The organism is Rhizobium sp. BK379 (assembly GCF_014193955.1).
In the GTDB taxonomy this organism is placed as follows: Bacteria; Pseudomonadota; Alphaproteobacteria; order Rhizobiales; family Rhizobiaceae; genus Rhizobium.
Genome location: NZ_JACIAD010000007.1, coordinates 1 through 57,146 on the forward strand (window position 1 = coordinate 1; position 57,146 = coordinate 57,146).

Here is a 57,146-nt window from a genome sequence, read left to right on the forward strand (position 1 = left end):
GCAAGCGGCACCGCAGCCGGTGACAGGACCTCCAGTTCGGTGCCCGGCAGCATGGCCTGCCCGGCAAGACCGCGGCGCTGCTCCTCGAGCTTGTCGAGCGCCGTCTGCTCCCTGTCGGCAATGCGCTGCAGCCGTCCGAGTTCGGTCTGTGCCAGCGACGAGCGGGAGCGTTGCTCATAGGCGGCCGCCAGTGCCGATCGCACTGTACGGTCCTCGTCATCAAGGGTGCTCAGCTTGGCGCGCATGGACTGCAGGTACCGGTCAACCGCCGCGCCGAGATCGGTGCGAGACCTGTCGATCCTTGCGCGCAGGTCGACCACGGCGGCAGCATCGTTGCCATAGATATCGAGAAGGCGTGCGAGATCCTGCTGCTGGGCACGCAGGTCGCTTTGCATCGCACCGATGCTGTCGGGGACGGCTTTGTTCTGGGCGGCAAGCGAAGGGTCGCGGGCCGCTTCCAGTGCGGCGATCGTATCCTGGATGTCGGCGCGGCTTTGCCCGATCTTCGTCTGCCGGTCGCTCAATTCGACGATCGCCTTGACCTGTTCGCTCTGCTCATCGCCGCTTTGAACGACGCCCATCGTTTGCTGATAGGTGTCGGCCGCATCGCGGGCGGCCCTGGCGCGATCCTGCTGTTCGGCGATGCGCTGGCCGATCCATGCCTGCGCCGTGTCGAGGCTGCCGCGGATACTGTCCTTGCGCTCTTCGAGATAGATGCTGATGAGCCGGTTCGGGACGGCGGCTGCCAGTTCGGGATCGCCGGCCGTAAAGCCGATCTGGACGACATCGCTCTGGCCGTCGCGCCACACACTCAGCGCCTTGTAATAAGCCTGGATGATCGGCTCGATACTGTCTCCCGATGGCTGTGACGGCTTGTCGCTGCTCACCAGCAGGCCACGCAAGGTTGCCCTGATCTCGTCGAGGACGGAGGCCTGGCGCAGGGCCGGGTTGAACTCCGGACGCTCGTCGAGCCGCAAGTCGCGGATGATGCGCTCCGTCACGCTTCTGGACAGCAGCCGCTCGGTCTCGGATGTGACGTTCACCGGCGCATTGTTGCCGGCATCGCCGGTGCTGAGCGCAGTTGCCAGCGGCTTGTGGATCATCAGCCGGGACGCGGCGTGATAGCTCGGATTCAAACCCGAGATCAGCACGATCGAGGCCGCCATCAGCATCATCATCACCGCAACGATCATAACAAGCCGCCGACGGATCAAGCGTAACCCAGAGGTCAGGTCGAACTCTTCCGATTTCATTTCCGCCTGAAACCGGGGCTCATAATGGACGGCCGGGAGCGGAACGTTGCGGTCTGGCGGAAAAGTTGAAATTGTCATTGTGCGCTAACCTTTGCTTGAGGTTGCGCGGAGATGGTTTCGTAGAGGTTTTCCATCGACCGCATATACGCCTTCATACTGAAATGGTTGAGATAATGAGCGCGCGCCCCGGCTGAGAGGCGGCTGCGGATGTCTGGATCGGTAATCAGTTTGGCCAGCGCTGCGGCCAAGGCGTCCTTGTCTCCGACAGGGACGAAGACACCGGTTTCGCCGTCGGAAATGACCTCCTCATGCGCTCCGACACGGGTTGTGACAACAGCAAGTCCGTGGGAAAGCCCTTCGAGCACGGCCATTGCGAGGCCTTCGGCATGTGAGGGCAGGACCAGAATATCAGCGCGTGCGCAGAGTGCTCGTGTCTCGTCGGCGCCAAGCCATCCCGGCATGTCCACCAGGCCCGAAAGGCCCATGTCCGCAGCCTGACGGCGATAATCCTCGACAGGCCCGTCGCCTGCCAGTACGGCCCGCCACCGAAGCTCTTTCATGACAGGATGGCTGAGGGCGAGCAGAAGTTCCGGAACGCCTTTGCGTTCGCTCAGCCGACCGAGGAACACGATCAACGGCGGCTCGCCCGCACGAACATTATGTGCCCCGGGATCGGGGACACAATTGTGAGCGGTCACAAGGCGATGTTCGTCCACGCCCAGAAGTGTGGCGAGCGTCACGCGATCCCGCTGGCCCAGCGCCACGACACAATCAGCACGTTGAAACATGCGGCGTATGAGCGATTGCTGACGCGGCGAGCGTGCAGCAAAGTCGGTGGCATAGTCGTAGTCGTGCAGGTGCAATATGTGAAAGCACCCCAGCAAATGGGCAGCCTCGGTCAGGATCAGCTTTCTCGAGGTGCTGCCGCGGCCCGCGACATGGATATGGTGAATGCGTGTCGGATCGAGGATCCGATCCTTCGCCATTGTCAGGATGGCGCCCAGCAGGCGCAGAGACGACGTCGCAGCGGACCATCGGAGGCCCCTGGTGTCGGTGACGGCGTGTTCGCTCCCGCCTTCTCTAGCGGTGCTGGTTATATAACCGACCAGCCTGCCGATGCCGCCGCCGTTCTCGCAGCCACCTGGAACATAGTGGCGGACGCTTGCCCTCTTCCGCATCGCCATCTGGGGATCATCCGCGAGTACCTTCATCAGCATGATCCGACCACCTCGCGATAAAGGGCTGCGGCGTGGGCGCCGACCTGTTCCGGCGAATTCGGTCCTGTTGCCCATGCGAGCGCGTTGGCGCCGAGATTGTTTCTAAGCTCGCTATTGTCAGCCAATGTCCGGATGGCTTTTGCGAGCTCTGCCGCGTCCCCTGGTGGAACCACCATTCCCAGTCCGTTGGGCTGAACGGTCGTTCGCAATTCGCCCACGTCGGTCACGATCACAGGCTTGCCGAACGCTGCAGCAAGGTTGAGCACGCCGCTTTGGGACGCTTCGGTATAGGGGAGGACGACAATATCGGTATCCAGGAAAAGCTGGGCGACTTCTGCGTCCTCGATAAAACGATTGCGAATATCGTAGCGGCCGGCCTCTCCCATCAGCGACCGGAAGATCCATGGGTCATCGCCCCGGCCTGCGACCGTAACATGCAGATTGGGGAGCGCATTTTTGAGCATGGCCTCGGCGCGGATCAGATGCTCCAGGCCCTTGTAAGCGAAAATCCGTCCAAAGAGCAGGACGCGGATAGTTCCGTCGGCGGGACTCCTCGTCATCTTCTGCCGCCGAGCGAGGTCGGCATAGCGATGGATGGCAGGATGCGACAGGACATGCACGTGGTCCGGGGCTTTCGAATATCGATCGAGGACCATCCGCTTCAGCCCTTCGCCGTGCACGACGACATGCCCCGACTGCTTTACCATCAATTCCGGAGCCCAGCCGGGCAGGGTGCGGGTATCGGAATCGCCGGGATGCACCTCCACATCATGGACGGTGGTCACGAGCGGGATCGGGCGCCAGAACGGCGCGGCAAAGTTCAGCCACAGCGTGGAATTGCTCAGGAGATGAATGAGGTTTGGTTTCTCCTGCCGGATGAGACGCGTGAGGTGATGCAGGAACCACGGATTGGCAAGCGAGCGATGCCGTGGCCAGTCCAGAAGGTGAAGATCGACGGCAGGATCAAACCACGAAGCAAGATGCGCGTAGCGCCGGCGCGGGACCCCAAGGACGACCGGCATGTGCCGTGCGACGCCGCTCGCGAATGATATGGTGTAGTCTTCCAACTCGGAAACCAGCAGCAGCGCCTTCATTCCGCTGCCTCCGATAAGCTCAAGTCCCGGCCGGAACGAGGAAGATGATAGGCGCCACGCAACGCGTCGCGCGTCCGCCGCAACAGGTTCGGCTCTCCGGCGAAAAATAGCCCTTCGACAGCAAGCCTGATCCGGGTGCGCGCATTGACGCCATCCAGAACCGCTGCTGCCATCTGATAGGGATAGTGATCCGCCAGACTGAGCCTCGCCGGCAGATCATGGAATGAGAGAAATCGGTTTGTCGCTTCGACACTCCGTTGCCAATGCGCCATTCGCCGCTTCAGCATGGAGGCATCATCGATCGGTCGGTACCAGTTGTTGTTGTGAATTCTGTAGAACCCAAGTGAATCCGGCAAGGCAGCCACGTCGCCGAGAAATGGATAGATGCCAGTAAGCCATGCATCGGCGGATATGCTGAACTGTTCGGGAATAGGCCCTGCGGCATCCCATGTGCTGCGTCGTACGGAGATGGCCGATGTCATCGGGAAGGGCCACCAGCCGGCCGATTTAGTCAGCTGTGGCGACAAGTCTCCCGAACACAGGGTTCGTGGGATCGGTTTGAGGGTAGGTGAACCATCAATCGAAGTCGGCTGGAGCCGGTGATAGACAAGCGATACCTCGGGATGCGAGCGAAAAGCCGCTACCGTCGCGGCCAGCTTGCCCGGCGCCCACCAGTCATCAGCGTCCAGAAAACAGAGAATGCCGCCACTGCTGAGTTTCACGGCAGTGTTGATCGCTGCAGCCTGTCCCGAGTTCTCCTGAAAGATCACCTTCACCCGGCTGTCATAGTCTTCCAGAACGGAACGCGACTCGTCACTGGATCCATCGTCGACGACGATTATCTCGACGTCGGCAATCTCTTGGCTCAGGACGCTGTCGATCGCCTGTCCGACGAAGCGGCCGTAATTGTAATTGTTGATAAGAACGCTGATGCCCGGCCGCTCCATGACACCCTCTCAAGCCGCTTGCGATACTGCACCGCGATGCAGCAACGTGACTACGATCGAGTCCGATAAGATCTCCCGTGGAGCCAAAGGGGTCACCGCCATCGATGTCGGGGCGAGTAACGCTTCCATCTCATAATATGCAGAACCAGGACCAGAACGCGAAACCATAGGAATCCCAACCCTCTAAGCGTCAACTACGAACAATCAGCCTGCGCCGGAATCATTGCCTTATGTCACCAGATGCTACCGCCCAGCCATGGCCTTTGCGCTATGCATTCCTTTCCAAGCTACCGGTGATTGGACACGCGTAACATCTGCTCTTATTGGCAATCCCCTATCCCTTGGCCGTCAACCTTTGAGGGAGGGGGCCGCCGAAGACGTAAGCGTGCCGGGGTCCCTGGGTAGTGAGTGCATGCTTTAGGTGTAGATGCCGCCGCCATCGGGGTTAGTTCGTTGCGGATGTGATCGGGCTATGGCGAGGCTGGTTCGATTTCGCCGGCCCATGTTGCCGGCGGCCGCAACAGCATCAGGATTGCGGTGACGCTAATCGCGAACGCCGCGCCGTTCGCCACCGACAGCGGTTCACCACGCGACGGGTGTGATCCTGCGCACCGTTTTGATGGTGCGCAGTCATAGGTCTGCGGAAATTGAGGTCAGTGCCTGGCGGCCCGTGCGGTTAGACAGGCGCCCCGATAATCGGTGGAACAATGTTGTTGGCGGCGAGCCGTGCCTGTACGTCCACACTGAGCGTTCCGCGAACACCGGGATGGCGATGGCGGCCTTCCTCGGCATAGGAGTAGGTTTCCGCATCCGACGGACCGAACGTCATGAAAACCGCGACACGATCAGGCGTTCTGCCGAGCCGTCGAATGAATGCTCGCGTCACTGTGAATGCCTTCTGAACATCCAGGCGGAGCAGTGGACTGATCCGCTCGAAGAACCTGCGCAGGCTCTTGTCGATCAATGTCGGCATCTGTCCAGCATGTTCGATGCGCACGTCGAAGATGATCGCATCGCCCGCTCGCACGCCGAGCCCCTTTGCTGGCAGGCTCTGGACCAAACCCTTGAGGTGGGATCTTGGCCGTACCTTCAGCGTGGCGTTCGAGTTCTCGTCCTGGTCCTGCAGATAGAATGCGATCTTGTAGACCCTGAAGCTCTCGTCCGAGAAAATACTTCCGTCAACGCAGCGAGGATGGTGAGGGACGTCGTTGTGCCACGACGATGTAGTGTTGATCATGAGATCGCATTCGCCTGTAAGAACGACATCGAGGGGTCGCGTAATTTCCTTGAGGCGATTGAGGATTGCATCGGAAGTCATAAACCTGGCGATTTCATCGACGACATACATGGCGTGAAGTTGGAATTTGCCGCCATACAGATATTTGCCGCCGGATCTTAGATACTGTTTTGCAACCTGCCGTAATCTTCCCACCTGCTCAGGCGTCAGGACATTTCTGATGACGATATAGCCATCGGACGCCAAATCGTTCTGCAGCTGGCTGGTCGTATTGGGGACCTTTGTAGGCCCTCCGGCGGGCATCGGTAATTCGTTTATTGAATTCACCCCTATTGAATTCATCATTGTCGCTCTCCCGACTTTGTCGCGCTCAAACCTCCCCAGCTTTGGCCGCGCTAAAGCGACTGTCTTCCGCGGTTCCGCGAAGGTCAAACCGCTCTTTTCGGGGTAACGCTTATCAAAAAGAGCAATCAAGCGTACCCCAGGGATACTGCCGTACTTCGAATATTGTAATTTATTTCTATGCGGAACCAGAAATGTGAAGTCTTTCTACGTCCAATAGCTGGATCTGAAAGTATGGAGGCCGCGAGCTTGCCAGCATATTCTGACTACAGTTTCAGTTGGCAAAAGCGTAGGTCATGAGAAATTCACCGGCAGACAGAAACCAACCTTCGGTCCGTGATGTAAAGAGTTCCCTGAAGTGGACGAATGTCCTTGGTGTTCGAGTTTCCGCGGTCAATCTCAAGAGCGCGACCGGACTTATCCAAAACGCAATTGAAGACGGCAGGAAGGAATATGTATGCGTTCGCGACGCACACGGTGTCGTGCGTTGTCAAAAGGATCCCGAGCTTCGGTCCATTCATAACCGGGCATTCCTCGTAACCCCTGACGGCATGCCGTTGGTATGGGCACTGAAACATGCTGGTCATGTTGAAAGTGACAGGGTCTATGGACCGGATCTCATGCTGTCCGTTTTCGATGCCGGCAGCTCCAAAGGTTTGCGCCACTTCCTTTACGGTGCAACAGCCGAAACGCTTGAGCAGCTGCAGGCGCGACTTCTCGCAAAATTTCCGCAAGCACGGATCGTTGGCTCCTACGCACCGCCTTTCCGCCAGCTGTCGATGCAAGAGGAGGCGGATATTGCCGACCGGCTCAATCGATCGGACGCCGATATCATCTGGGTAGGGCTGAGCAGTCCCAAGCAGGAGCTCTGGATGGCCCGCATGCGCGACCGTCTGGAGGCGCCGATGCTGATCGGTGTCGGCGCTGCCTTCGATTTCCACGCCGGCCTCAAGCGGCAGGCTCCAAGGGTCATTCAAAGAAGCGGCTTCGAATGGGCGTTTCGCCTCCTATGCGAGCCGCGACGGCTGTGGCGGCGCTACGCGCTCGTCGTGCCGACCTTCATCTCACTGACTGCCTTCCAGAGACTGGGCCTTCGGAAGTTCCCGATCGAAGACGCGGTTTCTGGATCGGGTGCGTCGGGACAAAGGCCGTAGAGGAGTAAAACATCATGTCCTCATTTGCGCCGTCAGCGATGACATCGGGTCCATCGAAGGCATCCGCCACAAATGACATGGCGTCGCGGGCAATTCCGACGGGTTCCGTGCCGCCGGTAGCAGCCAGGACCGCAGATCCTTCGGGACAGTCATGGCTGAATTCGCCCATTGCACGCCGGCTTCCTCGGCTTGCAACCTTGTCATTCCTCGTTGCGGGCGACATTGCAAGCTATCTGGTCGCTTACCTGGCTCTCCTGTCCTTTCTTCCTGGTGGCTCGGCGGGCACGGTGATGGAGCGTGCCTTCTGCCTCGCAGCGCTGGCGTCGATCGTTCTCTATGCGTCGGCCGGCCTCTATCCCGGATATCGGCTGCACGACCACGAACATCTGCGGCGGCGCACGATAGCGGCCCTCAAGGTGGCTGCCCTGACGGCATTCGGCGCAATCATCCTGCCTGAAGGGGGCGGGCTGCTGCTGGCCATCATTGGCTTTCTCGCCCTCGCGCTGATTGTTCAGCCATTCATGCATTGGTTCGCACGAAGCCTGTGCTGGAGACTCGGAATTTGGGGGGAGCGCGCGGTGATCATAGGGGGGCGCAACCTCATCCCCGCGCTCATGGCACATTTCCAGGACCATTGGCAGTATGGCATCAAGCCGGAGTATCCGTCCTCCGAGACGCAGGAAACATCGCCTGATGGGGGGCCTTCCATTGCGCTGATTGCAGGGGACACTGGCTCGCTTGCGCTCGACCTGACCGCCATGCGCCGGAAGTTCGCCGAAGTCATCCTCTTGTCCGATACGCCGAGCCTCAAGGTTAGCGGTTTGCGACCTGCGGATGTCGGCGGAGAGATCGGCATTCGCCTCACGGCAGCTGGGAGTTCGGTCAACTCGGACCTCGTTCGGCGGATCCTCGACCTCGCCATCGCCGTCCCGGCAACGATCGTGGTTTCGCCTTTCATCGCAATTGCGGCAGCCGCAATCTACGCCATCGATCCCGGGCCGGTCTTCTTCCGGCATACCAGGGAAGGGCTGTCCGGCAAGCCTGTGCACGTTCTGAAACTGAGGACGATGTATCAGGATGCAGAGCAGCGTCTCGAAGCACTGTTCCGCGAAAACCCTGCTATGCGGGCCGAGTGGTTGAGCCATTTCAAGCTCAAGGATGATCCACGCGTCCTGCCGGTTGTCGGACATCTCCTGCGCTCTTCGAGCTTCGACGAGCTCCCGCAGTTGGCGAACATCATTGCAGGTGAGATGGCCATCGTCGGACCGCGTCCTTTCCCGGAATATCATCTCCTGGCCATGGACGGTGAATTTAGAGACAAGCGCCGTTCCGTAACGCCGGGGCTCACGGGCCTCTGGCAGATATCCGAACGAAGCAATGCGGATATCGAGCTGCAGCAGCAACTCGACGAGTTCTACATCGACAACCGGTCCCTGTGGTTCGATTGCCAAATTCTTCTCAGCACAATTCCTGCGGTCTTCAAGCGCAGGGGAGCCTACTGACGATCCTCGCTTCTGCGGGGCAACCATCAACAACGGAGCACACCAATGCACGGACAAAAGCGAATTATGGTAACCGGCGGCACCGGCTTTCTGGGATCATTCCTGTGCGAAAGACTGTTGCGGGAGGGCAATGATGTTCTCGCAGTGGACAACTACTACACCGGATCGCGCGATAACGTGCTGCACCTTCTCGACGACCCGCGGTTCGAGATCCTTCGCCACGATATTACCTTCCCGCTGTATGTAGAGGTCGACGAGATCTACAACCTCGCTTGTCCGGCATCTCCGGTCCACTATCAGGTCGATCCCGTTCAGACAGTCAAAACCAACGTGCACGGGGCCATCAATATGCTCGGCCTCGCCAAACGCACCAAGGCGAAGATCTTCCAGGCTTCCACAAGCGAAGTCTACGGCGATCCGGCAGTTCACCCTCAGCCCGAGGAGTATCGAGGCAGCGTCAATCCCATAGGGCCGCGGGCATGCTATGACGAGGGCAAGCGGTGTGCCGAAACATTGTTCTTCGACTACCATCGACAATACGGCGTGGAAATCCGGGTGGCGCGAATCTTCAATACCTACGGGCCGCGCATGCAGACCAATGACGGCCGCGTCGTCTCCAACTTTATCGTTCAGGCGCTTCAAAACGAGCCGATCACCATCTTTGGCAACGGCACGCAAACGCGCTCATTCTGCTACGTCGACGATCTGATCGAAGGCTTCATTCGTCTGATGGGCGCTCCGAATGGCGTTACCGGACCTATCAACCTCGGCAATCCCGGGGAATTCACGGTGCGGGAACTGGCCGAAATGGTCATCGAAATGACGGGTTCGAAATCAAGCATCGTTTACAAGCCTCTGCCAGTCGACGATCCGACGCAGCGCAAGCCGGACATCAGTCGTGCAAAGCAGGACCTGGGCTGGCAGCCCACGGTGAACCTGCATGAAGGTCTTGAGAAGACGATCGCCTATTTCGAGTGGAAGCTCTCTGGCGGAACCAGGAGCATGCCTGGCGTCCGGTCACCGCAACCGGCTTACACGCATCTGCCCACCCCGGCCGTCGGCATTCCCGTTCAGGAAGCCGCATCGATCGGGACGTGAACAGCAACGTCGATCATAAGGCGAAGCGCGTTTTTCGATGGGATGGTGCCGGAAACATGAATGTGCATAGCATACCAACAGGAGCCCCTGTGGGCGCAATACAGCGGTTAGGGCCAATCGTCTTTGCAGTCGACGCAGCCTATGCCGTTCCCTTGGCGACCGCTCTCAGATCGGTCGCCGAGAATAACAGAAGCGCATGGCCCCTGGATATCCATGTCATTCATGAGGGAATAGGCGAAGAAACCAAGCGGAGGATACTCGATTCTCTGCCGGCAAATTCGACAGTCATCCAGTGGCATCCCATCGGCACCCTATCTTTCGCAAGCGGATTTTCGACGCGACCGGGCGTCTCGAAGATGACCTTTGCGAGGATACTTCTGCCGCAGTTCCTTCCCGAGACCTGCAATCGGGCTTTGTATCTGGATGGCGACATCCTTGTGCTGGATGCGCTCGAACAGCTCTGGAATATCGATCTGGGTGAGGCCGTGATTGGCGCCGTGCCGGATTATTGGCTGGATAATGTGGTGAGCATCGGATCGGGTGGCACAGGCGGACCTCGGGTCGAACGCTATTTCAACGCCGGCATCCTCCTTATCGACCTCGCAAAATGGCGGGCGGAGGGAATATCGGAGCGATCACTGGATTATCTCGATCGTTTTCCGACCACGGAATATTCGGATCAGGACGCCCTCAACGTCGCCTGTGCGGGAAAGTGGAAAGTCCTGGATCGCGCCTGGAATTTTCAGTTCGAGCCCACCCAGGTCATCGCCCGTATCGCGCTCGAACAGAAACTCGCGATCGTTCATTTCGTGACCAACGTGAAGCCCTGGAAATCAGGAAGCCTAAGTCCGAACGTTGCATTTTACGATACGTTTCGATCCCGGACCCGTTTCGCGCTCACGCATCGGGAACGCGTTCAGAGCAGCTTGAAGCGTGCAGGCTCCCGGCTGCTTGCCCGATCCGCCTTGTTGAGAGCCGTGTGGGCCTACACGAAATCGGCGATGCTGGCTCGCAGTTCTACCCTGGCGCGAGTCAATCGAGGAGCGAAGCATACGTAAGAGTGAGACGACGCCGAATTCGGGTTCCATGAAATGCCCCGAACGAAACAATTGCCTGCGGAGGAACAAGTTTGCAACGTGTTGATGTCGTAATTCCCTGTTACAACTACGCTCATTTCCTGCAGGAATGTGTTGAAAGCGTTCTTTCACAGGCTGGCGTCGATGTGCGCGTGCTCATCCTCGACGATTGCTCGCCAGACAATACTCCGGAAGTCGGAATGGCCCTGGCATCCCGGGACAAACGGGTGACCTATCGGCGGCATGCAGTAAACAAACGCCACATCGCAACCTATAACGAAGGCATCGACTGGGCGGGCGGCGACTTGTTCCTGCTTCTCTCGGCAGATGATTATCTCTTGCCAGGCGCTCTGGCACGCGCGTCGGAGCTTATGAGCAATCAGCCTCATGTAGGATTCACGTTCGGGAACGCGCTGATAGCCGAGCCAGATGGCATCATAACCAAGCGCGTCGATCCTCTCGGCGGCAACAATATGCCCACCGTGCAGGTCATGTCCGGTCCGCAATTCATGCGGTTGAGTGGAGCAAACAACCTGGTTCCAACGCCGACGGCCGTCGTGAGAACGGCGTTGCAAAAGCAGGTTGGCGGTTATCATAAGGAACTGCCGCATACTGGCGATATGGAGATGTGGCTGCGGCTCGCATCACATGCTGAGGTCGGTTATATTAACGATGATCAAGCAGTATATCGCAGACATTCTTCGAATATGTCGCTGCAATACTATGGGCAAAGTATTCTTCCCGACCTCCGCCAAAGAAAACAGGCCTTCGATATTCTGTTCCGCCAAGGCGCGGACAGTCTCAGGAAAGATGAGAAACTAAGGCGCTTTCTCGCCAGAGATCTCGGAAAAGAGGCGCTTCGACTGGCCGGCATGGCATTCAATAATTTCGATGTCACCACAGCCGTGGCCATTCAGCGCTTTGCTTTGGAGGTTTCTCCCGAAGTGCGAAATTCACTGCCCTGGATCAAGTTGGTCTGCAAACAGACCATCGGGCCTAAATACTGGTATGCATTGAATTCCCTCGGGCGACGCGTCGCAGGATAACGGGGCAGATCTGACCGGTTCAGAGCCAGTCCACCTCTGCACGATCGATGACGGCAGCCACTGGCTGATCACCTCATTGCTGATATGCCATGGCGCGCAGGAATGTGCTGCAGTTCGCCGACATTTGACAACTGCGAACGCACTACGATGGCTCCAGGTATTCGGGGGGAGCGCCGTAGTTCCGAGGTGCTACAGCATCAAACAATTTCCCCGGAGGCGCATTTGGTCACGCCTCCGGGGACAATTTTGAACGACAATGTGCCGTCACATGTCAAAGCTTTACGCAGATCACAGCGTCAGCAGAGCGTCTTGTTCGCACTCGCGCCGGAAATACCATTCTGAAACAGGTCGTTAAGCTTGAACACAACTTCCGTTCTGTTCGTTGCTTTGACCTTTTTCATGATATTGCGAACATGGACTTTCACGGTGCTTTCTCGAAGATTGAGCTCGTAGGCGATGATTTTGTTCGCCTTTCCGCGCCGGAGCGCCTCCACAACTTCGGCCTGACGATCCGTGAAAATACCGGCCAACGGACGAGCTGTAGCGTTTCCGGATTCCAGCAAGTGACGCATGGCGAACAGTGTGCTGGCAGGAACAAAGACGCCACCCGCTACAGACAGCGCGATCAGTTCCATGCAGACGCTGATGCTGACCGAGGCGGGGATGTAACCCTTGGCCCCGTATTCGATCGCCCTTACGATTTGGCCGAAATCGTCGCTATCAGCCAGTATGATCACCGGTATCGCTCCGAACTCCGAAGCAAGGCTCCTGATTTGGCCCGAAACGGCGGGATCATCGATCTTCTTGCCGCCAATGTTCAGGAGAATTGCCGAAAGCGGCGGATATTCGTCGCATTTCTGCTTCCACTCCTCAACACTTCCGAAAGCCAGGATAAGCAGGTCCGTCTTGTAGGCAGCCATGCATTGCGCGAGGCACTGCCGATCAAGTTCGCGGTTGTCGAGGATCACCAAAGAATGCTTTGGTCTCGACTGTAAGCTCATTCCGGTTGAATTATTCTCTATCTTAAGTGGAAGAGCTACGTTTTCCTGCCTAAGGTCTAAATTTGGCACAAGCGCTGAATTCACTTCTTCATCCTCCCCAGCCGAGTTTCCCTACGCCCCAACAAAACCGAACACTCAAGCCCTTCAGATGTAAGGGTTTGGCAGCACTAAAGTAGGAACTAAATACCACAGTTTCTGTTATCTTAAACTAGCTAATATAGGCTAATGGAGCAGATTAGTTCCATCGTAAGGTGTAAAGAAGACGTAATTCTTGGTATAAACTTATACGATACTCCGCGGTTCGCGGATTGGTTGATTGCGTTGCTCCCTGGTTACGAACGGTACCGCTAAACGTATGAAAATAATGCGCGCCTCCGGCGTATGACGGAAGCGCCTCCAGGCTTGCTCCATCACTAATGTTGATCGTTGACTATGAACTTGGGCGTACATCGTCCTAGGTAGATACGTCTTTAGGTGAATAAGCTTAGACGTTTTGTTTCTTTACTCCGATGATGAAAACAATTCTCTTTGAATAGAAGGAAATATTTGCTTCTTCGAAATGAAACCTTGGGCGCAATCACCTGATTGACGGTTTCATCTAGAAATCAGGGTTTGTGTGAAGAGTAAGGGGTGCATGCGTATGATTGCATCAGACGTAAGGCTGGATGATAGCAGTATCATCCATCATCGAGATCTCGTGAATCTCTATGGCTGCACGATCGGCGCGAGAACGCGCATCGGCACGTTCGTCGAAATCCAAAAAAACGTCCTTGTCGGAAAAGACTGCAAGATCTCCAGCCATTCCTTCATCTGCGAAGGCGTGACGCTGGAAGACGGTGTTTTCATCGGCCATGGGGTCATGTTTACCAATGACACGTACCCGCGCGCCGTTAATGCGGATGGCAGTCTGCAGACCGATACGGACTGGGTCGTCATCCCCACACTGGTCAAGCGTCATGCGTCGATCGGCAGCAATGCCACCATCCTGCCTGGCGTAACCATCGGAGAGGCGGCGCAGGTCGGTGCCGGGGCGGTTGTAACGAAGGATGTGCCTGACGGCGCCATTGTCGCGGGCGTTCCGGCCAGGATCACCGGTCACGTTCATGACCGGTCAGTTAACATGCAAGCGTTGGGAGGAATGCGATGATCGGCATTGCTGTTGTTGGATATGGGTATTGGGGCCCGAACCTGGTTCGTAACATCTCAGAAGCGGCAGGCGCCCAGCTTATTTCAGTCTGTGATCTCAATGTCGAACGGTTGGCGGCAGTTAAAAGCCGGTACCCGGCAGTGACGATCACTGACAATTTCGAAGAAGTCCTGCGCGACCCAAGAGTGGACGCAATCGCCATTGCGACGCCGGTCTTCACCCATTTCAAGCTCGCGATGCAGGCAATGATGGCCGGAAAGCATGTCTTCGTCGAGAAGCCGATGGCATCGACGGCGGAGGAAGCCTCCCGGATGGTCGAGGAAGCCGCGCGCCGGCGGCTGGTGCTGGCCGTGGATCACACCTTCGTTCACACTGGCGCCGTCCGCAAGATGCGCGAGCTGGTCGAGAATGGTCTGGGCGACATGTATTATTATGACTCCGTCCGGGTCAACCTGGGGCTCTTCCAGCACGATGTGAGCGTCATCTGGGATCTTGCGGTGCACGATCTCTCCATCCTGGACCATGTGGTGCAGGAAAAGCCGGTGGCCGTTTCTGCGACCGGCATGAGCCATGTGCTCGGAGAGCCGGAGAACATTGCGTACCTGACGCTGTTCTTCGAGAGCAAGCTCATCGCCCATATCCACGTCAACTGGCTGGCGCCCGTCAAGGTACGGCGCACGCTGATCGGTGGCAGCAATCAGATGGTCGTCTACGACGATCTGGAGCCCAGTGAAAAGATCAAGGTTTACGACAAGGGCATCACGCTGAATCCCAATTCTCAGGCCTATGGCGAGAAGGTGCATCAGATGATGGTCGGCTACCGCAGCGGCGACATGTGGGCACCCAAGCTCGATATGACCGAAGCATTGAAGCGCGAACTGGATCAGTTCGTCGAGTGCATCGAGCAAAACTCGCGACCGATCACGGACGGCCAGGCCGGGCTGCGTGTGGTTCGCATCCTTGAAGCCGCAAGCCGGTCGCTCGCCCAGCGCGGTCGTATCATAGAGCTCGAAGAGGCGAGGCGAATTGCATGATCCCCTTTCTGGACCTCAAAGCGCAATACCAGTCGATCAAAAGCGAAATCGACGCTGCCGTGCTCGGTGTACTGGCGTCAGGGCAATACATACTGGGAGAGGAAGTCGTCCGTCTCGAGCAGGAGTTCGCCGATTTTTGCAACGTCAAGCATGCGATCGCTGTCAATACCGGGACGAGTGCGCTGCATCTGTCCCTCCTTGCGGCGGGCGTCGGACCGGGTGATGAAGTCATTACTGTGCCATTCACCTTCGTCGCGACGGTATCGGCGATCTGCTATGCGGGTGCGCGTCCAGTCTTCGTCGATGTGGAGCCTACGACGCTCACGATGGATGCGGCCCAGCTTGAGGCAAAGATTACGTCCCGGACCAAGGCCATTATTCCCGTCCACCTTTACGGCCAGATGGCCGATATGGACGCGATCAAGGCGATAGCCGACCACTACCGGATACCGATCATCGAAGACGCCTGCCAGGCGCATGGTGCTCGCTACAAGGGCGCGCGTGCCGGCAGCATCGGTACATCCGGCTGCTTCAGCTTCTATCCGGGCAAGAACCTCGGTGCTTGCGGCGAGGGAGGTATCGTCGTCACGAACAGCGACGATCAGGCCAAGACGATGCGCATGCTGCGCGACTGGGGTCAGGAGCAGCGCTATCATCATCTGCTGAAGGGTTTCAACTACCGCATGGACGCCATCCAGGGCGCCATCCTGCGAATCAAACTGCGGCATCTCGAAACCTGGACCGAAGCACGCCGCACACATGGTCGCCGCTACTCCTCGCTGCTTGCGCGAGCCAAACATTTGAATACGCCGATCGAGGCAGCGGAGCGGCGCCACGTCTACCATGTCTATGCCATCCGAAGCAGCGATCGCGATGTGCTTCAGCGCACGCTCACTGCGGAAGGCATTCAGTCCGGGCTGCATTATCCGATCCCTGTTCATCTGCAAAAGGCCCACGCCGATCTCGGCCACCAGGCCGGCGATTTCCCGGTCTCGGAGGCCGCGGCACGGGAGGTCCTCTCGCTGCCGATCTATCCCGAGATGCCCGCTTGGCATGTCGACCAGGTGGCCGCCGCGCTGGAGTATGCTTATGTCAGCTAGTCGTGCGGGCGAGGCCAGGGTCGTGCAGGCGGTCCATGGCCGGCATGAAAGGCCGGCGGATCCTGCCCATCACGCCGGGTTGGCCGAAGAGCTCAGGCAATCATACGGGCGCGCCGGTCTGATCGAGCTCTATGGTCGCTTCGCGAGCGGCGACGGTGTCGTCGATACCCTGATGCGGAAGGCCATCTGGCAAGCCATTGCGCGCAGCTGCGGCACAGGGTTGCAGGTTGCGGGCGGGGCCGGTTTCAAACATCCGGAAACGTTCGAAATCGGCAATGGCGTCTTCATCGGTGCCCAGGCCTATATCCAGGGGCGCTTCGACGGCACGTGCGTGATCGGCGACAATGTGTGGATCGGCCCGATGGCCTATTTCGACGCGCGCGACCTGGTGATCGAAGATTGTGTCGGCTGGGGCCCGGGTGCCAAGGTGCTTGGCTCGGCGCACACGGCACTCCCGGTTGATGTGCCGATCATCCGTACGGATCTCGAAATCAAACCGGTCCGCATCGGCGCATGGGCCGATATCGGAACGAACGCGACCATTCTTCCCGGCGTGACCATCGGGAAGGGGGCGATCGTCGGAGCAGGTGCAGTCGTCGTCTCCGATGTCGAGCCGTTTTCAGTCGTCGCCGGGGTGCCGGCGAAGTTCATACGCTGGCGCACGGAAGCCGATCCTGTGCTGGATATATCGCGTGGAGGAAAATCGTGAGAAATCAACGGGTGCTCATTACCGGTGGAGCGGGCCTGATCGGGTCGCATATTGCCGATCTCGTCGCATTGGAAAAACCGCGTGAGATCATCATTCTCGACAACTTCGTGCGTGGACGTCGGGACAATCTCAGCACGGCGATAGCCGGCGGGGCCATTAACATCATCGAGGGAGATATCCGCGACAGAGCGCTGCTCGCAAAAACCTTCGAGGGCGTCGACATCGTTTTTCATCAGGCGGCCATCCGCATCACGCAATGCGCGGAAGATCCCCGGCTCGCCTTCGATGTTCTGGCCGAAGGCACGTTCAATGTCCTAGAGGCCGCCGTCAAGGCAGGCGTGTCGAAGGTCGTCGCTGCCTCCTCGGCCTCGGTGCTTGGTTTGGCCGAGAGCTTTCCGACCACTGAAGCGCACCATCCCTATAACAACCGGACGATCTACGGTGCGGCCAAGACGTTCAACGAGGGGCTGCTTCGCAGCTTCGCGGAGATGTATGGCCTGCGCTACGTGGCGCTGCGTTATTTTAACGTCTACGGGCCGCGAATGGACGTTTACGGTGCCTATACAGAGGTGCTGATCCGCTGGATGGAGCGCCTGGCGGCCGGAATGCCGCCTCTCGTCTATGGAGACGGTAGCCAGACTATGGACTTCGTCGATGCACGCGACATCGCCCGGGCAAACCTGCTGGCTGCGAAGAGCGACGTTACGGATGAAGTATTCAATGTCGCTAGCGGCCGGGAAATAAGCCTTCTGGAACTCGCGCAGATGCTGAGCAGCATCATGGGAGTTTCGCTCGAACCGCAGCATAAAGAGGCACGTGCGGTCAACGGTGTAACCCGCCGTCTTGCAGACATCAGCAAGGCCGAGAAGCTTCTGGGCTTCAAAGCTGAAATATCAATGGAGCAAGGGCTTCGCGACCTTGTCGCCTGGTGGCAGCTGAAGACTGCTGGAGCAGGAGGTCAAGCTGCATGAGCCCGTCACCATCTACAATTCCGGTCGCCAAACCCGTTCTTGGGGAGGAGGAGGCCGAGGCTGCGCGCCGCGTCATACTGTCAGGATGGGTGACGCAGGGGCCGGAAGTCGCGGCTTTCGAGAGTGAATTTGCCGCCTTTGTCGGCGCCGCGCATGCCTGTGCTGTTTCCAACTGCACGACCGCGCTGCATCTCGCCTTGAAGGCGGTGGGGGTCAATGCCGGCGATGAAGTCATCACGGTCAGCCATTCGTTCATCGCCACCGCGAATGCCGTTCGATACTGTGATGGAGTGCCTGTTTTCGTCGACATCGAAGCGGATGGCTACAATATCGATGCCAGCCTGATCGAAGGGGCAATCACACCCCGCACCAAAGCAATTCTCTGCGTGCATCAGCTCGGCATGCCTTGCGATCTGCGCTCGATCGTGGAGATCGGCAAGCGTCATCAGATACCGGTTATCGAGGATGCGGCCTGTGCGACAGGAAGCGAGATCCTCTGGGACGGGCGCTGGGAAAAGATCGGTAAAGCGCATGGCGATATTGCCTGCTTTTCCTTCCATCCCCGGAAGGTCGTCACGACGGGTGATGGCGGCATGTTGACGACGGCCAATCCCGAATATGACCGAAAATTCCGGCTATGGCGTCAGCACGGCATGAGTGTCACTGATGCCGTTCGTCACGGCTCGAAGCAGGTCATCTTCGAAGACTATGACGAGCTGGGCTACAACTACCGTATGACCGACCTTCAGGCTGCCGTCGGGCGCGAACAGCTGCGGCGGCTGCCGGGCCTGATTGCGCAGCGGAGGCTGCTTGCGGAGCGATATCGTGAGCGCCTGTCCGCTATTCCTGGATTGTCGCCGGCTGAGCCGCGCTGGGCTCGCAGCAACTGGCAGAGCTTCTGTGTGAGATTGCCTGAAACGGTGGATCAACGGGCGGTTATGCAAGCCCTCCTCGATCAGGGGATTTCGACGCGGCGCGGCATCATGAACATCCATCTGGAGGGAGCCTATTCCGACCGGAACTCGCATCGTGCGGCCACAAGCCTTGTGCGAAGCGCATCAGCGCAACAGCAAACAATTATCCTGCCGCTTTATGCTCAGATGACGGAACTCGACGTCGCACGTGTTGTCGAGGCACTTCGCGGGGCACTTGCTGAAGCTGCGACCGCCGAGGCGCGTGTACAGCGCGATTTGGACGTCGCTCTGGCCTGATAGGCTATTACTGTCTGCATAAAGAACAATGCGCGCATCGCCTGATGCGCGCATTGTTCTTTATGCAGACTTCGCGATCCAGCCCCGGATGATCGCTGGCACGGATTCTGGCGGAAGCAGCTCGACCAGCATGCGCAGCGAATAGAGTCCGGTGAGAGCCACAGCGACGGAGCCCATCACGGTCGCCGGCCAAAGTGGCAGGACAGAGAATGCCAGGAAAACCAGCCCCGAGACAGGCAGGAAAAGCAAAGCGTGCCTGCGATTGGCGGGAGACCAGCGGAAGCCGGTAAGCTGCCGCACAATCACGTAGATCAGGATGCTGTGCCACACATAGAGCCCGAAAAAGGCCATGCCGGCTCCGGGGGTGCCGAGCAGTGATACGAAGAGCCAGGCGAGCCCTACATGCACGACTGCGGCTGCTACCTCAGTCCAGAAGAAAATCGCCTGGGTACGCTTCGCGACGACAATGAAACCCATTGGCCACGAGATGATCCGCAGCATCATGCCGAGGCAGATCCAGCGCAAGAGATCCACGGCCCCGTGAAATTCCGCGGAATAGAACAAGCTCATCATGAGCGGCGCCAGGGTCAGTGTGGCGAGCAGACCGGGACCGGCCAGCAGCATGCTGATTTCCGCCTGCTCGTTGACCAGGCGATTGCATTCGGCATTGTTGTCCGCCGCCGCTGTCAGGCGCGGATAGAAGTCCGTTCCCATCGCCTGCAGGATGAAGCCGGCGTAAAGACCACCAAGGCCCCAGGCCGCCTGATACAATCCCGCCGCCATGACGCCGCCTTCCTTCAGCACGATGAGGCGGATGGCATAGGCTGCGCCAAAGGTCAGAAGCCCGCTTGCCATGAAGACGAAGCCGAGCCTGAGCAGCGCCGACACTTCGCCGCCGAACTGGCGTACAGGCATGGGCGTGGGGTGTGAATAAATCCGCCGGCTGTACCACCAGGTCGGCAGGATTGAGGCGGCCGCGATTACCACAAGAGACGGTGCGATCGCCTGTAAGCCGAACAGATAGATCAGCGGAATGCTGATCGCCGTGCCTAGAAGCCCGGCATACACGTTGATGCGTGCTAGATCGGCAATGCCTCGTAGGCCTTGGATCAAGGCAGTCTGCCCTGCGGAGACCAGTCGAAAGAAGATTGCCAGAGACAGCAACGCAATGCCGCCTGCATGCTGGTAGTCGCCGAAGGTGAAATTCGAGACCGGGAATGCCAGCGCGGCGAGAAGGAGCGCGCCAAGCAATCCGAGCACAAGCGATATGCGTCTAAGTACTGTCGCGGATCGTGCGATCCTTTCAGCGTCATCAGTGCCCGCAGCTTCAGCAATCTGGCGCACGCCGCTGCTGCCGACGCCGAGCCCGGCGACCGCCTGCGCGATATCTAGGATCGACCCGTAAAGGCCCATGAGCCCCACGCCTTCCGGGCCGAGAAGAACAGCCATGGCTTTGTTTCTGATAATGCTCAGGGCGACGTTGACGAGCGAGGAACCGCCCATCAGCATGGTCGACTTCAGAATCTGGGTGTAGGTTTGGCTGCTGCTCGGGGTCATGCGCAAAGTCATCGGACGCCCCTGGTCTGTATCTCGTGATGGCGCTCAACCTTCCGCGGAAGACAGCTTGGCTGCGGCACATGCTTCTCGCGCATCACCGGCTTACCTGGCTGATATGCGCCTCTGTCTGGACAGGCAGCCCAGCGGCGTCTTCGGATGCCGCTTCTGCCATACGTGCCTGGGTTACCTTGACCACGTCACCCGGTGCCAGTTCGGTCGTTTCGGATGCCTGGAATTCTTCGACCTGTCCGTTGTCGCGACGGCTCACGGTGAAGGTCAGCGGAAGTTCTTCGCCGCGCTCATTCATGTTGCCGCTGCTGGCGAGTTCTTCGAGGAGCAGTTGCTGCGTCGTGTCGCGCTTGAGTTTCAGCTGATCGAGATTGGCCTTCTCCAACTGTACTTCGGAAGCGACTTCACTCCGGCGCGTGTCGGAAAGACCCTCGAGATTGCGCGTCGTCTCGTTGATCGCCTGACGCCCCCGCATGATCGCTGTGACAAGATCCAGCTTGTCTGACCGGTAGGTGGTGAGCAACCGTTCCAGGTCCATCTGGCGGGCGGTGATGGTGAGGCCTTTCTCGACCAGCGTCTTGACGCTGGTCAGCTGTTCCTCGACTGACTGGATATTGTCATCCGAACCCTTCAGCTTTTCCTCCAGCGTATCGATTTCCGCCTTCAGGAGATCGCGCAATTCGACGAGTGCCGTCGACTGCCTTTCCAGTGCACTTGCGCGAGCCTGAAATATGACCCGCTCTTCGTCATGGATACTGGCGGCATATTGCTGGTCGGTGACGGGCGGCTGATCGAAGGTTATCTCCTTTGCTCCAGCCATCTCCGCTTGCAGCCGCGCGAGCTTTGCGGAGCTGCGCAGCAGTGAATGATCGATTTCCCGCAGGTCGCCGGCAAGCGTGATCGTCTGCGATCTTTGCCGTGCCGCCGGCCGCAGCGGGCCGCCGCTCATGGCCAGGGATTGCAGGACGCTGAGGCCAGACCGGAACTTGTATTCCCCCGGGGTCGTTACGTCTCCCACGACGTAAACGGACGGATAGTCGAGAACGTCGATCGTGACTGCAGGTGTCTGGGCCAAACCCATTTTATCCTGCAGGCGCTTGGCGATTTCCCTTGTCAGTCCGGCGTTGTCGAGATTTCCGACGGACAGCGAACCCAGAAAAGGCAGGGAGACTGCGCCCTCATTCGAAATTGTATATTCGCCGCCGATCGCATCCCATCGCTCAAACGCGCCTTTGGATGGCATCCATTGGACGACCGTCAGGCGGATTTTTGTTTGCGGAGCAAAGGGCGCACTGTCGGCGAGAGCGGACGACGCCACGCCGGTGAGGAGGACGAGTGCGCTAACGGCAAACGTCGCACGAAAGAACATGCGAGGAACGCGGTACGAGAGCTTCATATACATGTCCAGCCTGCAAAGCATCCTTAAGCGGATACAGGTTCAATGCCTTAGACGCTGCGCGCACGCCGGACACCGGGTCCGAGGCCGCAGCACCAGTTTGCAGCCTGGGGAAGGCTTGAGGAAGATGAAGGCCGGATGTTTAGCTTCATCACTATTGATGAGATAGGGTAGGTTGCTTCAACCCAAATCGAGCCGGGAGATAAGTTGCCGGCTCGCGAAAATTGGTTGGAGGCGTGACTTCCTCGCGGGTGTCCTGAACGAATTGCAATCAGGTCGCGTCGCGCTCGGTGCGCAGGTTGGCGACGACGCGCCGGTTCTGCACCTTGCAGGAACGTTCCGTGCAGTCGCGGACCTCGCGATCTGCGCCGTAACCCTTGGCCCACATGCGTCCGGCGTCGACGCCCTTGGAAACGAGATAGGTCATGACGGCATCGGCGCGCTGCTGCGACAAGGTCTTCATTTTCGCCTCCGAACCGGAATCGTCGGCAAATCCCTGCAGCTTGATCTGCCAGCTGGGATTCCGGCTCAGCCAGGCAGCCTGGTTGTCGAGCGTGGTCATGGCGACGGTATCGAGCTTGGCGGAATCTTGGGTGAAGTAGACCCGCCGCCCGACATTGAGGATGAAATCCTCTTCGCTGCCGGCCTTGACGTTCTCAAAACCGGGAGCAGGATCGTTAGTCTGACCGGTCAACGGCGCCGCCGGAGGTTCTTCCACGGAGGCGATATCTGTGGTGCTGCAGGCTGCGAGTGCCAAAAGCAAGGCCGCGGCGGCGAGACGCTTCGTATATCCAGACATCAAGATAATTTCCTCATTCGGCCGGAGTTGCCTGGCTGACTTCGGCGGGTGGCGCCTGGTCGGCAATATGCGGCAGGACCTGCACGGCGGTGCCGATCGGACAACGCTGGTAAAGATCAATGGCGTCTTCGTTGAACATGCGAATGCAGCCGCTGGAGGCATCCTTGCCGATGCTCCAAGGCTCAAGCGTGCCGTGGAAGCGATAGCCGGTATCGACACCGTCACGATGCAGGTACATGGCCCGGGGGCCGAGCGGGTTCTTTGGTGAGCCCCCGGCCACGAATTCGGGCAATTCAGGATGGCGCTTGCGCATCTCTGGTGGCGGTGTCCAGCGTGGCCAGAGCGATTTGCTGTCGATGGTAGCGCGGCCAAACCATTTGAAGCCCTCGCGGCCGACGCCGACGCCGTAGCGGATGGCTGTCTTGTTCTCCATGATCAAGTAGAGAAAATGGTGGCGCGTATCGACAACGACCGTGCCGATCGGCTCGCTACTGAAATATCTGACAACCTGGCGATGCCACTGTTTGTCGATCTTGGCGAAGTTGGTCGCTCCGAACGTCACGCCATTATCGACGGCAGTTCCAGCAAAATAGGAAGCCGCCTGGGCAAAGGCCGGCTTCTGTACGGCGGCGGTGCCAAGTAATGTCAATCCGCCAAGCAAGATATCCCTGCGTGTCCACACCATCGGCCGTATCCCCCTCAAAGCCAAGAAGCGCGCTGCCAGTAAAACAGATTTTTCATTTGCGACAACACAAAACTCTTCTCGTCCCCTGCTGCTTGAGGCTGAGTTGCTTGTGTTCAGGCTATAAATCGCTCCAATCGTTACTCGATAGAGGCGTCCCTATAGCCATCTGCATAACAGGACCAGGGGCGGGTAACGGTCGTGAAGACACGGATCGCTTCCGCACATACAGCGTGCAGAACATCGACATCTCGGTGGTCGACGCCCAAAGGCTGATCGACGCCTGAATTTAGCGGAAGTCCGGTTGTCGATATTTACCAGGCCGTCCGGGCGGTGCTGAGTGCGAATGTGTGGGAGGAGGTAACCAGGGCGACATGAGCCTTGACCGAAACGGCACAATTTCCCGGATTGGAGAGGTTGTGCTGGATCAGGTGTTTGAGCAACTCATCGGCGTTGCGCTTTTCAGTCAGCGGAAATGTCACAGTCATATGCGTTCCTCCTGGGAGCAAATTGACCTTCAGAAGAGAAGTTAGGCCTGATTTCTTTTGCGCTGCAACAAGAAAATTTTAACTGTAAAATTAAAATCGATTAGCTTTTGAAGTCACTATTTTAAAATCGTTTTAAATCCCGCAGCGTCTTTTGGTGCGGGGGAGCGCAGCGCTGCGACAAAATGCACGCAGCCGGATAAGGCCTTGTTAACCATCCAGGCTTCAGATGGAGGGAAGTTTAAACGTTCTACCAGAGCCGTGTGAATCTGTTCCGCCGCGTAGGGCTTTAAATCCGCACATACCCTCGAGAGTCGATGCCGACGGGCGGGTTATGCGCTGGTGCGTTCTGTTCTTGGTGTGTGTCAATGTCGATCATTCATAATATCAGCGTGAGAAGTGGTCGGTTGGTGAAGCTCACATTCGAATCTGCTCCCTTTACGCGGGCCGCCCGAAAGACGGCCGGAACGGCACGTCAGGCGCGAAGCCGTATCGTCACTCTCGCGACCGTTCTCGGCATCGTATACGTCGGAATGTTTGGCAAGCTGATCTATTATGGCGTTGCCGTCGACACGACCACATCGAGCATTCCGCCAAATCCGATCATGGCCTCCAGACCTGATATTCTCGACCGCAACGGCGAGCTCCTGGCGACGGATATCCGCACCGTGTCGATGTTTGCCGAGCCGAGCCATATGGTCGATGTCGATGAAGCGGTTGAGAAGCTCACGCAACTCTTCCCGGAACTCGACCGAAAGACACTCTATCAAAAGCTGTCGGACAAACGTTCACAATTCACCTGGCTGCGTCGCCAGCTGACGCCGAAGCAGCAAAACGAGGTTCTGGCTCTCGGCCTTCCCGCGATCGGTTTCCGCCCGGAAGTGAAGCGCTTCTATCCTGGCGGGCGAACGGCGGCTCACATTCTCGGCTATGTCGATATCGACAACAAAGGCATGGCGGGCATGGAGAAATATCTCGATATGCAGGGTCTTTCCGATCTGGAATCGACGGGGCTTGCAGTGCGCGAAAACCTGGAGCCGGTGAAGCTGTCGATTGATATTCGCGCGCAAAATGTCGTTCATGATGTCGTCACCGACGCAATCACCACCTACAAGGGCAAGGCGGCCGGCGCCGTCATCCTCGATGTCCATACCGGTGAGGTGCTCGCCATGGCGTCCGCCCCCGATTTCGATCCGAATGACCCGCAGGCGACTGGCAGCGAAGGCTGGCTGAACCGCATGTCGAACGGCACTTTCGAAATGGGCTCCACCTTCAAGACCTTCTCGATGGCATTGGCGCTCGACAGCGGCACGGTGAAACTCACCGACAGCTTCGACGCCACGGGGCCGCTGCACTATGGCGGCTTTACCATTCACGATGACCATGACGTGCCGCGCCGTTGGCTCACCATTCCGGAAATCTTCCGCTATTCCTCCAATATCGGCACGGCGAGGATGATGGATCTGGTCGGCATGGATCGGCAGAAGGATTATCTGACCCGCTTCGGCCTCCTGAGCAAGATGCAGACGGAGTTGCCGGAAGTGAAGACGCCGACGCAACCGAAGGTCTGGAAGAAGATCAACTCGATCACGATCTCCTTCGGCCATGGTGTCGCGACGACGCCGCTGCAGACGGCTGTTGCCGGTGCCGCGCTCGTGGATGGTGGCGAGCTCATAGAGCCGACTTTCCTTCCGCGCTCGGCCGAGGAGGCGGCGAAAACCGAGCAGCAGATCGTCAAGAAAAGTACCAGCGACACGATCCGCTATCTCTTCAAGCTCAACGGCGAACAAGGTTCCGGGCGCACCGCCGACGTGCCCGGCTTCCATGTCGGCGGCAAGACGGGCACGGCAAACAAAGTCGTGAACGGCCATTATTCGCATACGCTGAGTTTCAACGCTTACCTGGCGGCCTTCCCGATCGATGCCCCGAAATATGTGGTGCTGTCCTTCATCGACGAACCATTGACCGGCCAGCACGGGCTTACCTTCGCGACGAATACGGCAGCTCCGATGGTGCATGACATCATCAGTCGCGTCGCACCGATCCTCGGCGTCGAACCGGATTTCGGGCAGAACCTGCTGGCCTCATATTGAGGCCGTACCAGACGCTATCCGATAACGCAGGCTATCCGAATTTCATCACTTTGCGTCATCCGGGCTACATACTTGCAGTCTAGGCCATTGGCTGGAGGTGCGCGCCTCATGTCCAATCGAACGAACGTCACTGCAAAACGCCTGATGGACGCCTGCGAGCTGCTGCTTTGCGAGGCTCATGCCCTCGAAGAGCTGACGGCGCGCCGGATCGCGATCCGGGCGCAGGCGACGCCTTCGGCGATCGCCTATCATTTCGGGTCCCAGGAAGAACTGATCACCGCGGTTGCGGAACGTGTCTATCGCCGACTGAACGCCGAGCGCCTGAGCCTGCTGCAGAAAGCTATCGACCGGCGGGCGCCAAATCCGCCTGATATCGACGAGGTGATAGCGGCCCTTGTCGGCCCTTCGATCCGCTGGGCAAGCGATCCGACGTCGAGCTATCCCGTGCTGTCTCACTTCACCTCGATGGCGCACAGCCACCGTGACGGCGCGCCTTTCTACCGTCGCATCATCGAGGACGTCGAACATCACCGGGCCTTCATTCCGCAATTGAAGCGGATCGCGCCCTGGCTCGACGAAGTGGATATCGGCTGGCGGCTGAACTGCGCACTCGGCATCCGTTCGCAGGTCACCCGCAGCCGACAGCGCACCGAGGTTCTGACCAATCATCAGATGGACCTCGACAATCCGGACCTCGTCATCGCGCGAATGGTGGAAGTCATTGCGCCGATGTTCCGAAGGGTTTCCTGACGTCGGCGGATCAACTCCGGTCGGCTTTCGAACAGCATTCGAAATCCGTCACGCCTGCGAAACACGCTCCCTCTATCGGTTCTTGCGAGAACTGTCAGGGAGCCATCCGATGCGCCGCGAAACCACTTTCATTCATCTGACCGACCTGCACATCGGTACCCCCGATGACGATCATCTTTATAGCGATACGACTGAGACGCTGAGCCAAGTGCTCGATCTGGTCGCAACCGTGACGCCCAGGCCGCAATTCGTCGTCGCCAGCGGCGACCTCACCAACCGCGGCGATGCGGACAGTTTCCGCCGGCTGAAGGAGATCATGGATGCGCGGGTCGACGTGCCGGTTATCTATGCGCTCGGCAATCACGATACGCGCGCCGGCTTCTACGAGGGCATGGGCATTGCAACTGAAGATCCGGACGCCCCTTACGATCACGATGTCGTCGTCGACGGCATTCACATCGTCACGATCGATTCCTCCACGCCGGGGCTGATCGGCGGCACGATCGATCCGGAGCAGTTCGACTGGCTGGCCTCGACGCTGGACACACATCCCGACCTGCCGAAGCTGATCGTCGTTCATCATCCGCCGGCTCTGGGTGAAGAACCTGACGCAACTCACTGGCGGACCATTCATTTTCCGCAGTCTGAGCGCTTCCGCACGCTGCTCATGGGCCGCAACATCATCGGCATCCTCAGCGGACACATCCATCACGACCGTGTTTCGGTCTGGCACGGCATCCCCGTGGTCGTCGGCACCGGCCAGCATGCGGCGACCGACATTCTGCGCACGGATATTTTGCGCATGGTGCGGGGCGCCTCCTTCGGCATCGGCACGATCCGTCCGTCCGGGCTCACAATGGCCTTCGTGCCACTGCCGTCCGACCGCGCCGAACTCAACACCTATCCGCTCGAAATGCTGATGGCGCGGGCCGTTCCCGTCGCCGCCGAATAAACGTCAGGAGGCATCCATGTTGCGCAGGACCACGTTGAAATTCACCGCAGCGATCGCCGCCGTTTCGCTCTTACCATCGGGCGCATTCGCTCAAATGCCCGCATCTGTCGACAAGCCGGTGACGATCAGCTTCTACAACTACAATCTCGCCTCGGCGAGCGCCGGTGCCGAAGCGACCAAGGAACTGATTGCCGGTTTCGAAAAGAAATTTCCGAATATCAAGGTCGAGACCGTCGCTGTACCGTCCAACGAGATCATGTCGCGCGTGCAGGCCGACATCGTCGCCGGCAAGCAGCCGGACGTGGCGCAGTTGGTATTCCGCGACCTGATCTATATTGCCAGCGATCTCGGCGCCAATGCCCTTGAAGACATGGTCGATGCGACCGAGCTGAAGGATCAGTTCGCCGGCATGATCCCGCAGGGACTCGAGCTGGGCAAGGTCGATGGTAAGACCTATGGCCTTGCCTATACGTTTTCGACGCCAATCCTTTTCTACAATGCCGACCTCTTCAAGCAGGCTGGCCTCGATCCGGACAAGCCGCCCAGGACCTGGGATGAAGTCAACGCTGACGGCAAGGCCATCGAGGAAAAGACCGGCAAGAACGGCTTTTTCCCGGGTGCCTATGGTCCGACCGACGGCACCTTCGTCTATCAGTCGATCGTCATGTCGAACGGCGGCAAGGTGCGCGATGGCAACAAGCTGACCTTTGCCGACAAGGACGCGGCGGATGCCGTGAAGATGTTGCGCAACATGGTCGACAGCGGCGCGCATGCCAAGATCGATCCGGCCAGTGCATCCGACACGTTTGCTGCCGGCAATATGGGCATGTTCCTCTATACGAGCGCATTGCTTTCCAGCGTCAAGAAGTCGGCTGCGGGCAAGTTCGACCTGCGTCTGGCACCGATGCCCTCCTTTGGCGACAAGCCGACGGCGCCGACCAATTCCGGCAGCGCGCTCTTCGTCTTCAGCAAGGATCCCGAAAGGCAGCGCGCCTCCTACGAGCTCCTCAAATACCTGACGAGCAAGGAAGCCTACACGATCATCACCAGCAAGATCGGCTACCTGCCGCTGCGCCTCGATATCGTCGACGATCCGAACTACCTCGGCCCCTGGGTCAAGGAGAACCCGATGTTCCGGGCCAATCTCAAGCAGCTCGACCGCTTGACCGCAAACATTGCCTTTCCCGGCCCAAATTATCGCCAGGTCGAAAAGATGATGATGGACAGCGTTCGCGAGGCCGTCTTTAGCAGCGGCGATCCGGTGGAAGCCTTGAAGGCCGCACAGGAACAGGGCCAGGACCTGATGCCGTAAGGTCTCCTGGTTTTCACGAGGAAGGTGAGGGGCTGTCGCGAGGGCTGCCCCTCATCGAAATCGATCGGAGCTTTCGCAATGACAGATATCCAGGCAGAGGTGGCCGGCCCCGCCGTAGCGAAAACGGCTTCGACGCGATCGGATATCAGCCGCGAGCGCTTCAGCATTTCGCCTTTGTTTTATCTGGCACCTGCGCTCGTCCTGCTGATGGTCTGGACATACATACCGCTTGCCGAGGCGTTCCGCCTGTCTTTCTACCAGTGGAACATGCTGCCGACGTCGCCGCAGCGCTTTGTCGGGCTGACCAATTACCAGCGGTTACTGGCGCTGCCGGAAATGCGCAACGCTCTCTGGAACACGCTCTACTATACGATCGGCCTGTTTCCGATGTCGGTGATCATTCCACTTTTCGTGGCGATCTGGACGCAGGATCTCGGCGGCCGCGCCCGCACGATCTACCGGGCGATGATTTTCGTGCCAATGATCATCGCTCCTGTCGTTGCCGCCATCCTGTGGCGGTGGCTGTTGAACGAAGATCAGGGGCTTATAACCTTGACCCTCGATGGTCTGGGCCTCGGCCGCATCGGCTTTCTGACCGATCCCGCCTACGCGCTGCCGACGCTCACCTGGATCACCGGTTGGAAGCTGATTGGTTTTTCAACCCTGCTCTTTTCCGCAGCCAATGCCGGTATCAATCCATCCTATATCGAGGCCGCGCGCATCGATGGCGCCAGCCGCTGGCGCATCATCTGCGACATAAGGCTACCGCTGCTCTCGCCGACCATCCTGCTGTTGTCGATGATGACGGTGCTGTTCGGTGCGCAATGGAGCTTTGCCTATATCAACGTGCTGACGAATGGCGGGCCGCTGAAATCCACTACCAATATTTTCTACCTTCTCTGGGAATACGGTTTCCAGACGCTTTCGGCAGGCTGGAGTTCGGCTGCCGGCATGATCGCCTTTGCCGGATTTGCAGTGCTCGCAGCATTCTGCATGTGGCTGACGAAGAGGTTCGCCTTCTATGACAACTGATGCCCTGGACGATCACCGGCCGAGCCGAACCGTGACATCACGCGGGTTCGCACGCAAGTACGTCGTGCACGCAGTCATGGTGCTCCTCTCCCTCGTTTCGATCTTTCCGATCTACTGGATGATCGTGACCTCGCTGCGGCCCGATAACGAGATTTTCTCGACCATGCTCTGGCCATCGCATCCGACCTTCGAGAATTACATATTCGTTCTGACACGCGTGCCGATGCTGCAGATGTTGTTCAACACGACGGTCGTTTCTGTCGCGACCGCGTTTCTGCAGGTCGTGACCGGCATGTTTGCTGCTTATGCATTGGTGCGCTGGCGCATGCGGTTTTCGTCAGTCGTTCATGGCCTGATTGCACTTTCATGGCTGGTGCCGTTCCAGGTCACGATGATTCCGAACTATGTGCTCGCTTCAAGGCTTGGACTACTCGACACATTGACGGGTCTTGTCGTGCCCAATGCGTCCCACGCCTTTGCGATCCTGCTTCTCTATCACGCCATGCGGGCTTTCCCGATCGAGGTGCTGGAGGCGGCTCGCATGGATGGGGCGCGGAGCTTCCGTATCCTCTGGCAGATCGTCACGCCGAATATGGGCGCGCCCATCGCCTCGCTGTCGATCATCGCCTTCATTTCCGCTTGGAACGAATATTTCTGGCCGCTGCTGCTATCGCGCAAGCCCGAGAACTCGGTCGTGCAGATCGGATTGCAGATGTTCATGACCCAGGAGGGCAATCTCTGGGGACCATTGATGGCTGCAGCAGCACTCGCCAGCCTGCCGATCCTGATCCTGTATCTTATTCTCCAGCGCCATGTTATTGAATCATTTATGAAATCTGGAATCCGCTGACAATGGAAAATTATGAGAGACTGATTGTGCTCGATGGCGCTCGCAACGTGCGCGACCTCGGCGGCTATCCGGTCGGCGATGGGAGGCAGACGCGCTGGCGCTCGCTCCTGCGCGGCGACGCTCTGCATATGCTGAGCGAAGCCGACATCGAGGCGCTGATCGCCCACGGAGTTACGACGGTCATCGACTTGCGCAATCCGCAGGAACGCGAAAGAGAGGCCAATCCATTCATGAACGATGCGCGCGTTCGCTACGAAAATGTTTCGCTGTTCTCGGCGCTGGCGCCGGTCGAAATGATGGCGGCGCAATCGATCGATTTCGACATGGGCGACCGCTATTGTCATGCTCTCGACAATTGCCAGCTGGCGATCGCCAAGGTGCTGACGACGATTGCACGGGCACCTGATGGGATCGTGCTCTTTCATTGTACGGCCGGCAAGGACCGCACCGGCATCATTGCCGCTTTGATGTTGGCCCATGCCGGTGTCGATGAAGCGACGATCATCGAAGATTATGCGCTTACGGGCTCGATATTTGCTCCCGTGCTCGCGGAGTTCCGGGCCCGGGCCATCGCACGCGGCGTGCCGTCAGATCTAGCGGACCTGATCCTCACTTCGGCGCCGCAGAGCATGGCCCGGACACTCGGATACCTTGCCGGGCAATACGGCAGTGCCGGCACCTATTTCGCGCAGATCGGTCTGGGCGAGGCGGAGATCGCCAGCCTCGAACAGCGGCTGTGCAGCTGATTCGTGCTCTGACGTTTCGTGCGGGCGCGCCTTCAGCCCGGTTTATGAAGCCGAGGTCTGCCGTTGTCGAAGCTCTTGCGTCCACTCTTCCAACCGGCAACGACGCGGGCGATCTCGCGCACTGCGGTATGTGGGCCGGGGCTGTCGAGCAGTACGATCGTGGCTTCGGCGCCTGCCTCTAATCGTCTGACGCTGCCGAATTGACGTGCCGCCGCCTCTGTCACCATGTTGAAGATCAGCGCCATATCCTCGTCTCGCGAGAGCTGGGCGACGTTGGCATAGAGATTGGCCATGCGGATCAACGAAGCGTCACCATAAGGAGTGAAGGGATTGAGCACGTTGTTGGTCGCAATGGAGGTTACGACGCCGCGGCTTGCCAGCAGGTGAGCGGGCGCGACTCCGCGCGGAACCAGCCGGTCGTGACCGCGCCCGTTCAGAAACAGATCGGTGGACGGCAGGACGGAAAGCGCAATGCCGGCCTCAGCCAGCCTATCTGCAATGGAGACGATCTCCGCCTGTGACATGGCCGAGAGGTTGGTGACGTGGCCGATCGCAACGCGACCTTGCCAGCCGTGACGGAGTGTGGCGTCGATCACCGCCGGCAAATCGGTCCGCTCGGGATCGAGGCTGAAATCGAGATGGAAGTCGATTGGCACGTGATGCTTGAGCGCCAGTGCAAAGACCATCTCGATATGCCTGTTGGGATCCGGATCCGTATAGGGACAACCGCCGACCAGATCTGCGCCGTTGGAGAGCGCGTGGTCGAGCATGTCTGATGTCTCAGGCTCGTTCGTCAGCCCGTCCTGGGCAAAGGCACAGATCTCGATATCGAGAGCGAAGGCGTAGTCTTTGCGGATACGCTTGATTGCTTCGAAGGAACGGAGGCCGGCGCGGGTGTCGATCTCGACGAAGGTGCGCATACGCGTGGTGCCGTGCGAAATTGCCTTCTCGACGACGCGGGCCGCGCGGGCATAGACATCGTCTTGCCTGAAGCTCGCCTTGGCCCTGGCCGTCTCCCGCACGGCCTCGGCAAGCGTACCTTCGCAAATCGTGCAGCGGTCGAGAATACAGGCCTTGTCCAGATGGATATGCGTATCGACAAACCCGCCGAAGGCGAAGGCGCCCTCGCCATCGACGCTTTCGATCGCCTCGCAACCCAAGCCGGATCCGATGTCAGCGATCCGGTCCTCGCGCACGGCGATGTCGACGAGAGCACCATTTTCCTCGATGCGGACATTGCGGATAATGAGATCAAACAATGAGACAGACGTCACAGCGAAATTGCTCCCCCGTCGCTGCGTGGGTCGTGAGCACCGTCGATTGCCCCGTCTTGCGTGATGCGGATTATGCCGGCTTGGCCGCCCAGCGGGCTGAAACTGTTGATCGTCGAAATCTCATGGCCCATGGCGGCAAGTGCGGCGACCGTTTCGGGGCCGGCACTCTCCTCGATCTTCAGACTGTCCCGACTGTCGGAGAAGGTGCGGCCGAGCAGGAAGCGTGGGCGGGAGAGCGCCTCGGATGGATCGAGGCCGTGGTCGATCAGCAGGCTGAGGAGCAGCGACAAGGTCTGCGGCTGTCCATCTGCCCCCTGCGTCCCATAGACGAGGTGAGGACGGCCGTCCCTGAGCGCCAGGCCGGGATTGAGCGTGTAGAACGGACGCTTGCCGGGACGGATGACATTGGGGCTGGCACGGTCAACGCTGAAGGCTGCGCCCCTGTTTTGCCAAAGGATACCGGTATCGCCGACGACAACGCCACTTCCCCAATCGAAATAGAGGCTCTGTAGCAGCGAAGCACAGCGTCCCCTGTCGTCGACAGCGGCGAGCAGGGCCGTGTCACCGTGTCGATAGGGCTCTGGCCAGGGCAGCGCGCGGCCGGGATCGATTGCCGCTGCCTTGGTCGCGAGGCGCCCCGGCTCAAGCAGCTCTAACGAAACATCGGCCGAATAGCGGGGATCGGCGATGCTATGCCGGTCGAGAAAGGCCTGCTTCACCGCCTCGACAAGCCTATGATAGAAGCTTGCGCTATCCGGCGGAAAATCCTCCATCGGCAGATGGTCGAGCACGCCCATGATCCCGAGCGTGGTTATGCCCTGGGTTGGCGGAGGCGGGGCAAGCAGGATGGTATCGCGATAGCTCTGCTTGATCGGAGCCGCCATCTCCGTTCGTGTTGCGGCGAGATCGGCTGCTGAAAGCGGTGAGCCGGCTTCGGCGAGCCCCGTTGCAATCCGCCGGGCGAGCGCACCCTCATAGAATTCGCGGCTGCCGTGGCGGGCGATCGCCTGAAGGGTCTTGCCAAGCGACGGCTGACGCTGAATGCCTGACGCTTGGAAAAGACCCGCGAATCCCGGCCAGTTGTCCAACTCGCCACGGCGGAAATCATACCAGAACGCCTGTGATCGGCTGACCTCGAATCCGTCTTCCGCAAGGGCGATCGCATCGTCCAAAAGACCCGACAAGCTCTCCGAGCCCAACCATTCGACAGCGGAATAGGCAAGCACCGTCTGCCAGCTGTCGACGAGGCAGGCCGTCGTCAACGTGGAGCCGGCGCCCCGGAGCGGGATATCTCCATCCGGAATAATGCTTGCTGCCTGACCTATGCCGAGGAATGTCTGCGCCTTGCCCGCCTCATCGGCCACCAACCAGACCGCATCACCGCCAAGCCCGCAGAAATGCGGGTAGGTGACCGCAAGCGCAGCGCCGGCGGCGACCAGCGCCTCGATGGCATTGCCGCCGCGCCGCAGGACTTTGGCCCCGGCTTCGCTTGCAAGCCAGTGCGGCGTCACGATCATGGCGCCGGGCGATGTGCCGGGCTCCGCACCTTGCTTGCCGGGAGACGACATCAGCGGATCACCGCGCCGTTTTCGGCCACCAGGCGGCCTTCCTTGAAGACACGACGCGGCTTCGGCATGGCGACAACGGCCTCCGGCACGTGTTCCGCCGCGAGCGTGACGAAATCGGCCTTTGCGCCGACAGCAACGCCGTAGCCTTCCAGCCGCAACGCCTTGGCACCGCCTGCCGTCACGACATCGAAAGCCGCGCTGAGCTCCGTATCGGTATAAAAACCGGAGCGGTAGGCGATGATCTCTGCCCGGCGCAGCATGTCGCCGTCCCCAAAGGGCCACCAGGAATCGCGGATATTGTCGCTGCCGCTGAAAACATTGACGCCGGCGGCCCGCAATAGCGCGACCGGCGGGAAATTGTGATTGCCGGGCGCGTTGGTCATGATCGAGACGCCGCTCCGAGCGATCAGGGCGGCAATCTTCTTTGCTGCCTCCGGTGCGAGATCGCCGAGACCATAGGCATGGCTGACTGCGACATGGCCCTGCATGCCAAGTGCAGTCGTGCGAGCGCAGATCTCCTCGATCGTCATGGCGCCGAGCGTGCCTGCATCATGAAGATGGATATCGACATCGACGCCGCGCCTTTCCGCGATGCCGAAGACGACGTCGAGATGGCCCTTGATGTCGCGGTCGAAGGACAGCGGATCGAGACCGCCGACAAGATCGGCACCCATCGCGATTGCCTCGTCCATCAGTTCCGGCGTGCCCGGGCTCTTCAGGATACCGCTTTGTGGGAAGGCAACGAGCTGGATGTCGATGATGCCGGCATATTCCTCACGCACGCTCAGGATGGTTTCGAGCGACTTCAGGCCGACCGATCCATCGACCATCACGTGGCTGCGCATCTGCAATGCCCCGTTCGAAATGCAGAGGTCGAGCTGATTGCGGGCGCGCTCATCCATGGGCGCTGCGGCAGCCATGTTCTCAGCCTGAAAAGCGACGCGTTCATGCACGTCAAAACCATTGATGCATGGCTTATGCGGGATCCACCTGTCGCCGTAGAAGCTGGTATCGAGATGGATATGGCCCTCGACGAAGCTTGGCACGACAAGGGCTCCACCGATATCGACGACATCTTTCACGCCCTGGCTGGAGCCCGTCTCTCCTATCGCCGTGATCCGGCCGTCCTGCACCACGATATCTTTCAGCGTACCGTCGGCAAGCTTTGCGTTGGTGAAGACTGTTTGTGTTGCGCTCACTTGTGTTTCCTTTCCCGTCAATTCTGGTCCGGCCTCCGTTTGTGCGGTGGCCGGCCACTTTTTGGCAATGGATGATCAGTTCTGCGGCAGCGTACCCTGCACGCCGTCGATCAGCCATGTCATGCCCTTGATGTCATTCTCGGAGAGTTCCTGACCGGAGGCGACCTTCACCTTGCCGCTCTGGTCCTTGATCTCGCCCGCAAAGACTTTCAGCTTGCCGGCAACGATGGCATCCTCGGCCACCTTCATTTCCTTGGCGACGGTTTCAGGCAGTTCCGGGCTGCTCGTCGTCATCTTGACGTAGCCGCCTTCGCCAAGCCCAAGCCAGGTACTTTCCGGCTTCCAGTTGCCCTCCATGATAGCCTTGGCAGCATTGATATGGGCCGAGCTCCAGTCGAGTTCATAGGAAACAAGCTGTTTCTTCTTCACGTAGCGAGAGAAATCGCCGGTATTGCCAATTGACCAGACGCCCTTCTCCTCGGCGGCAAGGCCCTGAACCGGCGTGTTGGGACTACCCGAGAGAACGTCGGCGCCTTGAGCGACGAGCGCGGCGACAGCATCCTTTTCCTTGGCCGGATCGACCCAGGCATTGGCCCAGACGACCTTGACGACGACATCGGGATTGACGCTGCGTGCCCCGAGAAGGAAGGCATTGATGCTGTAAATGACCTGTGGCACTGGGAAAGCGCCGACCCAGCCGAGTACATTGGACTTCGTCATACGGCCGGCGGCAATGCCGGTCACATAGGCGCCTTCATATTCGCGGGCTTCGAAGACGCCAAGATTGGTGCCGGCGGCAATGCCGGCGCAGCATTCGAAATGCGAGTTCGGCATCGTCGGCGCGAGCTTCTTCAGCGAGGCATATTGCGAGAAGGTGGTACCGAAGATCAGCTTATGGCCCTGGGTCGACAACTGGCGGAACAGCCGCTCGCAGTCCTGGATCTGGGCGATATTCTCGAGGGCGGTGACCTTTACCTTGCCCGGGAAGGCACTTTCCAGGGCGCGCCAGGCATTGGCCTGGAAATATTCCCAGCCGGTGTCGGAAATCGGACCCATGTGAATGACACCGACTTTTAGCACTTCATCGGCGGCGAGAAGCGGGCGGACACCGGTTGCTGCGATCAGAGATCCGGCTGCTGCCGTCTTCAGGAAATCGCGTCTGGATTGGAATTTCATCTTCAGTTCCTCTCTTGTTGTGTTTGTATGCGGCATCGAGGTTCAGCCTCCGGCGACGAAGGGCTGTCCAAGGGAAGCGGGGACGTTGAGACGCATCAGCGTCGCGTTGCGTGAGATCAGCACCAGCACGAGGATCGTGACGAGGTAGGGCAGGGCGGACATCAGTTCCGAGGGCAGGCCGATGCCGGCGCTCTGGGCAAAGAGCTGCGCGATCGTCGCGCCGCCGAAAAGATAGGCGCCGAGAAAGCATCGGCCTGGACGCCATGTGGCGAAGACTACCAGCGCGACTGCAATCCAGCCGCGTCCGGCAATCAGCCCCTCTGTCCAGAGCGACGTATAGACGATCGAGATATAGGCGCCTGCGACCCCGGCCATCGCGCCACCGAACAGTGTGCAGAGATAGCGGATCAGCACTACCGGATAGCCGATGGCATGGGCCGAGGAGGGCGCCTCACCGACTGCCCGGACGATGAGGCCGTACCGGGTGCGGTAGAGAAAGAACCAGACACCGGCAAACAGTGCCCAGGAAAGCCAGACCAGCGGGTGCAACTGTCCGAGGACGATGCCAAGTAGCGGGATTTTGGATGCGAGCGCAGAAAGCGTCGACGGCTCCATGACAATCGCCATGCCGACATAGCTCTTGCCGATGAAAGAGCCGAAGCTGGTTCCGAAAATGGTCATCGCCAGACCGACCGCCACCTGATGGGCGCGAAAGCTGACGACCAGCACCGAGAACATGAACGCCAAAAGCATGGCGGCAAGCATCGCTGTCATCACGGCGAGCCAGAGCTCACCCGTCGTCTGCATGGTGATGAAGGCGATGACCGCGCCGACCACCATCATGCCCTCGACGCCCATGTTGAGCACACCGGAGCGCTCGGTGACCAGCTCTCCAAGGGCTGCATAGACGAGCGGCGTGCCGGCGATCAGTGTGGCAATCAGAATGGGAAGAATCTGGCTCATCATGCGGTGACGCCCTTTCTGCCGGATGTCTTGAAGCGGATACGGTGGTGGACGAGGACATCGGCCGTCAGCAGGAAGAAGAGCAGTGTGCTCTGCAACAGGCCGGTGATGGAGGAGGGCATGCCGAGCGACATCTGGGCGAGATCGCCAGCGAGATAGAGCAGCGCCATCAACAGTCCTGACAAGAGGATGCCGAGCGGGTTCAATCGGCCGAGATAGGCGACGATGATCGCCGCATAGCCGTAGCCGGGTGAGGCATTGGGAAAGATCTGCGCCAAAGGCCCGGCAATCTCGCCGACACCCGCCATGCCGGCAACTGCGCCGCTGACCAGCATGCCGATCCAGACCGCGCGCGTCACGCTGAAGCCGGCGTAACGCGCTGCCCCCGCAGACAGGCCGGTGACCTTCAGCTGGAACCCGATGAAGCTGCGCTTCATGAGGATCCATCCCATGACAACGGCGATCAGCGCGAAGATGATGCTGGCATTCATGCGCGTGCCTTCAACGAGAATCGGAAAGAGGGCAGCCGGCGCTAACGGCTCGGACTGCGGGAAATTGAAACCGGCCGGGTCGCGCCAGGGGCCGAAGATCAGCCAGGTCAGCCAGAGCCCGGCGACATAGTTCAACATGAGGCTGGTAAGGATCTCGGACGCATTGAAGCGAACACGCAGAAACGCGGGGATGGCCGCCCAGATCATGCCGCCGATTGCTCCGGAAACGACCATAGCCGGCAGCACCGAGAGGCCACCATCCGGGCCGAAATGCAGGGCAACATAGCCGCCGAAGATGACGCCTGCGGTCAGCTGTCCCTCGGCGCCGACATTCCAGATGCCGGCACGGAAACCGATCGCAAGACCGATGCCGATCAGCACCAGTGGTGCTGCCTTGATCAGCAATTCGCCGACACCATAGAGATCGGCGAGCGGCGCCGTCAGAAAGGTGACGAGCGCGCCAAGCGGTTCGAGGCCGGCCGAGGCAAAGATGACCATCGCGACACTTGCGGTCAGAACAAGCGAGATCACCGGCGACAGGAAAATCATCAGCGTGGAGGGCTTAGGGCGTCGCTCAAAGCGCATCGGCCATCTCCTTTTCCATCCTGCTGCCGGACATGGCGAGGCCTATATCGTTGCGATTGGCGTCTGCGATCGCCGTTGCCTCTGTCAGTCGGCCTCCGGCGATGACGGCGATGTGATCGGCAATGTCGAAGAGCTCATCCAACTCTTCCGAGATGACGACGATTGCGGCGCCACGCTCACGCAAGTCGAGCAACGCCTGGCGGATGACGAGCGCCGCACCGACATCGACGCCCCAGGTCGGTTGCGAGACGATGAGCACGCCTGGCTCCTGGAGGATTTCGCGTCCGATGATGAATTTCTGCAGGTTGCCGCCCGACAGACTGCCGGCAGGCGCTGCCGGTCCAGGGCAGCGGACGTCAAAGGCCCTGATGCAGCGTTCGGCAAAGTCGAGGATGCGCTCGAAACGGATAAGGCCGGCCTCGACGGCGCCGCCGCTATTGGCGGTGAGCAGCACATTCTCCGACAGCGGCAATGAGGGAACAGATCCCTGCCGCAGCCGATCCTCGGGGACCGAGCAAAGGCCGAGTTTGCGCCGTCCGGCCGGATCGAGATGTCCCGCCGTAGCGCCGTCGATGATAATGGCGTCCCTTCTTGCAAGACGGGTTTCGCCGGAGAGTGCGGCCAGCAATTCCTGTTGGCCATTACCGGAGACCCCGGCAATCCCGAGGATCTCTCCACCCCGCACCGAAAGCGTAATACTGGATAGTATCGTGCCGAATGGATCGGCAGTCGGCAGATCAAGACCGTTTACGGCAAGCCTGACGGCACCGGCAACGCTCCGCGTGCGCTGGCGATAATCGGCAAGGTCCGTGCCGATCATAAGGCGGGCCATCGAGGCCGGGCTTTCCAGCGATGGATCGCACACACCGGTGACGCGGCCGCCCCGCAGGATCGTCGCTTTATGGCAGAGATCCCTGATCTCATTCAGCTTGTGGCTGATGTAGAGGATGCTGCAGCCCTCTTCCGCGATCTGCCGGAGCGTTATGAAGAGCTTCTCGACCGCTTGCGGCGTCAGGACGGAGGTGGGTTCGTCGAGGATCAGCAGGCGCGGATCCTGCAGCAGCGCGCGGATGATCTCGACGCGTTGTCGCTCGCCGACGGACATGGTGTAGATATGCCTGCCAGGCTCGACCGGGAGGCCGTAGTGGGTCGCGACATCGGCAATCCTGCCGGACAGTATTTCGATATTCTGTTTGCCCGGCAGAGCGAGAGCGATGTTTTCTGCGACCGTCAGCGTATCGAAGAGCGCAAAATGCTGGAACACCATCCCGATGCCGAGTCTCTGCGCGTCGGCAGGTGAGGTGATGCTCACCTCCCGCCCATCCCACAGCATGTCGCCGGAGTCGGCATGGACCATCCCATAGATGATCTTCATTAGCGTCGACTTGCCGGCACCATTCTCACCAACGATCGCGTGGATCTCACCAGGATTGACGCGGAGATCGATCCCATCATTGGCAATGACGCCCGGATAGGTTTTACCAATGCCTCGGAGCTCCAGACGGTATTCCGATGATGATGACGCAGTATGCGGCATGAGCAAAATCCAGGCTACATGATCTTGAAAATCAAGTATGCAATATGGATGCCAAGACGTATCGCAAGCGGCGACGCCGAAATCACAAAGGACTAAGCATAGGAATTCATTGCAAGAAAAATGACGACGAGGCCATACTCACTGCAAAGTGCAGCTACTGATCTGGAAGATAGGCAACCAGATCGCGTCTACATAATGATCATAATATTGTATACGTGATTGAAAAGTCGGCAGCTCAGCCGGCTGCGCGGTTGGAAAATCGCGAGAGAATCGAACCGATGTCAGCTTCCACGGCAAGATCGTCTTCGATCAAGGCGCGGCTTTCGACGGACGACAGATGTTCGTCCATCAGCTGTTCCGCTGCGGGCAGGTCGCCCTTCTTCAATGCGCCGATGAGACCGGAATGTTCACTGATAGCGCATTCGCTGGAATGCGGCCGGCTGTACATGGCAAGGATCAGCGAGCAGCGGGAGACGAGCTCGGAGAGGTAGCGCTCGAGCAGGGCATTCCCTGACAACTCGGCAAGCTTCAGATGGAATTCGCCCGCAAGACGGGTCGAAAGCCGCACATCTCCTCTGGCGTGAGCGGCTTCCTCTTCCTGCACATGCTCTCGCAGCAGCTTTTCGATTGCAGGGTTCCAGCGCTTTATAACCGCCTTCATCACCTCCCGCTCGAGCGCGCGTCGGACGGCGAAGGCGTCGCGGGCCTCATCGAGGCTCGGTTGGGCCACAGTGGCAGTGCGCTTATGGTAGGTGTCGACCAGTCCCTGGGCTTGCAGCTTGGCCAGCACGGTGCGCACCAGCGTGCGGCTCATCGAAAAATGCCGGCCGATCTCGTCTTCAGGAAGCTTGGTGCCTGCTTTCAGCGCCTGCTCGATGATGGCCTGACGAAGGGTGCGATGGGCTGTATCTACCCGATCGGAATTGGAGGACATGTGATTTTAGAGGCTCGTTTGATTTTGTATACGTTAGCGCGCTGCCAAGGATACAACAAGCCGATACTTGTCGTGTAAACGCGGTGATGCCGCATTGAAATAGTCCGGATCGGACGGACGCTTATTCTCTTCTGAAGGTCAAATTTCCCAGCTTATGGAGATCAAATGCGGGTCTTCGGCGCAATCGTCAGCTCCGAACCATAGGCGCCGCGCAATTCCGTCGCCGCGGATGGATCGCGGTCGTCGGCCTTGTGCAGAAGCGTGGAGCGATAGCCTTCCGCATGCGTGCCTTCGATCAGTGTCACATCGGCATTGCCCGGATTATCGGAGCGCTCGAACCATTCGACGCTGTGATGCAGAAAATTCATCTCGAAGGCACGATTGGTGACACCGTGGCCGACGATGATCACGGTGTCGTTGCCGCTTCCGATGTCATGCATAACAGTTTGCAGAAACAGCCGCACCCGCTGGGCAACGTCCGCCCGGCTCTCGCCATCCGGCGGACGGGCGTAGAATTTGCCGCTGTTGTTGCGAAGCCGCGCCCATTTCTCAAATTCTTCTGGAAACTTGCGCCGCTGCTCGGCCCGGTCATAAATCTCGGTGAACAAGCCGAAATCCTGTTCCCGCAGCAGGTAGTCCTCATGCACACCGCCGATGGCGCTAGCAGGCGAGGCCTCTATGATTGCGTCCTTCGTCTGGCGCGTCCGCAGATATGGCGAATGCCAGATGGTTGCCTTCCGCGCAGCAACGGGCAGCGCAGCCAGACGGTCAGCGATCCTGCGCCCCGCTGCCAGCGCCTGCCGATAACCCCATTCCGTCAGCGGAACATTATGATCGCCGAACTGCCGGTAGGCGCTCTCACTGATGTTGCCAAGAGATTCGCCGTGTCGAACGAGAAAGATGTGCATAGCCGTCCGTTCATGCCGAAGATCATGCATCATGACGGGCGCGCCGGCGCTGCGCAATGGCTACGAATTGGTGGACGAACTCCCCCAACAAAGCCTGCGTTCGTAGCTGCCGTCCGATTGACGGACGACAGCATCTTCGAGGCAGGTCAGGGCAAAGTGTGTCCTGCGGCCGTAAACAGCCGATACCATTCCTGGCGGGTGAGCGAGACAGAAGAGCCGGCTGCGGCTTCGACGACACGTTCCGGTTTCGTGGTGCCAAGGACGACCTGGATTTTTGCCGGATGGCGGGTGATCCAGGCAACGGCAATACCTGTCGGGGTGACGCCGTAAGCCTTGGCGAGTTCGTCGATGACATCGTTCAAATCGGCAAAGTCTTCGCGGTCGCCGAGGAATACGCCGTCGAAAAAGCCCTTCTGGAATGGCGACCACGCCTGCAGCATCATGCCATTGATGCGGGAATAGTCGAGGAGACCGTTGTCGCGATCGACTGACTGGTCAAGGCCGGCCATGTTGGCTGCGACGCCTGATGCGATCAATGGCGCGTGCGTGATGCTGAGCTGTACCTGGTTGACGATGAGTGGCTGCGTCACCGCAGTTTTAAGAAGGTCGACCTGGCCAGGCGTGTGGTTGGAAACGCCGAAATGGCGTACCTTGCCCGAAGATTTGAGCGTGTCGAAGGCTGCGGCAACTTCCTCGGGCTCGACGAGCGTATCAGGACGATGCAGCAGAAGCACGTCCAGATAGTCGGTCTTCAGCGCCGCGAGCGATTGATCCACGGAGGCCAGAATATGCTCGGCGGAGAAATCGAAAAATCCCTTGCGGATGCCGACCTTGCTCTGGATGACAAGCTTTTCCCGTTCGGCCGCATCAAGTGAAATTGCCTCGCCAAAGCGAGCCTCGCAGCGATGCGGCGTGCCTCCATAGATGTCAGCATGATCGAAAAACATCACGCCGGCGTCCCGGGCCGCCCCAACGAGCTGCTGAATTTCGCCGTTGCTCATGTTTGGGATCCGCATCATTCCAAGGATGATGCTCGACACGTCAAGGTCGGTTTGCGGAAGCCTGTAGAATTTCATGATGAATACCTCGGAGGTTGGGAAATAACTAAATAGTTATCTGCTTATTATGCGAACGACGGCCGCATGGCCAGCCGAAGCTATTGTTGTCAGCGATCGATGGCATCGAAGATTCGCTGATGCCAGCCTCGGATTCGGTCGCCCCCTTTGGACGAACCTCCCATGATAGGCTAGAGATTGCCATGCTTCCGCAAGGATATCGGCTGTAAATTGGAGGAAATGCGTGGCGGATCAGGCAAAATTGGCGGCGTCCCGCCGGGCTGCGCAGCGGGTGACCCTGCGTACCGTGGCGAAATCGGTGGGCCTCTCCGTCACGACTGTCAGCCGCGCTTTGAAGGACGGGCCCGAGGTCAACCGGGAGACGATTGACCTCGTCAAGAAAGCCGCATCCGATCTCGGTTATCGACCGAACCTCGGCGGCATAAACCTGAAAACGGGCAAGACACATGCTGTCGGTGTCATCATGCCGTTCCAGCGGGAGGGCGAGATGAATATCGTCGTCGCTTCGTTGATCGAAGGTTTTTGCGGCGCGATGAAACGCCTGGGCTACCGCACGACCGTTGTCCCACAGTTTCAGGCAGACGATCCGCTGACAACGGTGCGGGATCTCGTCGAGGAAGGGACGGTCGATGGCGTCATTCTCACCCATACGAGACCCCAGGACGATCGGGTGAAATATCTGCTGGAGGTCGGCATGCCCTTCGTCACCTTCGGGCGCACTGAACTGCTGAGCAAACATCCAAGTATCGACATAGACCACGAGGAGATCGGCGCGGCGGCTGCGGCGCGTTTGCTCGACGCAGGACACAAGGCACCGCTGCTTGTCGCGCCTTCCAGCCAGTTCACCTACAGTCTGCAATTCATCAAGGGCTGGACGGCTGAGTTCAATCGCCGGAACCAAACCGTTCCCGACGAGCGGATGTTCTTCACCGCAACCACCCCTGACAGCGGCAAGAAGATTGCCGTGGATGCGCTTGCCAAATACCCTGATGTCACCAGCGCCTTCGTGGCAAGCGACGAGGCGGCCCTTGGCTTCGTTTCCGGTCTCGCCGATCTCGGGCGAAAGGTCGGCGAGGATTTTTCCATACTGACCTATTCGGGCAGTCGGCTTCACGACTTCTACAACCCGTCGCTCAGTACCTATTATTTCCCGAATTTCCTCATCGGACAGCGCCTGAGCGATCTTCTCTACAGGTCGATGCAGGGCGAGGCTGCATCCGGCCTGATTGAGATCGTCCGTGCCAGTTTTGTCGAACGCCGCAGCGAATTCAACCTTCGCTAAAAATCCCCCGGAAATTCTTCGCAGGTCAAGTCGTTCGTAACGTTACGAATTCGGCTGGCGTTGTCGCAAGGGAAATAGAAATCCAGAGGGAATGCCGTTGACACAATAAGCCACGCCATGCATTCGTAACGTTACGAATTGCCTTTTGAAGCGGAGGAGCGCTCCAGAGGGCGAGAAAATACGCTGCGAAATGATGGGAGGACGGCGTGGGTGCTCAAGCGCTTTTTTTCGGCTCGCCAATTTGGACGTTTAACTGGAACCCGCCCTATGCGGCGCCTCTGCGCCGGCTGGCTGCCACCGGCTGCAAAGGTTTCGAGCTGACGGCATGGTCCGTCGAGATGCTCGGTTATTACACCGACGAGACGATCCGCGAGCTCAGGTCGATCGCCGATGGCGAAGGGCTGACGCTGACCAACTTCTTCTACAATCTGCCATTTTCACGCGACGATGGCGCGCCGGTCTCCCGTGCGGACCTCGATGCCTACAAACGCGGCGTCGAGCTGGCGGCAAAGATCGGCACGCCGATCATGACAAGCATGACGCCTTATCCTTTCCAATCGGATATCCGGCCGATCCTGCAGCGGCCCACTGCGCAGGAATGGTCCGCCGTCGTCAGGCCCGAATGGGATTGGGCTGAGGAATATGAGGTCGTCGTGGAAGGCTTCGCCGCCGCTTGCGGCCTTGCCGCGGATGCCGGGCTGCGTGTCGCCATCGAACCGCACCCCTATCGCTGGGTAAGCTCGGGTCAGGGAATGCTGCGATTGATCGAGCGCACGGGCGCACCCAATCTCGGACTCAATTTCGATCCAAGCCACCTCTTTCCGGCGGGCGACATGCCGCATTACGTGGTGCTGCAGCTTGGAGACCGGATCTACAACACACATTTCTCCGACAATGAGGGGCACACAAATGCCCACTGGCGCCCCGGTCGGGGCAAGATCGACTGGAAGGCGATTTTCGCGGCCCTGCGCACAATAGGCTATTCGGGACCGATAACCCTGGAGCTCGAGGATGCGCCCGGCGCGTCGCACTGGACCCATTTCCGGGAAGCCACGCCGGAATTCGATTCCGAAATGAAGCGCGGCATCCGCTACCTGCGCGACTGCGCTGCCGAACTCGACATCATCATCGCCTGAGGAACCAAAATGAGCGGGAACACCCCTATGAAAGTCGGCATTGTCGGTGCCGGGAATATTAGCGCCACTTATGTCGCGACGCTGCATATGTTCGATTTCATTCGCGTGAAATCGATCTACGACCTCTACCAGGAACCGGCGCGCAAGCTTGCCGAACAGTTCGGGGTGCAGTCGGTGTCGCTCGATTCAATGCTTGCCGACCCCGAAATCGGCCTCATTATCAACCTCACCACCCCGACTGCGCATTATTCCATCAGCAAGAAGGCGCTGCTTGCCGGCAAACACTTATACTCCGAAAAGCCGCTCGGGGTTTCGATGGAAGAAGCCGAGGAATTGATGGCGCTCGCTCGTGCCGGCGATCTGCGGCTTGGCTGCGCACCCGATACGTTTCTGGGCGGCGGCCATCAGCTGACGCGGCGTCTCTACGACGAAGGCCGCATCGGCACGGCGATTTCCGCAACCGCCATGCTGCTTCTGCCGGGTCACGAGCATTGGCATCCCAATCCGGCATTCTTCTACGGTCGCGGCGGCGGGCCGATGCTCGATGTCGGCCCCTATTATGTCACCAATCTCATCGCCCTTCTCGGACCGGTTCGCGAAGTCTTTGGCGCTGCCAAGGTCACCCGCATTGAGCGGACCGTAAAGACGCAGCCACGTTTCGGCGAGACGATCAAGGTGCTGACGCCGACGCATCTGACCGGTGTCATGGAGTTCCATAGCGGTGCGACGGTGACGATCGCCACGAGCTTTGACGTCATCAAGCACAAGCACAACCAGATCGAGATCTATGGTTCCAAGGGCTCGATGGTAACGCCGGACCCGAACAACTTCACGGGCAAGGTCGAGATCTTCACCGAAGGCGATGAGGCCTGGGAGGAGGTGGCGGTCGATCATCCCTACGTCGAAGGCGTTCCTGGTCATCTCGGCCTGAGAGGACTTGGTGCAGCCGAGATGGTGGATTCACTGCGCTCCGGCAGGCCGCACCGCGTCTCGTCGGAACTCGCTTTTCATGCCCTTGAGGTGATGACCGCCTTTGAACGATCTGCACAATCCAAACGGCCGGTCGCCATCCGCAGCAGCTGCGGTCGTCCGGATCCGATTCCGAAGCATCTGAAGGAAGGCAGTTTCAGTTAGAACTCTCTCCCGCCGGCCGGGCGATGCGAGAATGCATCGTCCGTCGAGGAGAGGAGAGTTCAGACGGCTGGATGTCTATCGCTGCTTCGGCCTTGTTGCCGTCTTTTGATTTGCGCGCTTTGGTGCTGGCTTCTCGTCGGCCAGTTCTTCCGAAGCCATGTGAGGCATCGCGGAGCGAATGTCGTTGGTGATTGATTGTGCTGCCGCGATCACCGCCTGTCTGATGTCCGCTATGCGCTTTTCGTCGACGCCTGTGACGAAGGGAACGCTGACGGCTGCAATGACCGTATCCTGATGATCCCGGACGGGGGCTGCGATCGCGTGAACGCCGGACATCTGCTCCCCCATGTCCCGCGCCCAGTTCTGCTTCCGGATCAGCGCAAGCTCGTCAAGCATCTGTCTGGGGTCCGTAATCGTCTGGCTGGTGAAGCGCTCGAGCTTGGTCAGGCGACGCTCAATATCCTCCTGCAGTGAAAAGGCGAGCAGGATCTTGCCGGCCGCGCCCGCATGAAACGGCAGGCGCTGGCCAGCCGTCGCCGACAGAGCATATTGGCCATGTCCCTGCGCCGAGGCGACGACCAGAATATTGTCGCCGGATGGTACCGTCAGCTTGCTGCCTTCACCCAGGAGTTCCGAGATCTTGTTCAGATGCGGTTGCGCGATCGCCAAGAGATCGTAGCTCGCAACGGTCGGGGCGACATGGGCAGCAAGGGTGAGCAGGCGCCGCCCGAGCGTATAGCTTCCCGCCGGTGAACGGTGCACGAAATCGTAGGCGCTCAGCGTGTTCAGCATGCGGTAGACCGTGGTGCGCGACAGCTTCACGGCCTTCACAACGTCGCGGATCGTAGCGCCTTCCGGCGTGCGCTCGAGGAGCGCAAACACCTCCACCATCTGCTCGATGACGGGGATGCGATATTTCTGCGCGGCGTCTTCGCTAATGTCGGTCATGAAAATCCTGCCAGGCCCATCGGGGCAATGCTTAGCCTTCCATAAGCAATGCGTGGAGTTCACGCAATCGCGGCTCCTTTCGATTGACTCCGACACGTGAATGCCGATAAATTCTTAAATGAACTTATATCAGTTCAAATAAGAAACGTCACGTCGATTTATCCTCGGCACGACGTTCCGAGAAATGCCGGATCAGGAGGTTCGGCAGGTGGCTGCGCCAGCGTGCGCTGTGAAACGGAAATACGGAGGAGGATGCAATGAAAAGTGTGAAATCGATCGGACATGTGGCCGTCAGTGTGAAGAACATCGACAGCTCGCTCGACTTCTATGTCAACAAGCTGGGCTTCGACGAAATGTTCCGTCTCGAGCGTGACGGCCGCCTGTGGATCGTCTACCTCAGGATCACCGACACGCAATTCATCGAACTGTTTCCGGAGGGTGTTGGCGACGGCGCACCGCCATTTGCCAATGTCGGCTATAACCATCTGTGCCTCGAGGTCGAAAACATCGACGAGGCGATCGCCGACATCACCAGCCGTGGCGTTGTGTTGACGGCCGAAAAGAAGCTCGGCGTCGACAACAACTACCAGGCCTGGATCGCCGATCCCGAGGGCAACCGCATCGAACTGATGCAGCTTGGCACAGACGCCATGCAGACGGCCGCTATTCGCCGCATCAACGGACGGGCCTGAGCCATGGACCTTTTCAAGCATCTCGGCCATATCGCCTTGCGCGTCAACGACCTGGATAAGTCGCTGGCCTTTTACCAGAAACTCGGCTTTCGCGAGATGACGCGTCTGCTGAACGATCAGGGCGAAGCGTGGATCGTGTATCTGCGCATCAACGACGATCAGTATTTGGAGCTTTTCCCAAAGGGCGTAAGGCGGCCGGAAACCGCCCCTGACACTATCGGCATCTTCCATATCTGCCTCACCGTCGAAAATATCGACAAGACGTTCGAAGAGCTTGCAAAAGTCGGTATTCAGCCCAGCCAGCCAAGGCCGACCAAAATCGGTATCGATGGCAATCGCGGTGCCTGGATCGAGGATCCCGATGGCACGCAGATCGAGGTCATGGAAATGGCGCCGGATTGCATTCAGCTGCAGGCCATCAAGAGGCTGCATACTGAATCAGTCTAAATGGACTGTTTTGCCTTAACGGCAAGGATTTAAGCTAACCCGGCAGTCACCTGCCGGGTTCTTTCGTCTGTCGATCTCAGAAAATCTGGTCGTAGGCGTCCTGCATCGCCTGAACGAACTCGTCATCCGTCCGCTTCGGATCGCTCCAGTATTTATCGGCTTCCTGCCAGATGGTGCGATACCAGTCGGCGTCGGCCATATTGAAGGGGTTGGAAACCTGCTTCGTCGGATCTTTCAGCGTTTCCAGAACGAGCTTGTTGCAGGCATCGAGGTTCGTCGTATCGGCGTCGGTACGAACGGGGCTTGCACCCTTCTTCAGTACGAAATCGGCATTGAGCTTCGGATCGACATCGAGCTTGGCAAAGTCTTCCTGGGCTTTTGCGGTATCGGCATTGTTGGTGTTGAGGAAGCCCCAGGAATCGACGGTGACGACGACAGCCTTGGTTCCCGGAATGTTGATGCAGTCGAAATCCTCGCCGAGCTTCTTTTGCGCGGCCATGAACTCGCCCTTCATCCAGTCACCATGGATCTGCAGCAGGGCCTTTCCGGTGATGACCAGATTGGTCGTGTCGTTCCATTGGCGATTGGGTGAGCCCGGATCCGTGTGGTCGGCAATCTGGCGGAAGCGTTTAAGAGCGGCCCGCATCTCCGGCGTATCGATCACGGTGCGGTCGGGCTTCTCACCGTAGAAGCGATTGTAGATATCGGGGCCTTCTTCCGAAGCGATCAATGCCTGCAGCAGATAAGCCTTCTGGAACTGGTCGCCGCCCTGGGCGATCGGGATGTAGCCGGCGGCCTTGACCTTGTCGAAGGCTGCAAAGAGATCGTCGAGCGACTTCCAGGATTTCGGGTCGACGCCGGCCGCTTCAGCGACATGTTTGTTGTAGTAAACCATGCCGTCGATATGCACCGTTGCGGGAGCCTTCATGATCTCGCCGTCGACAGTGATGTTCTTGAGAACCGAGGGCGGGAAGTTCTTCGTTGCGCCGATGCTGTCGAACAGCTTGGTGAGCGGCACGCCGAGGCCCTGCTTGTTCAGATCCCGATAGATGCCGGGATCGGAGTTCATGAAGATCGCAGGCGGATTGCCGCCGGTAATCATGTTCATCAGGCTTACGTTGGCCCCGGAGTCATGGGCTATAGACAGATCTTTCCACTGGTGGCCGTCCTTGGCCCACGCCTCCCTGAGAACGGTGAGCGCCGCAATCTCTGAGGGTTTGGACCAGGTGTGATAGACGACGACTTCATCTGCCCAGGCGCTTGCAGCAAAAGTGGTCGCGGCAAGCAACAGTGATAGTCGTTTCAGCGATTTCCATTTTGTCATGCATCATTCCTCCCTTTTAGATCTCATCAGAGCCGCTGGCCGGTCGGAGCGTCGAAGACGTTCAATTTGGTCAGCGGCAGATAAACGGGCAGAGCCGGCTGGCTGCGATAGCGATTTGCGTCTCGCCCATCGATGCGCACGGCGATGCTCTTTCCCGACATGGTCAGGAAGGCGAAAGCATCTGGTCCGGATTTCTCGAAATATTCGACCGGGCAATCGAAACGGACGGTATTTCCCGCATCCTGGCGCTCCTCGATCAGAAGCTCCTCCGCCCGAAAGCCGATCTTCACAGGCTTGCCTTCGGCAGCCTTCGACTTCCACTTATATTCGCCGAGATTGATGCGGATGCTGTCCTTCTCATCCACGGCAACGAGATCGCCGCCATCACGCCTGAGGGTGCAGTCGAGCAGGTTCATGGCTGGCGACCCGACGAAATCGGCGACGAAAAGGTTGGCCGGCTCATTGTAGATCTCATCCGGCGTGCCGAACTGCTGGATGACGCCCTTGTTCATCACGGCGATCTTGGTGGCCATGGTCATGGCCTCGACCTGATCGTGGGTCACGTAGACGACGGTATTCTTGAGCTGGTTGTGGAGCTTCTTGATCTCCATGCGCATCTCGTTGCGCAGCTTGGCGTCGAGGTTGGAGAGCGGCTCGTCGAACAGGCAGACGCCGTACTGTTTGACCAGCGCCCGGCCGATCGCCACACGCTGGCGCTGGCCGCCGGAAAGCTGTGAGGGTTTGCGGTCGAGCAGATGCTCGATCTGCAAGAGCCTGGCTGCCCAGGCGATCCGCTTATCCGCTTCCTCCCGCGAAATGCCGCGGGAAGAAAGCCCGAAATTCATGTTCCCACGCACGGTCTTGGTGGGATAAAGCGCATAGGACTGGAAGACCATGGCGAGGCCGCGATCCTTGGGGTCGAGGTAACTGACATCCCGCTCGTCGATGAGGATTTCTCCGTCGTCAATCTCCAGCAGGCCAGCCAGGAGATTGAGAAGCGTTGTCTTGCCGCAGCCGGAAGGCCCGAGCAGTACAAGAAACTCACCGTCACCAATGCTGAGGTTCAGGTTCTCGATGACCGTCAGCGCGCCGAACTTCTTGACTATATTGTTGAATGCAATGGAAGGCATGCCTCTATCCCTTGATGGCGCCGGCAGTGATGCCCTGCACGAAGAACCTGCCGAGAACGAAGTAGATGACGAGCGGCGGCAGCGCGGTGAGCAGTGCCGAAGCCATGTCGACCGCATAGTTCTTGGCGCCTGTCGTCGTGACGGTGATGTTGTTGAGTACGACTGTCATCGGTTGCGTGTCCTGCGCACCGAATGTCAGGCCGACCAGGAAGTCGTTCCAGATGCCTGTTATCATCAGGATCAGCACGACAATCATGATATTGCCTGACATCGGCAGGACGATCTCGAAGAAGATCCGCCAGAAGGAGCCGGAATCGATCATCGCGGCGGCAATGATCTGCGGCGGCATTCCCTTGAAATAATTGCGGAAAATCAATGTGAGGAAAGGCATTGATAACACGCTGTGAATGACGGCTATACCGAATGTCGTGCCGTAGATATGCAGCGCACCGGTGATCTTGATCAGCGGATACATGATGATCTGGAACGGCACGAAGGCGCAGATGAAAAGCACGAACAGGAAGCCGTTCGCCCATTTGACGTTCCAGAGTGCCAGACCGTAACCGGTAATGATCGACAGCGAGATCGTCAGGACCAGACTGGGAGTCAGAATATAGAGCGAATTGACAAAGCCGATGCGCACGCCGTTGCAGTTCATGCCCGAACAGGCCTGCATCCAGGCATAAGACCAGGCATCGGTCGTCCAGGGCGAGGGCAGGGAGAATATCTGTCCCTCGCGGATCTGATCCATCGTCTTGAAGGACGTGACGACGATGACATAGAGCGGCACCGCAAAGAAGGCGGCCGCCATCAAAAGGAACAGGAAGATCACCACCCGGCTCGGCCGGATCAGCGGACGCCTGCGCACCCTGGTCTCGCGACCGGATTGCGATGCAGCTGATATCGCCGTCATGCCTCCCTCCTTTGCCTGATGGCGGTGATGATGACGAGCGGCAGGAACAGAATGAGCGTCGTCAAGAGCATGACGGTGGCACCCGCGGACGCGAAACCGAGGTTCTGCTTCTGCCAATAGGCATCAATGACGAAATAAGCAGGCATGACCGAGGCGCCGCCCGGTCCACCATTGGTCATGGCGACGATGATGTCATAGGCCTTCACAACGCCGATGCAGAGCAGGATGATGCAGGTCAGGAAGGTGAGTTTCATCATGGGAATGATGACCTCGATATAGAGCCGCCAGAAGGGCACGCCATCGAGGCGCGCAGCCTGCCAGATCTCGGTATTGATCGACTTCAGGCCTGCGAGCATGAGCGCCATGAAGAAACCGGTCGATTGCCAGACCGCCGCCAGAATAACGCCGAACATGACGGTGTCCTGACTTGCAAGCCAGTTGAAGGAGGCGCTCTCCCAGCCCATCGAGTGCAGCACATTCTCTACGCCGAGGCCCGGATTGAAGAGCCAGCGCCAGACGAGGCCGGTGACGATTAGCGAGACGGCGAGCGGATAGAGAAAGACGGTGCGGAAGACGCCCTCGCCATGCACTTCCTTGTCGATCAGCGCTGCCAGGATGAAACCCGTGACGATCGACAGCAGGCTGCCCACAGCAAAGATGACGAGGTTCTGCAGCGACAGAATCCAGGACGGATCGTGAAACAGCCGCCAGTACTGCTTCCAGCCGACCAATTCATAGTCGGGAAAGCGTCTGGACGCCGTGAAGGAGAGATAGACGGTCCAGCCTATCGCCCCAACGAAAAAGACAAGCGTCAACAGTGCCGCAGGCGCAACGGCCAGATGCGGGGTGACGCGGCTCCATCGGATTCCCATGAGCCTCCTCCTCAGGTCTTCAGCGCTCTGCTCCTCCAGATCGCTGCTCTCCTGTTTCTTATATGAACAACATCTAGTTCATAATAGATCAACTATAGGAATCAAATAATCGCGATGTCAAATGACAATTGGCTGCGGCCGCAGCTGTTGCTCGCGCTGAAGTTGGATCGAGTGGCGACCTTCGGATCGTCGATCAATCGAAGAATGGACAATCGTCTTGCGCGAGACCCCGTCTCGTCCGTTCGGGCAGAAGATCGATACCTATGCCTGGCCGGTCGATCACATCGACAAAACCATCCTCGACGATCGTCTGCGGCAACCCTCCGGATCGCCGGTCCTATATTCGAAGGCGATGATGTCATGGGGCAGGGTGGCGCGGACCTGAATAGTGCCTTGAGGCCGAGCGAACCATTCGCCGTGCCATGGGCGCCATCACGATCGAAAGCAGATCGGCATATTCGGCAATCCATTGAGCTCGGCGATGCCGCCCAAATCGACCGAGTCAACACCGATCGGCGAGCGGGTCATGGCGGCCTCGATGGTGATGGCGCTACCAATCGCTCTCCTGTTTTCCTCTTCCAGAACCTTTCGTCGACGGGCTGACGTCAGGTGCGACAAAAGGCTGGATTGGCCTTCCGGTCAGTGTAGGGACTACGCGCGCTCGACAGGTTCTGCTTCGACCGAAAGCGCTTCGCCAATGGCGTAGAAATGACCACCCGCAACGTGATGCAGACTGCGCCATTCAGGCCCGGCTGTTTCAAAGTGCCAGTGTCCGTCGCGAAACACACGGTCATCCGCCCATGCCGCCGTTACGTCGCCGATAAACAGGTCGTAAGCATCCTGGATATGAGGCTCGTCGATCAACCAGCAGGAGAGCCAGGCCGAGCAGCCTTTCACGAAGGGCAGGTCCTGGCCCGGCACATCGAAAATCGATACCCCTGACTTCTGCAGCTTGTCAGGCTCCTCAAACAGGCTGCGGTTTCCAACCTCATGCGTCAGCTGGAGCTGCGCAACCGTCGGCACCTGTATGACGAAACGTCCGCTCGCCTCGATCAGTGTTCGCGTCTGGGCAAGCTTGTCGACCACCACGGTCAGCTTCGGTGGATCGATATCGAGCGCGCAGCACCATGCGGCAGCCATGACGTTGTCAATGCCGCCGTGGCGGGCCGATACCAGGATCGTTGGTCCGTAGTTGATCAGGCGAAAAGCCTTTTTGAGTTCAACAGCCTTCATATGTTCGTTCATTAGAAGTCCACGGTGAATTGCGGTTCCTGACATTGCTCCAAGTCTTACGATGGAGCGAGACGCTGCGAAAGGACGCAATTCTGCAAGTGCCCCATCCACGGATATCGGCAACGTGAAGGTCTAGTACGAGAGTTTGGATACCCTGTGCCGCGACCAGCAGCGCGCAATCGCGGTCGCCGCCCGGATCGAGAGCGACATCTGCCGCATCAACGGGCCGTTTGTTCAGGCGCAGATGCAATTACCATTACGACGACCGTCGAAGAGCCTCACCATCATTACCCGTTCTGAAGCACCTGGGAATCGCCGCACGACTAGAGGGGCCTTGCCCGCTCGCACCTTTATATCCGCAGGGTATCGAATCCTCGCAACCCGGTCGCAGGAGCTCTCAAATCCCTGACCCGTCGAGTTGCTGGGCGTCGTCGCCTTCCCAGGGTGAGGGCATGGAGGTGATGCCGGAATTGGCCGAGGGCATTGGCATCCAGCACTTCAATTCCGGCTCGGCATATTCCACGAGGCGGCCGGGCGAGGAATCGGAAGCACGCCAGCCTTCTGCACCGAACTGATCGCCATTCGACCAATAAGCAAGGTCAACTTCTGCCGGCCCCTGTTCGGACGGGCGGATCGTAACGAGTATCCGACTGCCGTCTTTCGGCGCGGTTGTCATCTGGCGCCAGCCGTGTGGCTCATCCATAATTTTTCCTCCTGGCTTGCCGCAGATCGTGAGTGTCGCCTCGCCATTGGAAACGGTCAACTCACACCTTTGCAGAAATCACTCTGAGAGTTCTGGCCACTCGACCGCTAAATTGGCTGATTCAAGGCCCTGGCGTCCAATTTAATCCAAAGCTGTGCGGCTGTTGTCATCGCTGCTTGGAACGGGCGCGGACCGGGCAAGGCGGTCAGCATGTTCAGTAGAACAAGCCGCGAATTGAGGGCTGAGCCATTTCCCCGACGGATAGTGACGTTCTGCCGCTTGAATGCCCGCATCACGGCTGAGAGGTCCGGCAGTCCGATCAATCGGTCCGCGATTGTGCTGCTTTCATTGAAAGAAGGGCGTCATGTCCAGTGCTCAGGCCGGCGGCATCTTCTCGAATTTTGGGACGGCCGGATCGAGGTGGTCCCAGGAGTATCCGGTTGCAGTCCAGGATACCAATTGCGGCTGATATCGGCTTGGATCGTCAAGACTTGCCGGCGTGACGATGTATACCTCGGGCATTTCGGGGAATGTCATGAAAACGGCCGATCCACATGTCGGGCAGAAGCCGCGCTGCTTGACGGTCCCGCCTTCGCCGACCGTCTGATACACGGATGCATTTCCGTCGACCTTCACTTCGGCTGCGATGAAAGTCAGATGCGATTGATGTCCGGTACCGCTGGAGCGCTGGCATTGTCGGCACTGGCAATCGACCATCACGGCGGGTTCTCCCGATATCTCGTAGCGGATCGCGCCACAGGCGCAGCCGCCGTTATAGGACTTCGTCATATCGCTCTCTCCTTGCCTCAATCCAGCCCCTGCGAAGTCGCCTCTTCAGCAACGACGGTATCCAGCCGTTCGACGACCTTCTTCCAGCCTTCGCTCATGTTGCGATAGGCAATGTCGTTCCTCGGTAGATCGAAGCCGGAATGGACGAGCCGCAGGCGCGTGCCGGTTTCCGCCTGGGCGAGGGTGAAGGTCACCACCGTCTCCAGCTTCGAACCATATCCGTCATCATTGCTCTCATGGCCGCCCTTCCACGCATAGGACAAGCGCTCGTTCGTTACGACCTCCAGCACCTCGCAATGAATGGTTCCGTCCCATTTGCCGGCCGGTTTGGTCTGAAAGGTGAAACGATTGCCGGTGACGGGCACAAATCCATCGGGCGCCATCAGCCAACGGCCGATCAACTCGCCGCTGGTCAGCGCTTTCCAGATGATATCAGGCGCGTGCGGGAAGACTTCGTCCACGACGATGGCCTGCGTGTCGGAGACGTGCCTCCCGGGTTTCATGGCTTGGTTCATGGGTCGATTTCCTTCAGGAGCTTTCTGAGATCGGTGAAGCGTTCACGCCAGAAGATGCCGTAATGGGTCATCCAGTCGGCCAGCGGTTCGAGACCGGCAGGCTCCGCGCGGTAATAGACATTGCGGCCCTCCGGGCGTTCGCTGACAAGGCCAGCCTGCTTCAGTGATTTGAGATGCTGAGAGATCGCGCCCTGCGTGACATTGCTGCCTCGGGTCAGCTCGACCACCGTTATCTCCTCGGCATTGACGATACGCTCGAACACGGACCGCCGCGTGGGATCGGCCAGCGCACGCATGACAGTGGTTATGGTTTCGGCTTCGAACATGAAAACCCAATAGCATCCGCTAATCAATTAGTCAATGCTATTGCATTTTTTGATTGACCTCATCACCGGGGACTTTGGTCGGATAGGGCCTGAGACTGAAGTCCTATATGTGGAACTGCTTAAGAACCGAGCGGTTTAGCGGTTGGAGACGCCAAGAGACAGGAACTGACCTCTGCGATGGCTGCAGTG

The 57,146-nt window shown here is 58.9% G+C and carries 54 protein-coding genes and 1 pseudogene; 24 read left to right on the plus strand and 31 right to left on the minus strand.

The window, feature by feature from the left end:
- From FHT93_RS26155 to FHT93_RS26175, 5 genes and pseudogenes are all read right to left on the minus strand, one after another.
- Positions 1-1,331: pseudogene (locus FHT93_RS26155) on the minus strand (exopolysaccharide biosynthesis protein); the annotation flags it as partial.
- The gene (locus FHT93_RS26160) at positions 1,328-2,470 is read right to left on the minus strand and encodes a glycosyltransferase family 4 protein (protein WP_183850185.1); all 1,143 of its coding nucleotides are present in this window, start codon (positions 2,468-2,470) and stop codon (positions 1,328-1,330) included. The pseudogene FHT93_RS26155 and the gene FHT93_RS26160, both read right to left, overlap by 4 nt.
- Positions 2,464-3,564 carry a glycosyltransferase family 4 protein gene (locus tag FHT93_RS26165; RefSeq protein ID WP_112545475.1) on the minus strand — a complete coding sequence of 367 codons (1,101 nt, stop codon included), beginning with the start codon at positions 3,562-3,564 and terminating at the stop codon, positions 2,464-2,466. Before FHT93_RS26165 ends, FHT93_RS26160 begins: the two co-directional genes overlap by 7 nt.
- A complete protein-coding gene (locus tag FHT93_RS26170) occupies positions 3,561-4,511 on the minus strand; it encodes a glycosyltransferase (protein WP_113116928.1) in 951 nt (316 codons plus the stop codon). The genes FHT93_RS26165 and FHT93_RS26170 overlap by 4 nt, the downstream gene beginning before the upstream one ends.
- Before the next feature lie 676 nt (positions 4,512-5,187).
- Positions 5,188-6,222 (minus strand): phytanoyl-CoA dioxygenase family protein, encoded by a 1,035-nt coding sequence (locus tag FHT93_RS26175; RefSeq protein WP_246781738.1) that lies wholly within the window; start codon positions 6,220-6,222, stop codon positions 5,188-5,190.
- A gap of 164 nt (positions 6,223-6,386) precedes the next feature.
- Here FHT93_RS26175 and FHT93_RS26180 point away from each other — a divergent pair, with 164 nt between their 5' ends.
- The 5 genes from FHT93_RS26180 (at position 6,387) to FHT93_RS26200 (ending at position 11,966) form a co-directional block, all read left to right on the plus strand.
- Entirely contained in the window at positions 6,387-7,244 is an 858-nt protein-coding gene (locus FHT93_RS26180) for a WecB/TagA/CpsF family glycosyltransferase (protein WP_113014128.1), read from the plus strand.
- 14 nt (positions 7,245-7,258) lie between these two features.
- The gene (locus FHT93_RS26185) at positions 7,259-8,746 is read left to right on the plus strand and encodes a sugar transferase (protein WP_183850187.1); all 1,488 of its coding nucleotides are present in this window, start codon (positions 7,259-7,261) and stop codon (positions 8,744-8,746) included.
- Positions 8,747-8,791: 45 nt separating this feature from the next.
- A complete protein-coding gene (locus tag FHT93_RS26190; protein WP_112545470.1) occupies positions 8,792-9,844 on the plus strand; it encodes a UDP-glucuronic acid decarboxylase family protein in 1,053 nt (350 codons plus the stop codon).
- Between the two features lie 56 nt (positions 9,845-9,900).
- The gene (locus FHT93_RS26195; RefSeq protein ID WP_112545510.1) at positions 9,901-10,902 is read left to right on the plus strand and encodes a glycosyltransferase family 8 protein; all 1,002 of its coding nucleotides are present in this window, start codon (positions 9,901-9,903) and stop codon (positions 10,900-10,902) included.
- A 71-nt stretch (positions 10,903-10,973) separates the two neighbouring features.
- Positions 10,974-11,966 carry a glycosyltransferase gene (locus FHT93_RS26200; RefSeq protein WP_183850189.1) on the plus strand — a complete coding sequence of 331 codons (993 nt, stop codon included), beginning with the start codon at positions 10,974-10,976 and terminating at the stop codon, positions 11,964-11,966.
- A gap of 296 nt (positions 11,967-12,262) precedes the next feature.
- On the opposite strand, the gene FHT93_RS26205 is transcribed toward FHT93_RS26200, so the two are convergent.
- A complete protein-coding gene (locus FHT93_RS26205) occupies positions 12,263-13,051 on the minus strand; it encodes a response regulator transcription factor (protein ID WP_112545468.1) in 789 nt (262 codons plus the stop codon).
- 556 nt (positions 13,052-13,607) lie between these two features.
- Here FHT93_RS26205 and FHT93_RS26210 point away from each other — a divergent pair.
- From FHT93_RS26210 to FHT93_RS26235, 6 genes are read left to right on the plus strand one after another with little or no spacing between them, the layout of a single operon-like run.
- On the plus strand, positions 13,608-14,114 hold the full coding sequence (locus tag FHT93_RS26210) for an acyltransferase (RefSeq protein ID WP_112545509.1): 507 nt from the start codon (positions 13,608-13,610) through the stop codon (positions 14,112-14,114).
- The gene (locus tag FHT93_RS26215) at positions 14,111-15,148 is read left to right on the plus strand and encodes a Gfo/Idh/MocA family oxidoreductase (RefSeq protein ID WP_183850191.1); all 1,038 of its coding nucleotides are present in this window, start codon (positions 14,111-14,113) and stop codon (positions 15,146-15,148) included. The genes FHT93_RS26210 and FHT93_RS26215 overlap by 4 nt, the downstream gene beginning before the upstream one ends.
- Positions 15,145-16,248, plus strand: coding sequence for a DegT/DnrJ/EryC1/StrS family aminotransferase (locus FHT93_RS26220; RefSeq protein WP_112545466.1), 1,104 nt, complete (start codon positions 15,145-15,147; stop codon positions 16,246-16,248). The genes FHT93_RS26215 and FHT93_RS26220 overlap by 4 nt, the downstream gene beginning before the upstream one ends.
- The gene (locus tag FHT93_RS26225) at positions 16,238-16,957 is read left to right on the plus strand and encodes an acyltransferase (protein ID WP_112545465.1); all 720 of its coding nucleotides are present in this window, start codon (positions 16,238-16,240) and stop codon (positions 16,955-16,957) included. The genes FHT93_RS26220 and FHT93_RS26225 overlap by 11 nt, the downstream gene beginning before the upstream one ends.
- On the plus strand, positions 16,954-17,928 hold the full coding sequence (locus tag FHT93_RS26230; protein ID WP_113014135.1) for an NAD-dependent epimerase/dehydratase family protein: 975 nt from the start codon (positions 16,954-16,956) through the stop codon (positions 17,926-17,928). Before FHT93_RS26225 ends, FHT93_RS26230 begins: the two co-directional genes overlap by 4 nt.
- Positions 17,925-19,139: a DegT/DnrJ/EryC1/StrS family aminotransferase gene (locus FHT93_RS26235; protein ID WP_183850193.1), complete on the plus strand. Its 1,215-nt coding sequence runs from the start codon at positions 17,925-17,927 to the stop codon at positions 19,137-19,139. Before FHT93_RS26230 ends, FHT93_RS26235 begins: the two co-directional genes overlap by 4 nt.
- Positions 19,140-19,199: 60 nt before the next feature.
- Here the strand turns inward: FHT93_RS26235 and FHT93_RS26240 are convergent, their stop codons facing one another.
- The 5 genes from FHT93_RS26240 to FHT93_RS26260 all read right to left on the minus strand — a co-directional run bounded on the left by FHT93_RS26240 (position 19,200) and on the right by FHT93_RS26260 (position 24,070).
- A complete protein-coding gene (locus FHT93_RS26240; protein ID WP_112545462.1) occupies positions 19,200-20,708 on the minus strand; it encodes an O-antigen translocase in 1,509 nt (502 codons plus the stop codon).
- An 82-nt stretch (positions 20,709-20,790) separates the two neighbouring features.
- Positions 20,791-22,101: a polysaccharide biosynthesis/export family protein gene (locus FHT93_RS26245; RefSeq protein ID WP_183850195.1), complete on the minus strand. Its 1,311-nt coding sequence runs from the start codon at positions 22,099-22,101 to the stop codon at positions 20,791-20,793.
- Between the two features lie 271 nt (positions 22,102-22,372).
- Complete coding sequence (locus tag FHT93_RS26250; protein ID WP_183850541.1) at positions 22,373-22,909, minus strand: OmpA family protein; 537 nt, start codon at positions 22,907-22,909, stop codon at positions 22,373-22,375.
- A gap of 4 nt (positions 22,910-22,913) precedes the next feature.
- Positions 22,914-23,585, minus strand: a complete 672-nt coding sequence (locus FHT93_RS26255; protein WP_183850197.1) for a L,D-transpeptidase — start codon at positions 23,583-23,585, stop codon at positions 22,914-22,916.
- 311 nt (positions 23,586-23,896) lie between these two features.
- Complete coding sequence (locus FHT93_RS26260) at positions 23,897-24,070, minus strand: hypothetical protein (protein WP_183850199.1); 174 nt, start codon at positions 24,068-24,070, stop codon at positions 23,897-23,899.
- A 365-nt stretch (positions 24,071-24,435) separates the two neighbouring features.
- Between FHT93_RS26260 and FHT93_RS26265 the strand changes: the two genes are divergently transcribed.
- The 7 genes from FHT93_RS26265 to FHT93_RS26295 all read left to right on the plus strand — a co-directional run bounded on the left by FHT93_RS26265 (position 24,436) and on the right by FHT93_RS26295 (position 31,802).
- Entirely contained in the window at positions 24,436-26,160 is a 1,725-nt protein-coding gene (locus tag FHT93_RS26265) for a penicillin-binding protein 2 (protein WP_112545459.1), read from the plus strand.
- Between the two features lie 108 nt (positions 26,161-26,268).
- Positions 26,269-26,910: a TetR family transcriptional regulator gene (locus tag FHT93_RS26270; protein WP_183850201.1), complete on the plus strand. Its 642-nt coding sequence runs from the start codon at positions 26,269-26,271 to the stop codon at positions 26,908-26,910.
- A gap of 109 nt (positions 26,911-27,019) precedes the next feature.
- A complete protein-coding gene (locus tag FHT93_RS26275; protein WP_183850203.1) occupies positions 27,020-27,862 on the plus strand; it encodes a metallophosphoesterase in 843 nt (280 codons plus the stop codon).
- Positions 27,863-27,878: 16 nt separating this feature from the next.
- Entirely contained in the window at positions 27,879-29,174 is a 1,296-nt protein-coding gene (locus tag FHT93_RS26280; protein ID WP_183850205.1) for an ABC transporter substrate-binding protein, read from the plus strand.
- Between the two features lie 78 nt (positions 29,175-29,252).
- Positions 29,253-30,206, plus strand: coding sequence for a sugar ABC transporter permease (locus tag FHT93_RS26285; protein WP_183850207.1), 954 nt, complete (start codon positions 29,253-29,255; stop codon positions 30,204-30,206).
- The gene (locus FHT93_RS26290) at positions 30,196-31,056 is read left to right on the plus strand and encodes a carbohydrate ABC transporter permease (RefSeq protein WP_113116937.1); all 861 of its coding nucleotides are present in this window, start codon (positions 30,196-30,198) and stop codon (positions 31,054-31,056) included. The genes FHT93_RS26285 and FHT93_RS26290 overlap by 11 nt, the downstream gene beginning before the upstream one ends.
- Before the next feature lie 2 nt (positions 31,057-31,058).
- Complete coding sequence (locus tag FHT93_RS26295) at positions 31,059-31,802, plus strand: tyrosine-protein phosphatase (protein WP_183850209.1); 744 nt, start codon at positions 31,059-31,061, stop codon at positions 31,800-31,802.
- Positions 31,803-31,834: 32 nt separating this feature from the next.
- On the opposite strand, the gene FHT93_RS26300 is transcribed toward FHT93_RS26295, so the two are convergent.
- The 10 genes from FHT93_RS26300 to FHT93_RS26345 all read right to left on the minus strand — a co-directional run bounded on the left by FHT93_RS26300 (position 31,835) and on the right by FHT93_RS26345 (position 43,513).
- Entirely contained in the window at positions 31,835-33,076 is a 1,242-nt protein-coding gene (locus FHT93_RS26300; protein ID WP_348649807.1) for an amidohydrolase family protein, read from the minus strand.
- Positions 33,073-34,644, minus strand: coding sequence for a gamma-glutamyltransferase (locus FHT93_RS26305; protein ID WP_246781739.1), 1,572 nt, complete (start codon positions 34,642-34,644; stop codon positions 33,073-33,075). The genes FHT93_RS26300 and FHT93_RS26305 overlap by 4 nt, the downstream gene beginning before the upstream one ends.
- On the minus strand, positions 34,644-35,843 hold the full coding sequence (locus tag FHT93_RS26310; RefSeq protein ID WP_183850211.1) for an amidohydrolase family protein: 1,200 nt from the start codon (positions 35,841-35,843) through the stop codon (positions 34,644-34,646). Before FHT93_RS26310 ends, FHT93_RS26305 begins: the two co-directional genes overlap by 1 nt.
- 75 nt (positions 35,844-35,918) lie before the next feature.
- Positions 35,919-37,019: a BMP family ABC transporter substrate-binding protein gene (locus FHT93_RS26315; protein WP_183850213.1), complete on the minus strand. Its 1,101-nt coding sequence runs from the start codon at positions 37,017-37,019 to the stop codon at positions 35,919-35,921.
- Positions 37,020-37,061: 42 nt separating this feature from the next.
- The gene (locus tag FHT93_RS26320; RefSeq protein ID WP_348649808.1) at positions 37,062-37,985 is read right to left on the minus strand and encodes an ABC transporter permease; all 924 of its coding nucleotides are present in this window, start codon (positions 37,983-37,985) and stop codon (positions 37,062-37,064) included.
- A complete protein-coding gene (locus FHT93_RS26325; protein ID WP_183850215.1) occupies positions 37,982-39,058 on the minus strand; it encodes an ABC transporter permease in 1,077 nt (358 codons plus the stop codon). Before FHT93_RS26325 ends, FHT93_RS26320 begins: the two co-directional genes overlap by 4 nt.
- Entirely contained in the window at positions 39,048-40,595 is a 1,548-nt protein-coding gene (locus FHT93_RS26330; RefSeq protein ID WP_183850217.1) for an ABC transporter ATP-binding protein, read from the minus strand. Before FHT93_RS26330 ends, FHT93_RS26325 begins: the two co-directional genes overlap by 11 nt.
- A gap of 235 nt (positions 40,596-40,830) precedes the next feature.
- On the minus strand, positions 40,831-41,529 hold the full coding sequence (locus tag FHT93_RS26335) for a GntR family transcriptional regulator (RefSeq protein ID WP_112545448.1): 699 nt from the start codon (positions 41,527-41,529) through the stop codon (positions 40,831-40,833).
- 161 nt (positions 41,530-41,690) lie between these two features.
- On the minus strand, positions 41,691-42,437 hold the full coding sequence (locus tag FHT93_RS26340) for a phosphoglycerate mutase family protein (RefSeq protein WP_113014644.1): 747 nt from the start codon (positions 42,435-42,437) through the stop codon (positions 41,691-41,693).
- Between the two features lie 146 nt (positions 42,438-42,583).
- On the minus strand, positions 42,584-43,513 hold the full coding sequence (locus tag FHT93_RS26345) for an aldo/keto reductase (RefSeq protein ID WP_183850219.1): 930 nt from the start codon (positions 43,511-43,513) through the stop codon (positions 42,584-42,586).
- A 223-nt stretch (positions 43,514-43,736) separates the two neighbouring features.
- Here FHT93_RS26345 and FHT93_RS26350 point away from each other — a divergent pair, with 223 nt between their 5' ends.
- The 3 genes from FHT93_RS26350 (at position 43,737) to FHT93_RS26360 (ending at position 47,065) form a co-directional block, all read left to right on the plus strand.
- The gene (locus FHT93_RS26350; RefSeq protein WP_112545446.1) at positions 43,737-44,795 is read left to right on the plus strand and encodes a substrate-binding domain-containing protein; all 1,059 of its coding nucleotides are present in this window, start codon (positions 43,737-43,739) and stop codon (positions 44,793-44,795) included.
- A gap of 206 nt (positions 44,796-45,001) precedes the next feature.
- Positions 45,002-45,931 (plus strand): sugar phosphate isomerase/epimerase family protein, encoded by a 930-nt coding sequence (locus FHT93_RS26355; RefSeq protein WP_183850220.1) that lies wholly within the window; start codon positions 45,002-45,004, stop codon positions 45,929-45,931.
- A gap of 9 nt (positions 45,932-45,940) precedes the next feature.
- A complete protein-coding gene (locus FHT93_RS26360; RefSeq protein ID WP_183850222.1) occupies positions 45,941-47,065 on the plus strand; it encodes a Gfo/Idh/MocA family oxidoreductase in 1,125 nt (374 codons plus the stop codon).
- Between the two features lie 75 nt (positions 47,066-47,140).
- On the opposite strand, the gene FHT93_RS26365 is transcribed toward FHT93_RS26360, so the two are convergent.
- A complete protein-coding gene (locus FHT93_RS26365; protein ID WP_183850224.1) occupies positions 47,141-48,013 on the minus strand; it encodes an IclR family transcriptional regulator in 873 nt (290 codons plus the stop codon).
- A 257-nt stretch (positions 48,014-48,270) separates the two neighbouring features.
- On the opposite strand from FHT93_RS26365, the gene FHT93_RS26370 reads away from it, so the two are divergent.
- Together FHT93_RS26370 and FHT93_RS26375 are read left to right on the plus strand one after the other, a co-directional pair.
- Entirely contained in the window at positions 48,271-48,705 is a 435-nt protein-coding gene (locus FHT93_RS26370) for a VOC family protein (RefSeq protein WP_112545442.1), read from the plus strand.
- 3 nt (positions 48,706-48,708) lie between these two features.
- Positions 48,709-49,152, plus strand: a complete 444-nt coding sequence (locus FHT93_RS26375; RefSeq protein WP_112545441.1) for a VOC family protein — start codon at positions 48,709-48,711, stop codon at positions 49,150-49,152.
- Positions 49,153-49,228: 76 nt separating this feature from the next.
- Here FHT93_RS26375 and FHT93_RS26380 read toward each other — a convergent pair whose 3' ends face one another.
- From FHT93_RS26380 to FHT93_RS26395, 4 genes are read right to left on the minus strand one after another with little or no spacing between them, the layout of a single operon-like run.
- Complete coding sequence (locus FHT93_RS26380; protein ID WP_183850226.1) at positions 49,229-50,476, minus strand: ABC transporter substrate-binding protein; 1,248 nt, start codon at positions 50,474-50,476, stop codon at positions 49,229-49,231.
- A 26-nt stretch (positions 50,477-50,502) separates the two neighbouring features.
- Entirely contained in the window at positions 50,503-51,606 is a 1,104-nt protein-coding gene (locus FHT93_RS26385) for an ABC transporter ATP-binding protein (protein ID WP_112545440.1), read from the minus strand.
- A gap of 4 nt (positions 51,607-51,610) precedes the next feature.
- Positions 51,611-52,519: a carbohydrate ABC transporter permease gene (locus tag FHT93_RS26390; protein WP_112545439.1), complete on the minus strand. Its 909-nt coding sequence runs from the start codon at positions 52,517-52,519 to the stop codon at positions 51,611-51,613.
- A complete protein-coding gene (locus tag FHT93_RS26395; protein ID WP_112545438.1) occupies positions 52,516-53,391 on the minus strand; it encodes a sugar ABC transporter permease in 876 nt (291 codons plus the stop codon). The genes FHT93_RS26390 and FHT93_RS26395 overlap by 4 nt, the downstream gene beginning before the upstream one ends.
- Positions 53,392-53,608: 217 nt before the next feature.
- Between FHT93_RS26395 and FHT93_RS26400 the strand changes: the two genes are divergently transcribed.
- Positions 53,609-53,776: a hypothetical protein gene (locus FHT93_RS26400; RefSeq protein ID WP_183850228.1), complete on the plus strand. Its 168-nt coding sequence runs from the start codon at positions 53,609-53,611 to the stop codon at positions 53,774-53,776.
- A gap of 266 nt (positions 53,777-54,042) precedes the next feature.
- Here FHT93_RS26400 and FHT93_RS26405 read toward each other — a convergent pair whose 3' ends face one another.
- The 5 genes from FHT93_RS26405 to FHT93_RS26425 all read right to left on the minus strand — a co-directional run bounded on the left by FHT93_RS26405 (position 54,043) and on the right by FHT93_RS26425 (position 56,957).
- A complete protein-coding gene (locus tag FHT93_RS26405; protein WP_183850230.1) occupies positions 54,043-54,636 on the minus strand; it encodes a flavin reductase family protein in 594 nt (197 codons plus the stop codon).
- Positions 54,637-55,021: 385 nt separating this feature from the next.
- On the minus strand, positions 55,022-55,327 hold the full coding sequence (locus FHT93_RS26410; RefSeq protein ID WP_112545436.1) for a hypothetical protein: 306 nt from the start codon (positions 55,325-55,327) through the stop codon (positions 55,022-55,024).
- A gap of 375 nt (positions 55,328-55,702) precedes the next feature.
- On the minus strand, positions 55,703-56,116 hold the full coding sequence (locus tag FHT93_RS26415) for a GFA family protein (protein ID WP_113210271.1): 414 nt from the start codon (positions 56,114-56,116) through the stop codon (positions 55,703-55,705).
- A gap of 17 nt (positions 56,117-56,133) precedes the next feature.
- Complete coding sequence (locus FHT93_RS26420) at positions 56,134-56,631, minus strand: SRPBCC domain-containing protein (protein WP_183850232.1); 498 nt, start codon at positions 56,629-56,631, stop codon at positions 56,134-56,136.
- Complete coding sequence (locus FHT93_RS26425) at positions 56,628-56,957, minus strand: metalloregulator ArsR/SmtB family transcription factor (RefSeq protein WP_112970396.1); 330 nt, start codon at positions 56,955-56,957, stop codon at positions 56,628-56,630. Before FHT93_RS26425 ends, FHT93_RS26420 begins: the two co-directional genes overlap by 4 nt.
- Positions 56,958-57,146 lie beyond the last annotated feature (189 nt).

What these genes read in the sequence shown, in the direction of transcription:
- FHT93_RS26160 (WP_183850185.1), bottom strand. Translation starts at nt 2,470, where the DNA reads ATGCTGATGAAGGTACTCGCGGATGATCCCCAGATGGCGATGCGGAAG.
- FHT93_RS26165 (WP_112545475.1), bottom strand. Translation starts at nt 3,564, where the DNA reads ATGAAGGCGCTGCTGCTGGTTTCCGAGTTGGAAGACTACACCATATCA.
- FHT93_RS26170 (WP_113116928.1), bottom strand. Translation starts at nt 4,511, where the DNA reads ATGGAGCGGCCGGGCATCAGCGTTCTTATCAACAATTACAATTACGGC.
- FHT93_RS26180 (WP_113014128.1), top strand. Translation starts at nt 6,387, where the DNA reads ATGAGAAATTCACCGGCAGACAGAAACCAACCTTCGGTCCGTGATGTA.
- FHT93_RS26185 (WP_183850187.1), top strand. Translation starts at nt 7,259, where the DNA reads ATGTCCTCATTTGCGCCGTCAGCGATGACATCGGGTCCATCGAAGGCA.
- FHT93_RS26190 (WP_112545470.1), top strand. Translation starts at nt 8,792, where the DNA reads ATGCACGGACAAAAGCGAATTATGGTAACCGGCGGCACCGGCTTTCTG.
- FHT93_RS26195 (WP_112545510.1), top strand. Translation starts at nt 9,901, where the DNA reads ATGAATGTGCATAGCATACCAACAGGAGCCCCTGTGGGCGCAATACAG.
- FHT93_RS26210 (WP_112545509.1), top strand. Translation starts at nt 13,608, where the DNA reads ATGATTGCATCAGACGTAAGGCTGGATGATAGCAGTATCATCCATCAT.
- FHT93_RS26215 (WP_183850191.1), top strand. Translation starts at nt 14,111, where the DNA reads ATGATCGGCATTGCTGTTGTTGGATATGGGTATTGGGGCCCGAACCTG.
- FHT93_RS26220 (WP_112545466.1), top strand. Translation starts at nt 15,145, where the DNA reads ATGATCCCCTTTCTGGACCTCAAAGCGCAATACCAGTCGATCAAAAGC.
- FHT93_RS26225 (WP_112545465.1), top strand. Translation starts at nt 16,238, where the DNA reads ATGTCAGCTAGTCGTGCGGGCGAGGCCAGGGTCGTGCAGGCGGTCCAT.
- FHT93_RS26235 (WP_183850193.1), top strand. Translation starts at nt 17,925, where the DNA reads ATGAGCCCGTCACCATCTACAATTCCGGTCGCCAAACCCGTTCTTGGG.
- FHT93_RS26240 (WP_112545462.1), bottom strand. Translation starts at nt 20,708, where the DNA reads ATGACTTTGCGCATGACCCCGAGCAGCAGCCAAACCTACACCCAGATT.
- FHT93_RS26245 (WP_183850195.1), bottom strand. Translation starts at nt 22,101, where the DNA reads ATGAAGCTCTCGTACCGCGTTCCTCGCATGTTCTTTCGTGCGACGTTT.
- FHT93_RS26255 (WP_183850197.1), bottom strand. Translation starts at nt 23,585, where the DNA reads ATGGTGTGGACACGCAGGGATATCTTGCTTGGCGGATTGACATTACTT.
- FHT93_RS26260 (WP_183850199.1), bottom strand. Translation starts at nt 24,070, where the DNA reads ATGACTGTGACATTTCCGCTGACTGAAAAGCGCAACGCCGATGAGTTG.
- FHT93_RS26265 (WP_112545459.1), top strand. Translation starts at nt 24,436, where the DNA reads ATGTCGATCATTCATAATATCAGCGTGAGAAGTGGTCGGTTGGTGAAG.
- FHT93_RS26270 (WP_183850201.1), top strand. Translation starts at nt 26,269, where the DNA reads ATGTCCAATCGAACGAACGTCACTGCAAAACGCCTGATGGACGCCTGC.
- FHT93_RS26275 (WP_183850203.1), top strand. Translation starts at nt 27,020, where the DNA reads ATGCGCCGCGAAACCACTTTCATTCATCTGACCGACCTGCACATCGGT.
- FHT93_RS26280 (WP_183850205.1), top strand. Translation starts at nt 27,879, where the DNA reads ATGTTGCGCAGGACCACGTTGAAATTCACCGCAGCGATCGCCGCCGTT.
- FHT93_RS26285 (WP_183850207.1), top strand. Translation starts at nt 29,253, where the DNA reads ATGACAGATATCCAGGCAGAGGTGGCCGGCCCCGCCGTAGCGAAAACG.
- FHT93_RS26290 (WP_113116937.1), top strand. Translation starts at nt 30,196, where the DNA reads ATGACAACTGATGCCCTGGACGATCACCGGCCGAGCCGAACCGTGACA.
- FHT93_RS26295 (WP_183850209.1), top strand. Translation starts at nt 31,059, where the DNA reads ATGGAAAATTATGAGAGACTGATTGTGCTCGATGGCGCTCGCAACGTG.
- FHT93_RS26305 (WP_246781739.1), bottom strand. Translation starts at nt 34,644, where the DNA reads ATGTCGTCTCCCGGCAAGCAAGGTGCGGAGCCCGGCACATCGCCCGGC.
- FHT93_RS26315 (WP_183850213.1), bottom strand. Translation starts at nt 37,019, where the DNA reads ATGAAATTCCAATCCAGACGCGATTTCCTGAAGACGGCAGCAGCCGGA.
- FHT93_RS26320 (WP_348649808.1), bottom strand. Translation starts at nt 37,985, where the DNA reads ATGATGAGCCAGATTCTTCCCATTCTGATTGCCACACTGATCGCCGGC.
- FHT93_RS26325 (WP_183850215.1), bottom strand. Translation starts at nt 39,058, where the DNA reads ATGCGCTTTGAGCGACGCCCTAAGCCCTCCACGCTGATGATTTTCCTG.
- FHT93_RS26330 (WP_183850217.1), bottom strand. Translation starts at nt 40,595, where the DNA reads ATGCCGCATACTGCGTCATCATCATCGGAATACCGTCTGGAGCTCCGA.
- FHT93_RS26335 (WP_112545448.1), bottom strand. Translation starts at nt 41,529, where the DNA reads ATGTCCTCCAATTCCGATCGGGTAGATACAGCCCATCGCACCCTTCGT.
- FHT93_RS26340 (WP_113014644.1), bottom strand. Translation starts at nt 42,437, where the DNA reads ATGCACATCTTTCTCGTTCGACACGGCGAATCTCTTGGCAACATCAGT.
- FHT93_RS26345 (WP_183850219.1), bottom strand. Translation starts at nt 43,513, where the DNA reads ATGAAATTCTACAGGCTTCCGCAAACCGACCTTGACGTGTCGAGCATC.
- FHT93_RS26360 (WP_183850222.1), top strand. Translation starts at nt 45,941, where the DNA reads ATGAGCGGGAACACCCCTATGAAAGTCGGCATTGTCGGTGCCGGGAAT.
- FHT93_RS26365 (WP_183850224.1), bottom strand. Translation starts at nt 48,013, where the DNA reads ATGACCGACATTAGCGAAGACGCCGCGCAGAAATATCGCATCCCCGTC.
- FHT93_RS26370 (WP_112545442.1), top strand. Translation starts at nt 48,271, where the DNA reads ATGAAAAGTGTGAAATCGATCGGACATGTGGCCGTCAGTGTGAAGAAC.
- FHT93_RS26375 (WP_112545441.1), top strand. Translation starts at nt 48,709, where the DNA reads ATGGACCTTTTCAAGCATCTCGGCCATATCGCCTTGCGCGTCAACGAC.
- FHT93_RS26380 (WP_183850226.1), bottom strand. Translation starts at nt 50,476, where the DNA reads ATGACAAAATGGAAATCGCTGAAACGACTATCACTGTTGCTTGCCGCG.
- FHT93_RS26385 (WP_112545440.1), bottom strand. Translation starts at nt 51,606, where the DNA reads ATGCCTTCCATTGCATTCAACAATATAGTCAAGAAGTTCGGCGCGCTG.
- FHT93_RS26390 (WP_112545439.1), bottom strand. Translation starts at nt 52,519, where the DNA reads ATGACGGCGATATCAGCTGCATCGCAATCCGGTCGCGAGACCAGGGTG.
- FHT93_RS26395 (WP_112545438.1), bottom strand. Translation starts at nt 53,391, where the DNA reads ATGGGAATCCGATGGAGCCGCGTCACCCCGCATCTGGCCGTTGCGCCT.
- FHT93_RS26405 (WP_183850230.1), bottom strand. Translation starts at nt 54,636, where the DNA reads ATGAACGAACATATGAAGGCTGTTGAACTCAAAAAGGCTTTTCGCCTG.
- FHT93_RS26410 (WP_112545436.1), bottom strand. Translation starts at nt 55,327, where the DNA reads ATGGATGAGCCACACGGCTGGCGCCAGATGACAACCGCGCCGAAAGAC.
- FHT93_RS26415 (WP_113210271.1), bottom strand. Translation starts at nt 56,116, where the DNA reads ATGACGAAGTCCTATAACGGCGGCTGCGCCTGTGGCGCGATCCGCTAC.
- FHT93_RS26420 (WP_183850232.1), bottom strand. Translation starts at nt 56,631, where the DNA reads ATGAACCAAGCCATGAAACCCGGGAGGCACGTCTCCGACACGCAGGCC.
- FHT93_RS26425 (WP_112970396.1), bottom strand. Translation starts at nt 56,957, where the DNA reads ATGTTCGAAGCCGAAACCATAACCACTGTCATGCGTGCGCTGGCCGAT.